Source organism: Nitrosomonas sp., from assembly GCF_024282095.1.
GTDB lineage: Bacteria > Pseudomonadota > Gammaproteobacteria > Burkholderiales > Nitrosomonadaceae > Nitrosomonas.
The window spans coordinates 1-49,076 of record NZ_JAMWZS010000019.1 but is presented as its reverse complement, the minus strand read 5'-3'; the positions used below and the strand labels follow the sequence as shown (position 1 = coordinate 49,076).

Below are 49,076 nucleotides of genomic sequence, written 5' to 3'. Positions count from 1 at the left end.
GTTAATCGGGTGCGTTTATGTATGTTCATTTACAGTATTCTCCCAAATACTGTAAACAACGCTAGTGATTCTTACAATTTAGGTTATAAAATGTACGAGCCCAGATCAGCTACCGGCTTATCAATGCACTGGGATGTTGAATCAACATGGTGTAATAGTCGTTGTTGCGCGCCACCCAGCCGCGGATTTCCAGCGGTTTGCCAAGGTAAGTCGTCGGTGCAGGAAACAGCTTGAGATTGGTGTTGGCGATGCGTATATCAATCTTGTCACTAAAAATCAACCGCGTGTATTTGCGGCTTTTCTTGATGGCGACAGGAGTGCCGGTAAATCGTTGCCAGCCTTTGGTGTGATTGGCAATCTGTGCAATGGGCCGGGATTGATACTCGGGCATTGACCAGATGCCCAGTTTAAGTTTTTCGGCGTGCTGCTGCGCTTGGATCAGTTTATCGGTGTACAGTGAGTTGGGGGGAATGATGCTGACGATTGCCAAGCCATTTTCCAATAAAGCTAGGTTGAGGTGTTTGCCGTCCGGTAAAAATACATGTGCCAATAAACGTTTATATTTATCCCGTTTTTCCTGGTCAAATTCCAGATAAACCTTATTGTCCTGCAATTGAGCTTGCAGCCATTTTTTTGCGGCAACACCCCCTGGTTCTTCCTCGCGCTGCTGGCTTTCGATTTCTGGCGTGTTGATTCCCAATAAACGGACGTGCTTTTTATCGTCTAATATAATCGTGTCACCGTCATAAACCCTGGCGACTTGATGCAATTGGCGGCCCGGTTGACTGAGGATTTCGATTTGCCGGGCACCGGCAGAAGGCTTGTCGGAATAAGTGACGCGTCCTTGATGGTCAACGCTGCGGTAAATTTCGGCCGCAAATCCAGTGGATGTGACGAGACTGAGGATCAGATAGTGGATGAAATAATGCCGCTTGTTAAAAAACATAGCAGATTTTTTCAAAAAATGGATTCCGGGTAGCATATGGCACACATGATGCCATAATAGGTTAACCGTAGAATAGTGAAAACAGAACGGATTGACGTCTACGAACTGAGATGAATTGTACTTTCTCGCCTATTTTTACCTGGTATCGACTGCCTCGAAAACGTTTTTTAACGGTCTGCTCGAAGGCCTGTGAATAACTGTCATTTCGAGCGTAGAGAGAAATTTATCTGGTTGATTCAGAAAGATTCCTCACTATATTCGGAATGACAAAGATGAGTTATTCAGAAACTTCCTAGGCAATCCCCCACACAGTGATTGTGGGGGAGAAGCGCACAAAAATTCGCTAGATTAATGTGCCATGTGGCTAGTGGACGGGTGAATTGATATTTAGATTTTTTCTACGATACCCAAAAAAACCGAGCAGTCCTAATCCGGCTAACCACATGGCATAGGTTTCCGGTTCAGGAATCGGTGGTGGTGGCGGCGGCCCTTCAATACCACCAGTTACTGCACCACCGATACCAAATTCACCACCGATTGCGCTGTTTAAGGCCGAGATGCCATCAGTGTTCAACAGGATGGAACGAAATTCATTGCTATCGGATGGATTGTAAATAAACGATCCATAGGACGCGCCAGTCATCAAATCGTTATACACTGCCGCATTGGTTCCGGTCGCATGCACTTCGGACAATGGAGACGTGATATCGAATAATTGAAACTCTACCGAACTGCCTGCGACCGAGTAGGTGTATAAATTAAGTGAGGCTGAGGTGATCGTGCCGCTGATACCAGAGAGATCAAAAGTAAAATAATCATTGATATTGCCATTGCCATGATCACCGCAGTTAGAGCATGTACCAGCAAAGTAATTTTTGTTGAATTCATCATGAAAAAAATTGCCATCCCACCAACCGCTATCAGAGGTAGGTACAAAAAAATCTCCACTGCTGGTGGTAATATTCAAGCCATTAGAACTATTGAAGTCGCTAAAACCGTAGACATACAAATCTGCCATTGCAGATCCCGACAAAGAAATCCCGATAATAGACGCTGCATAACCCAGCCTGGTTTTTAGATTCATCACTTCTCCTCAGTTCGGTTGTTATTTGAATAATCAACAAGATATATAGCAAAGATGACTTATATCACAATTTTGTTCAGGCAGCATTCCAATTTCTAAGCGTGTCAGTTATCGATTTTTTCGTAAGCGAGAAAATTGCGATGAAAATCAACATAAGCCAAACTTCTGGAAGAAAGTAGATTAAAATTGACGCTTATCGGATTTTAGGAATGTTTATCAGTTCATCGCGACAAGTTTTATGGTTAAAATCAGATCGGTTCAACTGATTGATGATAATATCGACGCCAGTCAAGTCTGCCGCGGATATTTGTACATTGATCGGGAATATTTTAATTCGCTACAAAATCATGAGACTGTCGTTTGTTCGCTGTTTCTCCAAATAAATTTCACCATTTAGTATGCCACCTGAAGTTCTTATTGAGGTTAACGACCTGAGTTTTTCCTACGACACGCGTCCGATTCTGAAAGGTATCGATATGTCCATGCGGCGTGGTCAAGTGGTAGCCATTATGGGCGGTAGCGGGTCGGGTAAAACTACGTTGCTGAGACTGATCAGCGGCGCAATTCAGCCGACCTCCGGGCATGTGAAGTTTGCCGGAGAAGTGGTACATGAACTCAATCGTGATGCGCTATTCAGGCTGCGGCGCAAGATGGGTATGTTGTTTCAGTTTGGTGCATTGTTCACCGATTTGTCGGTGTTTGACAATGTCGCATTTCAAATGCGCGAACATACCAATTTGCCGGAATCAATGATTCGCGACCTGGTGCTGATGAAATTACACGCCGTGGGTTTGCGCGGTGCGCATCAACTCATGCCTAATGCACTATCTGGTGGCATGGCGCGGCGTGTGGCGTTGGCGCGCTCTATCGCGTTGGATCCGATGCTGATTATGTATGATGAGCCATTTACCGGATTGGATCCGATTTCACTGAGCGTGATCGGGAATCTGATTCGTCGCTTGACCGACGCGTTGGGTATGACATCGATCGTGGTGACGCATGACGTGCAAGAATCCCTGAAAATTGTGGATTATGTTTACTTCATTGCAGATGGCGTGATCGCTGCGCAGGGTACGCCGAAAGAAGTGCGCGAGTCGGTAGCGCCGTTTGTACATCAGTTTGTGCATGGTGAAGAAGATGGGCCGGTACCATTTCATTATCCGGCGCAAACTTACCAAGAGGATTTGAAGTTGGAGGATACTTTTGCCTAGACGTATCGTATCCGCTGTTCAGCATATCGGGCATCGCGTGATTGAAAGCATCTGGCGGTTGGGCTACGCCAGTCGTTTTTTTATTTTGGTGCTATTAAAATCCGGCACCAGTCTGCGCCGCTTTGGTCTGGTCATGCGTGAGCTGTATTTTACCGGTGTTTTGTCACTGATCATTATCGTGGTGTCCGGGCTTTTTGTCGGCATGGTGCTGGGTTTGCAAGGCTATGAAACGCTGCAAAAATATGGTTCGGAGTCCGCAGTCGGCACGCTGGTCGCCTTGTCGCTGGTGCGTGAACTGGGTCCTGTGGTGGCCGCCTTATTGTTTGCCAGTCGCGCGGGTTCGGCCATTACCGCAGAAATAGGCTTGATGAAAGCAACGGAACAACTGGCGGCGATGGGCATGATGGCGGTTGATCCGGTTGCCCGCGTAGTGGCGCCGCGTTTCTGGGCGGGCGTTATTTCCATGCCATTTCTGGCAGCAATATTTTCTGTCATGGGTGTTTTTGGCGGTTATCTGGTCACTGTGGTATTCATTGGCGTGGATGAAGGCTCCTTCTGGTCGCAAATGCAAAGCGCGGTTGATTTTAGATTTGATATATTGAACGGTTTTATCAAAAGTTGCTTTTTCGGCGTGGCTGTCACGGCTATCGCAGTGTTTGAAGGCTACGACGCGCCGCCCACGGCGGAAGGCGTTTCAGGCGCAACCACACGTACCGTGGTGACTTCGTCATTAGTGATTTTGGGGCTTGATTTTATTTTGACCGCTTTCATGTTTAGAGGAGTGAGTTGATGCAGCGGACAACAATGGATTTGTGGGTAGGGTTGTTTGTAATCACGGGAATTATCGCGCTCATGATATTGAGTCTTAAAGTCGGTAATCTGAATGTTTACAATCCGTCACAAAGCTATGTGATTACTGGAAATTTTGAGAATATCGGCGGCCTGAAAGTGCGCGCGCCGGTAAAAAGTGCCGGCGTTGTCGTGGGACGTGTCACGGATATTCAATTCAGTACACAAACTTACGATGCGGTGGTGACCATGAATATGGATAGTCGCTTTCCCTTTCCCAAAGATACCTTTGCCAGCATTTTGACGGCGGGTTTATTGGGCGAACAGTACATCGGATTGGCTGCAGGCGGGGATGAGGTGATGCTGAAAAATGGCGACAAAATCATGAAAACCAACTCCGCCATGGTACTTGAAGAATTAATTGGCCGTTTTTTATTTAATAAAGCTGCTGAAGATGATTCTTTCTGATTAAGTGGAATTTGTTAATTTGATGTTGATTGGTTTAGTATTGCGTAATACTTAAAATTTTGGTGAGGAAACGATGAAAAGATTTTTTGGGATAATTTTATTAATATTTTCTAACTTGCTGGTATTCCCCGCATGGTCAGCGGATTTGGCGCCTGATAGGCTGGTCGATGAGACAGTCAAGGAAGTGATCGAGATTATTCAAAAAGATGAACAATTGAAAAATGGTAACAAGGAAAAAATGCTCGACTTGATCGAGACTAAAATTTTACCGCACTTCAATTTTATACGTATGACCCAACTGGCGATGGGCCAGCATTGGTCAACAGCAGTGCCGGACCAGCAAAAAAAATTGGTGGATGAGTTTCGCACGTTGCTGGTGCGCACCTATTCCAATGCATTGACCAGCTATAACCACGAAACGATTAAAGTGAACCCGTTAAAGCACCTGGATAATAATGTGGAAACCACGGTTCGGACGGTAGTCATTCAAGGCAACGGAAAAGAACCGGTGCCGATTGATTACAGCATGGAGAAAAAACCGGATGGTTGGAAGGTTTATGATGTCACGGTTGCCGGCGTGAGTCTGGTTACCAATTATCGCGGATCCTTTAACAGTCAGGTTCGCAAGGGTGGCGTAGAAGGACTGATTAAAACGTTATCTGACAAAAATAAATCATTGGAAGGTAAAAAATAATCCAGTCGAATCAATAATTCGAGTCCCTTAACCTGATGATACTTCGTGAAGATCATAAAATTATCGTGCAAGGCGCGGTCACCATCGAAAATGTGGTGACCATGACGCAACGCGGGGTGGCGTTATTCGACAAACAGCCTGTCGTGATTGATCTGGGCAAAGTAACCCAGGTGGACTCGACCATTATCAGTATGCTGCTGGAATGGTTGCGTGTGGCCCGCAAGAAAGGCTGTCAATTACAGTTCATTCATTTACCCGCTAACCTTGAAAGCTTAATTCAATTGTATGGTATTGCCGAGTTGATTCCGGTGATACCGGGTCATGATACTCAGCAGCGCAGTGCCTGATTCAATTCATATCCGCTGTTGTTGAAATCCCAGAATAACCCTTCCGATTAATGCATCCGATGTTGCCTGCCATTGAAGTCAAGCAAGTGAGTAAGTGCTATGGCAGCTTGTGTGCGCTGACTGATATTGATCTCGACATTCACGCCGGTGAGTTTTTTGCGCTATTGGGACCCAATGGTGCCGGTAAAACAACACTGATCAGTATTATTGCCGGCCTGTCGCATGCCAACAGCGGCTCGGTGCGTGTGATGGGGCACGATGTCACCACGCAGTATCAACAGGCGCGGCGAAATCTGGGCGTGGTGCCGCAAGAGCTGGTTTTTGATCCTTTTTTTACAGTGCGTGAGACCTTATTCATACAATCGGGTTATTACGGCATCAAGGGGAATGCCGATTGGATCGATGAAATCATTGAACGCTTGGATTTGGCGGATAAGGCGAATGTGAACATGCGTGCGTTGTCGGGTGGCATGAAGCGCCGTGTTCTGGTTGCGCAAGCACTCGTGCACAAGCCGCCTGTGATTATTTTGGATGAGCCGACAGCCGGCGTGGATGTTGAATTACGCCAGACACTGTGGAATTTCATTCAGCAACTGAATCAGGATGGGCATACCATCGTGCTGACTACGCATTATCTGGAAGAGGCCGAAACACTTTGTCATCGTGTTGCGATGCTGAAGGCAGGAAAAATTATCGCGTTGGATAGTACGCAGAATCTGATTGGAAAAATGACTTCGGGAAATTCGTTGAAACTTCGATTGCTGCCGGATACCTTGCCGCCGGTGTTACAAGCGTTACAAATTAGCCATCACAATGGAATGTACGAGCTCAAAATCGAGAACTATGCACACGTTGAATTTATTTTAGCGTCATTGCGGTCTGAAAATAACCAGATACTGGAAATGCATTTGCAGCAACCCGATCTCGAGGATGTGTTTGTCAATCTGATGAGGAATCACAGGAAACCAGCAAAATGACCGGATTCTTGACATTGCTGTATAAGGAATTGCTGCGTTTCTGGAAAGTGGGTTTTCAAACCATCATCGCACCGATGGTGTCAACGCTACTGTATTTGCTGATTTTCTTTCATGTGTTGGAGGTGCATACGCAAGTTTATCCGGGGGTCGCATATACTACTTTTCTGATCCCGGGGCTGGTCATGATGGCGGTCATTCAGAATGCATTTGCCAACTCATCCTCCAGCATGATTCAATCAAAAATCAGCGGTAATATCGTATTTGTCTTGTTATCGCCATTATCCTATCGTGCCATTTTCTTTGCGTATATTCTGGCATCGATTGTGCGCGGACTATTGGTCGGCCTGGGTGTTTATCTGGTTACACTGATATTCTTTGATATTCCGCTGCTATTACCTTTATGGGCGTTACTGTTTGTGGTTCTGGGCAGTGCGATATTGGGCGCATTGGGATTGATCGCAGGGATCTGGGCTGATAAGTTTGATCAATTGGCGGCGTTCCAGAATTTTATCATTCTGCCCTTCACATTTTTATCGGGTGTGTTTTATACCATACACTCGCTACCTATCGGCTGGCAGTACTTGTCGCATCTCAATCCATTCTTTTATATGATCGACGGGTTCCGGTATGGCTTCTTTGGGGTATCCGATATTTCGCCTTATATTAGCCTCATGATTGTGGCAATATGCTTAATGGTAATTTCCCTATTGGCCATTCGAATGCTTAAGATCGGCTATAAATTGCGCTACTGAATTCATGATACAAATACTAACTGATTAATTTTGCATACATAAAATGTATGATGGAGACTAAAATGATTACAGCAGAAAATATAAAAACGACGATTGAATCATCACTGCCGTGTGAGCACGTGCAGGTCGAGGGTGATGACGGGCGCCACTTCAATGCACTGATTGTCAGTGCTGAATTTAACGGAAAGAATACAGTTCAGCAGCATCAATTGGTGTATAAATCGCTGGGCGATAAGATGAAGCAGGAGGTTCATGCGCTATCCATGAGAACACTGACGCCGGAACAGTGGGCGCAAGAATCCTAAGAGAGTCTCTGAATAACGCATCGTTGTCATTCCGAATGTGGTGAGGAATCTTTCTGAATCAACAGGATAGACTTCTCTCCAGACGCGAAATGGCGGTTATTCAGAGGTTTCCTAGGAGCTTTGATACATCTCTCCTAGGTGATTAAGCAAGTCTCAAAACAGTTTTGCCGATTGACAATTCGTTATAATTACCGCTTTTATCACTCAATCTGGAATTCCATTGTTTAGAATACTTGGCGCCTTAGTCGGCTTCTTCATGCTTGGTTTTTTGGGCATTTTCCTGGGGTATTTCGTCGGCAGCTTCATTGATCGATTCAAAGCGCTGGGGCCGAGCGGAATGAATCCGTTTAATACGACGCGCCGTCAGTCGGTTTTTCTCGAAACTGCTTTTGTTTTAATGGGTAAATTGGCTAAGGCGGATGGCCGCGTTTCAGAAACGGAAGTGTCGCATGTAGAGCAATTCATGCAAAAACTGGGTATGACGCCCGAGCATCGGCTCAGGGCAATCGCGTTGTTCAAGCAAGGCGCTGCGGCGGATTACGACATTCATCCCAAGATGAATGAATTCCTTGCGATATGCGGTCATTCCAATAACCTGAAGCAGATGCTGTTGGTTTATCTGATTATCATGGGATTATCCGATGGGCATTTGAATTCCGCCGAAGAAGAGTTACTGCACGTGGTCGCCGGTCGCCTGGGCTATAGCCATGCCGCATTCAATCAATTGCTCGACATGGTGCTGAATCAAATGCATTTTGCCGGGGGGCAGAGCACATCGGCCAGTGCGCTGGATGATGCGTATAAAGCATTGGGTGTCAGTAAAGACAGTACCGACCAGGAAATCAAGCGTGCTTACCGCAAGTTGATGAGTCAATATCATCCGGATAAATTGATGGGGCAGGGCGTGCCGGAGGAAATGATCGCAGTGGCAACCGAACAAGCCAAAGAAGTGCAGACCGCCTACGATTTGATCAAAAAAAATCGGGACCAGAATCATGCCGCCGCTTAGCTGTTTTATATCTTGATTTAATTGATTCTCAAAATGAAACCGTTGCTCTACAGCTTTCGCCGTTGCCCTTTTGCAATCCGCGCCAGGCTGGCGATCAAAGTCAGTGGCGTGGAAGTGGACACACAGGAAGTCAGTTTGCGCGCCAAGCCGAAGGAAATGCTGGCATGTTCGCCCAAAGGCACGGTGCCGGTGTTAAGGCTTGCCGATGGCCGCGTGCTCGAACAAAGTCTGGATATCATGCACTGGGCGTTGGCGCAGAATGATCCTGAACGCTGGCTGGATGACGATCCGGCGGTAACCGCTGAAATGATGTCATTGATCCAACACAATGATGAATCGTTTAAGCCGAAACTGGATCTGTATAAATATGCCGTGCGCTATCCGCAGCACCCTGAATCCTACCACCTTGAGCAAGCCGAACCCTTTCTGGTTGAATTGGAGTCACGCTTGAGTAACGATGGCTATCTGCTGGCTGGCCGCTACACGCTGGCGGACATGGCGATTTTTCCATTCATCCGGCAATTTTCCAATGTCAATCCGGATTGGTTTTATGCCTCTCACTATCATCATCTGATTGCATGGTTGGATCGGTTGATCAGTTCAGAATTGTTTCAAGACATAATGCAGAAAGAAGCTGATTAACAAGTTGTTGAGAAGCGTACTCGATGCTGGCGATGCATCGCCGGAACGCCCATAAAATACTATTATCATTTACAGATTCAAAAAATAACTATGCATTTATAACATGCAATGTTATAAATGCATGGATGATAAAACGACACCTTAAAGATAAAATTCGTTCTGCCTTGGCAACTAATTCATCTGTGGCGCTGATGGGGCCACGCCAGGTAGGCAAAACAACGCTTGCTCTTGATATTGCAGATACTATTCCAGCGGTTTATCTTGATCTGGAAAACCGGCTCGATCTGCAGAAAGCTCAACACATTGAAGCTTTCCACAAAGCAAACAGCGATAAGCTGATTATTCTGGACGAAGTACAACGATTGCCGGATATTTTTGCGCCGATCCGTGGACTCATTGATCAACAACGCAGAAAAGGTAACAGGGTAGGGCAATTTTTGTTTTTAGGCTCAGCCTCCATTGATCTGCTTCAACAATCCAGTGAAACTTTGGCCGGACGTATTGCTTATATCGAAATGTTCCCGGTGAATGTCCTGGAATATGCAGAAAGTGCTCAATATGACGAAGCCGTCAATGATCTCTGGCTGAAGGGCGGTTTTCCAGACAGCCTGTTGACAGGTAATGATGAAACCAGCTTGAACTGGCGCTATGATTTCATCAGAACTTACCTTGAACGGGATATTCCGCAATTAGGGCCAAGAGTTCCTGCGGAAACGTTAGGAAGATTCTGGACCATGCTCGCGCATAGCCAGGGAACCAATATTAATGCCGCGAAGCTCGCAGCCAATATCGAAGTTTCAAGTGTCACCGTAGCGCGTTATATTGATCTTCTGGTTGATTTACTGCTAATCCGTAAAATACAACCCTATACGGCCAATATTAAAAAGCGCCTGGTCAAATCGCCCAGGATTTATGTACGTGATAGTGGTATCACGCATGCACTGCTGAATATCAGTTCTTATAATGATCTACTGGGACATCCGGTCGTCGGCAAAAGCTGGGAAGGGCTTGTCATAGAAAATATCGTTTCTGTGTTACCGCCACGCGTAAGGTCCTATTACTATCGAACGGCAGGTGGGGCTGAGATTGATCTTGTGTTGGAATTCGGTGTGAATGAGCGATGGGCAATAGAAATTAAAAAAGGGACATCGTTTAGCTTGGGGCGTGGATTTCATGAAGCGTGCGAAGATATCAAACCGCAAAAAAAGTTTGTCATTTATGCCGGGAAGGACAGATTTCCGCTACCGCATGAGATTACGGCCATCGCCCTAACTGATTTCATGGAAATTCTGAAAGAAAAAGGGGAATAATGGAATTTGGCGGGTGTTTACCTGCTGTACCAAGTGCACCTTGTTTATCAACATAAACCCGATTCTTTAGGGAAACTCTGAATAACTGTCATTTCGAACAGAGTGAGAAATCTATGGTATTGATTGCCAAAGATTCCTCACTCTGTTCGGAATGACAAAGGCAAGTTATTGTGAGTTTTTTGGGTAACTACAACTAGGATCAGGTGCCGAATCACCAAACCGAAACAGGTGATCGTGTACGCACATTTTTTTATTCGCGACCTGACCCCTTATGTGCTATGTTCCAATATTAGCTACTTTGCCGATAGCTTTGTCATCAAAACTGAAATAAATGACTTAATCAGAGTTTTCTTAATGATTCTCAATAAGTTATCATGCATCCACAGACACTATCGATCTATTTTAGGAGTATAAGATTGGAAATTTCTTCACGAATACTAAGCTTAGTAATCTATTTGCTAATTACGTGGATACCTTTTGCCGCAATGGCACAACCAAATTTTATATTTGTACTCGCTGATGACATGACATACGATGAATTTCGTTTTATGCCAAGAACACAGGAGTATTTTGCAATTAACGGGGTACGATTCACCAATGCATTTGTAACGCATGCAATATGTTGCCCATCACGCTCATCTATTATGACAGGGCGATATTCCAAAAATACCGGAGTTAGAACTAATAATAAACCAGATGGTGGTTTCGAAGGCTTCTTTCGGCGTGGACTGGAAACACAGGCTATGGCTGTTAAGCTAAAATCTGCAGGTTATACTACTGCACACTTTGGCAAGTACCTTAATGGATAAGGGTTTAGCACCTTAGTGCCATTCAATTATATTCCGCCGGGCTGGGATCATTGGCATACACTTTTGGGAAATATTCGATATTATGATTATCAGCTTAATGAAAACGGAGCGGTTGTGAGTTATGGCAATACTCCGGCGGACTATGTAACGGATGTTATGGCGGGTCAAGTTGTTAGTCACCTTAACATGGTGCTTCAAGGTAATTCTCCTTTTTATATGATGATTTCTCCAGTTGCCCCACATGCATCAGTAGGAACAAAAGACCCAATACCAGCGCCACGACACGACAATCTATTTGGAGGTTTAAAAGCACCCAGGTCTGCATCATTTAATCAGGAAGACGTTTCCAAGAAGGCATGGGCTGTCCGACAAAGCCCTCAATTACTACCAGCCGATATCGAATGGATTGATAGCAATTTTCGCCTGCGCATTCAGTCCTTACAATCATTAGATGAAATGATAGGTAAGTTGATTGATCAATTACAACAACATCCGAGAGGAAAGGAAACCTATATTATTTTCACATCAGATAATGGTTTCTATTTTGGTGATCATCGCATATTCTCGGGAAAGGGAGCATTGTATGATCAAGCGCATCATGTCCCATTTGCGATTAGCGGGCCCAATGTTGGGCATGGCTTTGTGCGTGATGATCTTGTAACCAATCTTGATTTTTTTCCAACAATTCTGGGGCTAGCTAAAGTTTCAGTGCCAGCGAATAGTTACGATGGTCGATCGCTGCAACCATTGATAGAATCACCAGAAAGGAAGGCTAGTTTTTTTAGAAAATCTTTTCTACTTGAATCCGAGATCAATGAGCGCAGTGGAATAAGATTAAAAAGCTACACTTATCTTGAATATCCTGGGTCTACAGGACTACCTTTTCGGGAGCTTTTCGATACCCAACTTGACCCTGGTCTCCGTTTTAATATTGTAGATCGTTTAACAAGCGCTTCCTCCGCTTTACTTGCAGATGCGCTTGAGCAACTACAAAATTGTAGTGGTGATTCATGTAGGCAACTTGAGAATCAAATTACTGATGCACTTGTAGAATTTGTCGTTCAGTAGGAAGAAACTGATAGGTGCTGGCAAAAATGGAATCAATCGGTTTAAGCAGCGAGTAGATTTGCATAGTATTGCTGCATAAATTGTATTGGTGACAAATAGCCCAGTTTTTTCTGTTTTTTCCATAGCCAAGATCAGGTGCCGGAGCAGGTGATGCGCACATCACAAGATCGCTAAAAAAAATTATACCTAATTCATCGGCTATATTCTCAATTCGTGACCTGTCCCCTTGTTGTGTGGTCCAGAAATTGGATGCTTTCGGTTTGTAAGCTCATCCATGATAGTGTTGAAGGAATCTGGCATATGACTGCTAACGCTCGAGTTAAGCGGGCCGCGTCAGCGGTTCCGCTTGAATGACTTGTTGTGGCCTTTACGAGACCATTTAAAGAACCTATAATTAGGTCTTGTTGATTAATTTCTGAGTCACAAAACCATGACACATCAAATACTCACAGAAATTGCTGCTAGTATCTCTGAACTCAAGACCAACCCCATGAAAGTTGTCGCCAGTGGCAACGGCATGCCCATTGCCGTGTTGAACCGCAATGAACCCGCCTTTTACTGTGTGCCAGCCGCCGCCTATGAAGCAATGATGGAGTTGCTTGACGATATAGAATTGCTGAAACTGGTAAAAGAGCGCATAGACGAACCGGCTGTCAGGGTTTCGCTGGATGACCTATAAGCTGGAATTCAAAAAATCTGCGCTCAAAGAATGGGAAAAACTAGGTCACACCGTTAAAGACCAATTTAAAAAGAAACTAAAAGAACGATTAGACAATCCTCATGTTCTGTCCGCCGCATTATCCGGTGCCAAAAACATTTACAAGATAAAACTGCGACAACTTGGCTATCGTCTCGTTTATTCGATTGAAGACAAAACCATAACAATAACCGTGATTGTAGCTGGCAAGCGTGACCGAAATGAAATCTATGATATAGCCCTTTCACGATTGCACGATAAGTCTGAGCCATAACGCTGGAGCTAATCGGCGCACAGCGGCCAGGGTGCCTTGCCGCTACGAGTCCGGTTGAACGACCAGTTAGGCAGCGACCGGTTTTTGTGGCAACCACAGTGCTCGTGCTTTCTCAATTGAGTAATTAGGTAGAGCGCGGGCAGGCCGAATGCCACGCCGAGCGAAATGAGGCAAGCTGACACCGTTGTAAATCGCAGCCGACACAACCAGAACAGTGCGAGTGCGCCAGCAGTGAACTGAAGCATCGCCATCGCGGCGGCGGACGGGACACTCACGAAAATTACGGAAGACGAGAACTTCGCAGGGGCATGAAAGAAGCCTCCGAGCAGAACGATGATCCATCCACCCACAAGTGATAACATGCCAAAAGCGAAGACCGAGATCTTTGCGGCAATGGAGGGCGGCGCAGAGTTCATGCTGAAGCCCAATGTTGGAGGTAACCGGTGCTGGTGCTCCGTCGGTTTTTCGGCGGAGCGCCCGTGTTGACCGCAGGGTTTAGGGCTCTTCGCCAACTCGATATCCATACTCGCCGTCTTTGAAGCTAGGCTCCGCAAGTGTTTCCCTAATTCGCGTGAGAAATAGTTGGAATGATTGGGAGGTCTTCTGGAAAAATTGTGTAGAGGTCTTGGGGAGGCCGGGTTCGTCAGGCATTTCCTCGTCCATCCAACCGCCATTTGGAGTAAATGTTCGATAAGTCCACCACGGGCCCAATGTCTTCAGTTGGACCAGCTACAAAGGCGGTGACGCAATAGGAGCGGTTCTTAGTAGCCAAAATCTGATTAACCCCCCAGACAATTGACCTACCCTTAACTGAAATTTCAGATAAGGAGTTAGCTTTCAACATCTTCCCGTCAATAGTCAGGAGACAGATGCGATAGCCCCGAATGCAACTTGAAACCGCCGCATTCAAGCGGGCTTGCTCGCCTTCTGCACCCTTCAATCCGACTTCATTGTCATACCCCGGTAAACTGATGAGAATGGTTTCTTCGATGTCGCCAGCCAAGCAAGGAAGCTGACCCGCAACAGCGCACTGTATGTTGATTACCAATACGACAAAGAGAAGAACTTGGCGCATATAAGCCCTAACGTTTAGCTTGAGGGGCGAGGAAACAGGCGAGGCGGCAAAGCCGACTGTTGTAGCATCCTTCTCGAGCCGCCCATTAGCGGTCATAACGCTGCTTTTCCTCGCGCTGTATTTTCTTAATTGCCTCTTCATGAAGCTTGCGTTCTTGGTCTAGTTGCTTCTTATCCATTTCTTTGTATGGGCCTTCTTGCCTTTGATATCCATCTGTATCGCACAGTCAGGGTCAGGTATCGAATCACGAATCCGAAGCAGGTGGTGCGTACATCACAAAACCGCTAAAAAAATGATACCTAATTTATCGACTATATTCTCAATTCGTGACTTGCTCCCTTGTTGCTTCATCAACCGCGCCGTTTTCTGGCGTCGATTGTATGGGCTTGCTATGTTTCATGTTTATCAAGCCAGTAGTCTGGTTTCCGATGTTGGTGCGCCACCGCGATGATAAGAATATGGTTCTCGTCTACAGCGTAGAGCAGCTTGTATGGAAACTTATGTAGCAGGCATTTTCTTACATCACCACGTACTATGGACCAGCCTTCCGGGTACGCGGCAATTCGGAGCACGGCCTTTCTTACTTCTTCCTTGAACTTGCGCCCAAGCTCTGAATATTCGAGTTCGTAGAACCGGACAGCGTCCTCCAATTCTTGCTTCGCGAGCCTGGTGAAAATGACGCGCATCATTCTTCCTTAAATATTTCCTCCATCGGGATTCCTTCCAGTTTCCCCTCCCGATAAGCTTTCAGCCGTCTCTCTGATTCCTCTGTCCAGATTTCATCCAGCCTCTTGTCTGGCTCGTCTAGACTTTGGATCAGCCCTTCCACTAGGCTGAGCCGTTCCTCGGGTTTGAGTTTCATCGCCGCATCCAATAGCGCTTTGGTACTCATTGTGTTGCACCTCTCAGTTTGATGAAACATAACGTAAAGCTAACGGTAGGCACAATAACACCCGTCCCCTTCGAGCACAATATAACCTTAGCATACCTTGTATGCTTTGGGCAGAACAAAGAAAGAGCCAAGGTTTTGCTTCAAATTTTGCTCGCTCCCAATTTGTTGTGAGTTATCATTATGTATTTTAATGGAAATTAAGAAACGAGCAAGACAAATGATGTCAACAAATGCGACAATACCGCCCGCTAAAAAACTGCTTGATCGTCAGACCGTTAATTGATACCGGCATGCAATCGATATTCCTATGAAAAAATTTTCTCCCGATGTGATTACAAGGCGGCTTGCCCATCTTCCCTGCCCAACGTATACGGAAGACTTGCCCGTGCATGCCCGGCGGGATGAAATCAAGCGTGCGATAGAGAATCATCAGGTGGTGATCATCTGTGGCGAGACGGGATCCGGCAAAACCACGCAAATCCCTAAAATCTGCCTGGAACTCAAGCGCGGTGTCACCGGCATGATCGGGCACACGCAACCACGGCGTATCGCGGCCCGCACGGTTGCTGCGCGCATTGCGGATGAGCTGAAAAGTCCGCTGGGGCAGGCAGTTGGCTACAAAATCCGCTTTTCCGACAAAATCAGTTCTGACAGCTATATCAAACTGATGACCGATGGCATTTTGCTGGCGGAAACACAGGGTGATCCGCTGTTGCAGGCTTATGACACACTGATTATCGATGAAGCGCACGAACGCAATCTGAATATCGATTTTCTGCTTGGTTACATCAGCCAGTTATTGCCGAAACGGCCTGACCTCAAGCTCATTGTCACTTCCGCCACTATCGATGCGCAGCGTTTTTCCCGGCATTTTAATGATGCGCCGGTGATTGAAGTGACCGGGAGATTGTATCCGGTAGAAATCTCTTACCGTCCGTTGGTTGTCGATGACGAAGAAGATGGCGATATGCAGCAGGCTATTGTCAACGCGGTCGATGAGCTGATTGCATGCGGTCCGGGAGATATTCTGATTTTTTTACCCGGCGAGCGCGAAATTCGGGAAACTGCCGAAACCTTGCGCAAGCACCATTTCGACCGCTTGCGTCCGGGATTGTCCGGGGTGGAGATATTGCCGCTCTTTGCACGCTTATCGTTTACCGAGCAGGAACGCATATTCCAACCCGGCAGTACGCGTCGCATCGTATTGTCCACCAATGTTGCTGAAACGTCACTGACTGTTCCGGGTATTCACTACGTCATTGATACCGGCTGGGCGCGCATCAATCGCTACAGTTATCGCAACAAGGTTGAACAATTGCTGGTGGAGAAGATTTCCCGTGCGTCGGCCAATCAACGGGCAGGACGCTGTGGTCGCATTGCCAATGGCGTTTGTATTTGTTTATATGCAGAACAGGATTATCAGGGGCGGCCCGAATTTACCGATCCGGAAATCCTGAGATCTTCATTGGCGGCGGTGATTTTACGCATGAAATCGCTGAAGATCGGTGATGTGGAAAGTTTTCCGTTTCTGGAACCGCCGTCGCCACGAATGATTGCCGACGGCTATCAATTGCTGGCGGAACTCGGGGCGGTCGATGACAATCGTCAATTGACCGCGATTGGCTGGCGCTTGGCGAAATTTCCAATCGATCCCAAAATTTCCCGCATGATTCTGGCGGCAAAACATGAAAACTGCCTGCATGAAATACTGATTATTGCGGCCGCACTGAGTTTGCAAGACCCGCGTGACCGGCCGTTTGAACATCAGGCCGCGGCTGATCGCGCACACCTTCGTTTTATCGATGAGCGCTCGGATTTTCTGTCTTATCTGAAATTATGGGATTTTTTTGATGAATTGCTCAAGCATAAAAAGTCCACCCGCAAACTGATCGCGCATTGCCGTGAGCACTTCCTGTCGTACCGGCGATTGCGCGAATGGCGTGAAATTCATGGCCAACTGCACGTGCTGATGAGTGAATTGGGGCTCAAACCCAATGAAATTCCGGCGGGTTATGATGAGATTCATCGTGCATTGCTGGCAGGATTGCTCGGCAACATCGGGTTTAAAACCGAGAAGGAGGGGGAATATCTGGGCGCCCGCGGTATCAAGTTCGCCATTTTTCCCGGCTCAACCCTGAGAAAGGCTAAAACCAAATGGGTGGTTGCGGCGGAATTGGTTGAAACCAGCAAATTGTATGCGCGTTGCGTGGCCCGGATCGATCCGGTGTGGTTGGAGAGAATTGCCGGGAATTTGTGCAAGAAGCATCACTTTGATCCGCATTGGGAAAAGAAACAGGCGCAAGTGATGGTTTTTGAGCGCGTCACATTGTATGGCTTGATCATCGTTCCCAAGCGCACGGTTCATTACGGCACCATCAATCCCGAAGAATCACGCGAGATTTTCATTCGCTCGGCGCTGATTGCCGGCGAGTATGTGACGGATGCGCCGTTCTTTGTGCACAATCAGGCATTGATTCATGACATCGAGGAACTGGAACATAAAGCGCGGCGCCAGGATGTGCTGGTCGATGAGCAGGAAATTTTTGCTTTCTATGATGCCATTATTCCGCAAAAAATCATCAACGGTGCGGGGTTTGAGAAGTGGCGCAAACAAGCCGAACAGCAGAATCCGCATGTGCTTTATCTGCAGCGCGAGTTGCTGATGCGCCATGCGGCCGGCCATATTACCGAGGTGCAGTTTCCGGAAATCATGACATTGCCGGACGGCAGCGTACTGCCGTTGACTTACCGTTTTGATCCCGGTCACGCGCTGGATGGTGTGACCGTGTGCGTGCCACTGCCGTTGCTCAATCGATTGGATACCCGGCAATTGGATTATCTGGTGCCCGGCCTGATTCGCGACAAAGTCACCTGGTATTTTAAGGCGCTTCCCAAGCAGATCCGCCGCATGCTGGTGCCATTGCCGGAATCGGTCACAGCGTTTCTGGAACGGCAAACGAACGCTCTGCAGCCGGTGTCATTACAAGATGCTTTGGCGCAATTCATTTTACGCAAAACCACGCTATCGGTTGCGCCGGAAACTTGGAACATCCAAGACATGCCGGTTCATCTGCGCATGAACATCCAAGTCGTCGATGATGCCGGGCAGGAACTGGCGATGAGCCGTGACCTGACCGAACTGCAACTGCAATTGGGCAAAGCCGCGCAAATGACCTTTGTCAAACGAGGCGCGGAGAGCGACAAAATCAGCATCGAGCGCGATCACATCACGCAATGGGATTTTGGCGACTTACCCGTAACCGTGACATTCCAGCGCAATAATCAACAATTGACGGGTTATCCCGCATTGGTCGACCAGACCGACAGCGTCGTTATTCGCTTATTTGATACATCCGCAGCGGCGGATAGCGCAATGCGCGCGGGCGTTAGGCGATTGCTGTGTCTGGCGCTGAAAGACCAGCTCAAGCAACTGGAAAAGAATCTGCCGGGACTCAAACAGGCCGCAATGCAACTGACCACGCGAATGAATCCGGGGGATTTGAAACAGGATATGTTGAATGCCATCGTCGATTGCGCTTTGCTCAGCGATGATGCGCTGCCGCGTAACGAATCCGAATTTGCTGCGCACTGCCAAAGGGCCAAGAGCCGCCTGCCGGAAGTGTCCGCAGCGCTTGCTCGTTTGCTGCAGCAGATTGGCAATGACTATCAAATCCTGATGGAACGACTGGCAACGACCCGCATTCATCGCGTCAGGAATGAGCTGAATGACCAGCTTGAGAACTTGATTTACCCCGGGTTTCTTAGCCAGACATCCTGGCAAAGATTGCAACAGTTTCCACGCTATGTGAAAGGCATGTCGCTGCGCTTGGAGAAATTCTCCAACAATCCTGAACGCGATGCGCAAAACAGCCTGGAAATCGCCGCGCTCTGGCAGCAATATTTGCAACGTTTGGAAAAACACCGGAAGATCGGATTGATGGATGAGAATCTGGATGAATTTCGTTGGCAGATCGAGGAATTGCGTGTTTCACTGTTCGCACAGGAATTAAAAACCCCGCAGCCGGTTTCGCTCAAACGATTACAGAAACTGTGGGAGAGTGTGCGGGCTTGATTTGACAGGTCGTTGAGAAACGATCTGCGGTGTTAAAAAACAAGTTCAAAATGCGACCGTGTTTCTTATCTGCTAAAGAAACAGGAACCAAAGTTCCTGTTTCGCATTCAATGTAAATCAGAAAAATTCTACAGTGCCGAATAAACCACCGCGGCAATCAATCCGCCGATAATACCACCCACTACCGGTACCATTGCATAGCCCCAATCGCTGTCGCGCTTGTTGGTCATCGGGAGAATCGCATGCATGATGCGTGGCCCCAGATCACGGGCAGGGTTGACGGCAAAGCCGGTGGGCCCGCCTAATGACAGGCCGATACCAAACAGCAGCAAAGCAGCCGGTAACGCATCCAATGAGCCCAGGCTCGCCTGTGGTGAGGTCATCATCATCACACCGAACACCAGCATGAATGTGCCGACTGCTTCGGTAATCATATTATTGAATGGGCTGCGGATGGCTGGTGCCGAACAAAATGCAGCTAACTGCATATTGGGATCAGTCGTTGCATCAAAATGCTGACGATAGGTAATCCACACCATCAATGCACCCAGCATAGCGCCCAGCATTTGCCCGAGCGCATAAATCGGTACATCGTTCCACGCAAACTTGCCTGCAGCAGCGAGACCGATGCTTACCGCAGGGTTTAAATGCGCACCGCTGGAAGCGGCCACGGCATAAACCGCCACGAAAAGCGCAACGCCCCAACCGGCTGCAATCGTTAACCATCCGGCATTATTGCCTTTGGATTTATTCAGCACCACGTTGGCAACGACACCGTTACCCAATAAAACTAAAATAAAAGTACCTATCAATTCACCAAGAAAAGGACTCATAGTTATCACCTTACAGTTAAGTTGAACTTCGAAAAATCTACTTCAAGATCAGCAGGAAAAATTAATATATTGATTATGTTATTGAAATTTTTCCAGTCATTCCAGAAAGCAAAATGATTATTACATAAAATATGTATGAGATATATTTGAATATTATGATCACTGGAAATGATCGCTGCGCTTGTGGCAACTGTTTGAATCATTGTTTTTCGTTAAGCATCCAGTTAAATTCCAGAAATTTAATGTCTAAATTTTCGGTGGTGAGTAATTCTTTTGCGCGCGGGGTATCGGCAAGGCTATCGCGATAGTGTGCAAAGAATTGCGCCAGGCTGGACCAGCCTCGCCAGCCACGTTCAAAATCCTCGGCATACCAATTAAAAATTTCCGAGACTTCGAGTTTCTCGGCTTCTTCGTTATAGCGGTTGCGTGATCGATCCGCCAGAAAAGCGCGTGTCGCCGCTTCCAATTGTTCTTCTAATTCTATACCGGTGTATGCGCGATTGCGTAGTGCCGGGCAGTCGATAGACGCACGATTGAGCGCAAAATGAATACGCGGTTCGTCATAATTCCCCGGCCTGCGGATGATGTCTTCCTCAAGATGATCTAATGAAAGGAATTCTCCGAACAGGGAGATAAAATTCAGTTTCCGCTGGTTCTTCAGCATGGAAATTAAACGATATTTCCATGAAAACGTAACCGGCGCATAGGCTCTCAAGGTAGCGATCGAAGCATAACTGCGTAGAATCATTTCTACAGTAGCTGCGTTGTAGGCGTTGATTAAAAAAGCCAGTTGTTCGGATTTATCCCAATCTGAGAAATCACTTTTCCTGACTTTTGAGAGTTGGTCTAAATACTTTCTCAACTGACCATGATACAACGCAAATCCGGCGTAATGGACACGGCTGGCTTGTCCTTGATTCATCATATGAACATGCTCCCGCAGCAATTCATCCCATATCGTGTGGTCGAATCGGGTTGCCGAAGCGGTATGCGGAGTGACGCATAATAGTAATATCAGCAATAATCGCTTAAGTGTCATCAACGCGTGCAACGCTTTAATCATTTGCAGATGAATTTATTTCGCCTTCCAATTATAGTAACGATGGCTGTTCATCGTATCAGGATGGCATTGAAAAAGGAAAAACTATGAAATTGTTAAGCTGGAATATTCAATGGGGAAGGGGCATGGATGGGCGAGTCGATCTTTCGCGTATTCTGCAGACTATCCATCAATTGGGTGATTTCGATGTTATTTGCCTGCAGGAAGTCGCGGTTAATTTTCCCGGTTTGCCGGGCGGCAAAGGCGAAGATCAGATGGCTGAATTATCGGCTGGATTACCTGGCTACACGCCGATTTATGGTGTAGCTACGGATGTGCCGGCAAGGGGTGGCGGTCGAAGCCTGTTTGGCAATGCTATTTTTACCCGCTGCCCGGTCGGTCAGGTGTGGCGGCATTTGCTGCCCTGGCAAGCGGAATTAGCGCTACCCAGCATGCAGCGGATGCTGGTGGAGGCTGTCATAACGACCGATATCGGTGCGTTGCGCGTGATGACCACGCATCTTGAGTATTACTCGCAGCGTCAGCGTGAAATTCAGATTGATGCGATTCGTCGCCTGCATCGTGAAGCCTGGGCCATGTCGCAGCGTAAATTTCTGCCAGAAGAACAAGGGGGAACCTTTGAAGTTTTTTCCAGACCGGCGGAAGCGTTATTGTGCGGTGACTTGAATTTCCCAGCGACAGCGCCTGAGCGCGCGCAAATTCTCGCGCCTTTCGGCGACGGCACGCCGAGTTTTCATGATGCTTGGTCGCTAGCGCATCCCGCTACACCGCATACGCCAACTGTGGGCATTCACCCGGTGAATTTTGTTGATCGGCCTGAGTGCTTCGATTTTATTTTTATCACTGATGGATTGGTGGATCATCTCAAAGTGTACGGCATTGATGTTGCGACGGAAGCTTCCGATCACCAACCGGTATGGATTGAGCTTGGGTGAATGATGTCGGGTAGCGGTTAAAAAACCGTTTTTAATGCCATCTAAGAGAATTGATTGTTCTGCGGATATTCAATTGATGCATTTTCATAATCATAATTGATATACTGTGCGCTTCAACCACTAGAACTCAAGGGAGCGAGAGTCACATGAAATTACATTATTTTATGATGGGTGCATTACTATTGGCGATATTGACTGCCTGCGAACAAAAACCAACCACTGCCTCTGAGAAAGTGGTGGATAAAGTCAATGACGCACTGGATCGTCGTCCGAACGAGAAAGTTCGCGATGCGGCTGAAGATGTGAGTGATGCTGTCAAAGACGCCTCCAAGGAAATTCAGAAAGGCGTGGAAGCAGTCGCTGAGGAAATAAAAAAATAGGATTTGACTGGTGTTAGCAGGTTGTTGAAAAACGTATTTGAAGCACAGTTGCTGCAAGGCAGAAACGGGTAAAAAAAGCGCATTCATGTTCGATCGATGGGTATTTTGGCCTGTTTTTAGTACCACGGCGGCAACGCGGAGAGAGTTTTTCAACGGTCTGTCAGTGAGCGATTGGTTCAACATTTAAGCAACAGTCTTTCGGTATGAGAAATTGTCCTTTTGTAGGCGCAGCATTCCTCTAAAAAATACGAGCACCAAAATTCTCAAAATAGTATTGATCAATTTCATCACGAGTAAATTGATGATTCTGTCCGCCGCGTTGGGCGATTTTCAGGGCGCCCATCAGCGCGCCGAGTTGTCCTGTCGTTTGCCAATCCAAGTTATTGACGATACCGTACAATAAGCCGGCGCGATAAGCATCGCCGCAGCCGGTAGGATCGATGATTTCGCGGGGTTTGACGCAGGGGATGTCGAATTGTTTGCCATTGGCGTAGATGATGGAACCTTGCGCGCCTAATGTGATGATCAGCGCTTTGGCTTTATTTGCCAGAGATTCAAGATTGCGTCCTGTGCGGTCTTGCAGCATCTGACCTTCATAGTCGTTGACAGCGATGTAATCCGCTTTATCGATGAAATCCAATAGCTCTTCACCGTTATACATCGGCAAACCCTGGCCCGGATCAAAAACAAACGGAATACCGGCTGCGTGAAATTCGCGGGCGTGCTGCATCATGCCGTCACGTCCGTCCGGCGCGATAATACCTAGCCGAATATCACCGGCATCCGGCACGGAATTCAGGTGCGAAAAATTCATCGCGCCGGGATGAAAAGCGGTGATCTGGTTGTCATCCAAATCGGTAGTGATGAATGCTTGCGCAGTGAATGTATCAGGAACATGCCGCACATGACTTTGGGTCAAGTGTAATTGTTCAAACCGCGCGGCGTAGGGTGCATAGTCGTCACCGACAGTAGCCATCATCACAGGTTCACCACCGAGCATCTTCAAATTGTAGGCGATATTACCCGCGCATCCACCGAATTCGCGGCGCATTTCAGGAACCAGGAACGCGACATTCAGTACGTGAATTTTATCCGGTAGGATGTGATTCTTAAAATAATCCGGGAAGACCATAATATTATCGTAAGCGATCGAACCACAAATCAGTGTGCGCATAGTTTTTGATAGATAGTGATGATTAGAGGGGATGAACAGTCACGGCAGACTGCACAGAAATGCTAATGATTCGGTAAATCTGTGTTTTCCTGCCGTGATACTGAGAATGAAATGCGCTGATTCTACCTTTAGGCGCTGGGTTTCCAGGCCAAATCCAGCTCGCGTGCTGCTTTAACATCATCCAGTTTGCGTACCGGCATGGTGTGCGGTGCGCCTTTTACCATATCCGGTTGCAGCTCGATTTCCTGCAGAATTTCTTTCATCGATTTGACAAACGCATCCAGCGTTTCCTTGGATTCCGTTTCAGCCGGTTCGATCAATAAGCATTCAGGCACCAGCATCGGGAAGTACGTGGTAGGTGCGTGATAGCCTTTATCCAGCAGCCGTTTGGCCAGATTCATCGCAGTGACACCGGTTTTATCCTTGATATCTTTCATGGTGACAATAAATTCATGACTGGCGCGGCGTGTCGGGTAGGCGATTTCAAAACCTGCTTTACTGAGTTCGGCCATCAGATAATTGGCATTCAGTGTGGCAAATTCGGAAATGCGGTGCATGCCGTGCATGCCTAGCAAGCGAATATAGATATACGCACGCAACAAAACACCGGCATTACCCATATGAGCGGATAACCGACCAATCGACTGGGGTTTTTCTTTCTCAGTGACCCAACGATAGGTATCGCCTTCCTTCGCGACAATCGGAACGGGCATAAACGGTAACAAACGCTCGGCTACGCCTACGGGTGCAGAACCTGGTCCACCGCCGCCATGCGGCGTGGAAAAGGTTTTATGCAGATTGATGTGAATTACGTCAAATCCCATATCACCCGGTTTCACTTTACCCAGTACGGCGTTCAGATTAGCACCATCGTAATACAGCAATCCGCCGACTTGATGCACGACACGACTCATTTCAGCGACATTCTTCTCAAATACGCCCAATGTGGAAGGATTGGTCAGCATCAATCCGGCTGTTTGCGGTCCAACCGCAGCTTTCAGCGCGTCCAGATCCACATTGCCTTCTTTGTCGGTAGCGATTTCCACCACTTTGAAACCGCACATCACAGCAGTAGCCGGGTTAGTGCCATGCGCCGCATCCGGCACAATGATTTCGGTGCGGGCAAAATCGCCGCGCGATTCGTGATACGCGCGAATCATCATGACACCGATCAATTCACCTTGCGCGCCGGCCATTGGCGTCAAGCTGACGCCGGCCATACCGGTGACAGCTTTTAACGTTTCCTGTAATTCATACATGCAGGCCAGGAAACCTTGTCCCGTGTCTTCCGGTGCGAGGGGATGTCGGGACAAATATTGTGGCAGCATGGCCAATGAATTACACGCGCGGGGATTGTATTTCATCGTGCACGAACCCAGTGGATAGAATTCGGTGTCAATGGAGAAGTTCTTTTGTGATAAACGGGTGTAATGACGCACCGTATCCATCTCAGAGACTTCCGGCAGCAGTACTGGCGATTTGCGCAGCAAGTTTTGTGGAATCTTGGACTTACCTGCCGGTGTTGCCGGTGACTGAGAGTAATTGCGGCGCCCTGGGCGTGAGTGTTCAAATATCAGCATGATGTATGGGTAAAGCGTTAATTTATTTTAAGGCAGCTAAGGCTGCTTCATAATTTGGTTCATCGGCGATTTCCGGAACCAGTTCGGCATGAATAATAGTATCGGATTCATCCAGAACAATCACTGCACGCGCCGTGATACCGGCAAATGGGCTGTCTGCGATCAACACCCCGTAATCTTTCATGAAATTAGCACCACGCATGGTCGACAGCGTAATCACCTTATCCAGACTTTCGGCATCGCAGAAGCGACTCATGGCAAAAGGCAAATCCGCTGCAATGATCAGCACGACGGTATTATTCATATTGCTCGCCTGCTGGTTGAATTTGCGCGTCGAAATCGCGCATACCGGCGTATCCAGGCTCGGAACGATATTGAGTACTTTCTTTTTGCCGGCATAATTAGCCAGCGTGACATCTTGCAGATCTCTATTCACAAGAGAGAAGGGAGGCGCTTTTTGTCCGACTTTGGGAAAAGTACCTTCAATTTTGATGGGGTTTCCTTTAAGAGTAACCATAATTTTTTCCTTAACGACAAATATTAGAATTGAAAAATAATACGTTCCGAATAAGTATCAATTGTTGTTGATCAACTGAGTGCTTGTTTTAAGGTTTCAGCATAATTCTGTAAATCAGCAGCGGTCTTGGTTTCTGTGACACAAGCCAATAGTGTGTTACCCAATTCAGGATAATACGCTTGTAAATCGAGTCCGCCGAGTATGCCTTTTTGTTTTAATTGGGATAATACTTTTGCGACCGGTGCAGGCAGGGTCAGTGCAGCCTCGTGGAATATCGGTCCACTGAATGCTCTTTTCACACCATTTATTTTTTCCAACTGTTCAACCAGTTCCAGTGTGTTGGCATGCGATTGTGCCGCAATTCGGCGCAGACCTTCCGGTCCTACCAAGGACATATAAATAGTGGCGGCGGTTACCATCAATCCTTGATTGGTACAAATATTGGAGGTGGCTTTGGAACGGCGGATATGTTGTTCACGCGCCTGTAATGTCAGCACAAAGCCTTCTTTGTTATCCAGATCGGTAGTGCGGCCGATGATACGTCCGGGCATTTGGCGTACTAGCTCATTTTTACAAGCCATAAAGCCAAAGTAGGGACCGCCGCTGGAAAGTGGGATACCCAATGGTTGACCTTCACCGACAGCAATATCGGCACCTTTGCTACCCCATTCGCCCGGTGGAGTCAGTAAGGCGAGTGCGGTTGGATTGACGACACCGATGGCAAAAGCATTTTTACTGTGCGCCCAGTCAGTCAATGCGTCTACTTGTTCCAACACACCAAAGAAATTGGGTTGTGGAATGACCAGCGCGGCGAATTCCTCGTGCACTGAATTTGCGAGAGATTCCGGTAGAATTTGCCCGCAGTCGGTGCAAAATGGCAGTTCGACCACTTCAATTTTTTGATTGCTGACAATCGCACGGACGACCTGCCTGTAAATCGGATGTACTGTTTGCGGGATCAGAATGCGCCGCGATGTCTTGTGCGAACGAACAGCCATCAGCGCAGCTTCAGCCAACGCGGTTGCGCCGTCATACATACTGGCGTTTGACACATCCATGCCAGTCAGCGAAGCCATCATGGTTTGGTATTCATACAATAGCTGCAAGGTTCCTTGGCTGGCTTCGGCTTGATACGGTGTATAAGAAGAATAAAACTCACCGCGCGTGGTAATTTGCCAGACTGCCGCAGGGATGTGATGTTCATACGCGCCTGCGCCGATGAAATTTTGATAAAGCCCATCTTGTCCGGCGCGTTCCATCATCAGTCGGGTGATTTCCATTTCACTGAGTCCGGGCGGGACGCCTGTTAACTCGCCGCTGATTAAATCTTTGGGAATCTCATCAAAAAGCTCTTCAATAGTCTTTGCGCCAATGCTGGCGAGCATTTCGGCGATATCTTCTTGGGTATGTGGAATAAACGGCATGATTTATTTAAAAAACTTAAAGTATTAAAGTAGGCGAGTGAATTGAAGTCTTAACGCAAATATGATTTTAGTGATCTTCGTTTTCAACTAATTCGGTATAGGTTGCAGCATCGAGTAACCCATCCAGTTCAGCAGTATTGCTCGGTTTCAATTTAAATAGCCAGGAAGAATAAGCATCTTCATTAATTTTTCCTGGTTCATCGACCAATGGGGAGTTGACAGCGATGACTTCGCCGGAAATCGGAGAATACACATCAGCGGCTGCTTTGACGGATTCAGCAACTGCGCATTCTTCTTTTTGTTTAAGTGTACGCCCAACTTCCGGTAATTCGATAAATACCATATCGCCGAGCAATTCCTGCGCATGATGGGTAATCCCAACAGTGACCGTGCCATCGGCCTCAGGTTTCACCCATTCATGGGATTTGCTATATTTTAAATTTGTTGGAATACTCATTTTTCACTCCAGATTAAAGTAATATTTTTGTTGCAGCTTTGAATTAAACCAATGCTTTTCCGTTGCGCACGAACGGGTATTTTACCACTTTGGCGCGTAACTTCTTATCTCGCACCAGCACGTCGACTTCATCGCCGACGGCTATCTGTACCGGTAAGCGTGCCAAGGCGATAGACTGATTCATGGTTGGCGAGAATCCACCGCTGGTTATTTCACCTTGATATTCTACGCCATTCTGTTGACCGACGACTTGCTGATGGCTGCGCAGCACACCGCGATCAATCAACACCAAACCTATGAGTTGTTGCGTCACAAGGGCGTCTAATAATGCCTGTTTGCCAATGAAATCTCGTTCGCTTTTTAGATCAACGGTCCATGCCAGACCGGATTCTAATGGATTCTTGGTTTCATCCATATCCTGACCGTACAAATTCATCCCTGCTTCCAGGCGTAACGTGTCACGGGCGCCTAATCCGGCAGGCGCAACACCGACTGCATGTAACGCTTTCCAGAATGCCGGTGCATCGGCGGCAGGCAGAATAATTTCAAAACCATCTTCGCCGGTATAGCCTGTGCGTGCAATAAAATACTGATCCACTACGGTGGATTGAAACAACTTTAATTCTTCTGTTGCAGATTGTGAACCTGGAATCACCTGCCAGACCTTGGTACGGGCATTGGGACCTTGTACGGCGACCATGGCGAGATCGCGCCGCGGGGTAATTTCCAGATGGGGTGCGAGTGCATCACGTTGTTTCAACATCCAGGCAACATCTTTGTCGGCCGTGCCGGCATTTACGACGATGCGAAACCAGGTTTCAGACAGAAAGTAGATAATCAGGTCATCAATGATGCCGCCCTGTGGGGTCAGCATACAGGAATACAGTGCTTTGCCGGGAAGTGTCAATTTATCAACGTTGTTGGCGACCAAGCGACGCAAAAAGCTGCGCACATTGTCACCTTTGATATCGACTGGAAGCATGTGAGATACATCAAACATGCCGGCATCTTGGCGTACTTTATGGTGTTCGTCTAACTGTGAGCCGTAATGCAGTGGCATATCCCAGCCACCAAAATCCACCATTTTGGCATTCATGTCACGGTGGGTTTGATTAAGGGGTGTCATTTTCAGCACGGATTATTCTCCCGAAAATAAAAAAAAGTCATTTTATTTCAAATGACTTCACGCCCCTCTGTCCTTTTTACCTGAGAGATTTACAGATTAGCATCTGTGTGCCCCTTCGGTGGCCAAAAGTAATTTCTCGGCGCTCTCCAGATTGCCTGTCACAAGCGGTTCTCAGGGAACAAGTTTTGCTTGACCGTGCCTGAGCGATTCCGGGGGGGTTACGCCTTCGGCGGCGCTTAAACATTCAGCGCACTCTCCTGCTTGGACTTATATGGCAGAGTGCGAACTATACCTTAGTAACAGCGATTTATACAAGTTATTCAGCTAAATTTTCTGGCTGGCTGCAAGTTGCTTGAAGTTCTAATGTTTCGACTATCTGGTCGCATTAGCTTACAGGTATCGGGTTGATACTTTTATTGTCCATCATAAGGTTAAAACCACTGGCTTTAGCCGGTCAGCTTTAGCTGAGAAAATATGCTGTACAGGAGGTGTGGCATGGATTATAGATATGGAAGTCATACGGTTTATCAGATTGAATATCATTTTGTCTGGGTAACGAAGTATCGATACAAGGTTCTGACAGGAGAAGTAGCAGAGCGAGTTCGAGAATTGGTTCGTCAGACGTGTGAAGCATTTGAAATCAAGATAGTGAGTGGTGTAGTGCGTAAGGATCACGTACATATACTGGTGAGTTACCCCCCGGAGATGGCACCAAGTGAAATTATGAGGCGGATTAAAGGACGTACATCGAGCTATCTGTACGCAGAGTTTCCTCACCTGAAGAAAAGAGGTACTGGGGCAGGCATTTTTGGACGCACGGGTATTTTTACGCGACAGCAGAGCAGATGACAGATGAAATGATCAAACAGTACTTGGAACATCATTTTGAACCAAATCCAAATGATAATTTTAAAATGGAACCAGAATAAGACGCGTCGTTTAGCCGACGCGTATGGGGGTTTCCGGCGAAATTCGTACTCATTTTTTCGCCTTGAAATTCCTAATGAAAAATCCGGGGTTATTGCGGGGAGATCCGCCTAACCTTAATCACCCGCCGGATATTCAGATGTCTCTACTGTAAAAGTTAACCGGACAGTGGTGAAAAGTGATGCCTTCTGAACAGCGTGAACGTTCATTCTTTAGACCTGTTGAGAGGCGACCAGGGATAATCTTTCAAATGTTCCTGCAATTCTTCCTCACGGTAGCGATTCACTCGTGCAACAGCCAGGATCGTTACCATGAGAATTGGTAGCGTAAATATAAAAATGCCGGTCAGTGCGATCAGATTTTCACCAATCCACAGCGCTACCACCCAGTTGAAGATAAGTACCGACAGATAGAGCATCGGCCCCAGCAGCGAGCGGAACGGTATCGCAAATATTCCGTACGGCGTCTTTTCTTCGCGTTTGCGGTCTATCAATTGGAACACGGCTACCAGCGCAAAACTGGTTAACAACCAACCAGCGTAGTTTGAGATCGGTACGCCAAAATGCAGTCCTGGCTCGTGATAGCCGTATATCTGCCCGAGAAACCAGCGATTGCCCTGCAGTGCCAGCGGATCGATGATGATGTCTAGAAAGGTCTGCAAGAAAGCACCCAGCACCAGAGCAGCCCATGAATGACGGATGGCACGGGTTTCCAATGTAATTAGATCAAGACCGCGTGTCGCTAAGGGCGATAGGATGAATAACGCCGTGGTGTAGCTACAGTAAGTCAGAAAGACATAAGAGAGTGAGTCGAAGAAAGGTACCCCCCAGATCCACAGTTCCCGATGGCTTGTGCTGTCCAGGTAATAATACCAGCCGTAGGGAAACCCGGTGGTGATGGAGAGTTTCTCCGATATGAAAGCGATCAAGTATGCGGCGACGGTGAAAATAAGCGTTTTGCGCCAGCCGACATGCGGCACACAGATCAGTAGAAATGCCGCAAAAAAAGTGAACACATAGGGGCGCATCACAATGGTGTCGAAAGCGATATCAAGCATGGGTAAGTCTTCTGCGTCGAGTGATTTCAGGTGAATTCATATCAGGCTCATGAGCATCCTGATGCCCAGGCTATACAACAGCACCACAAAAATCGTTCTTAAAATGGCGGTTTTGGTGGAGTGCGTAAGTTTCGCACCCAGCGGCGCTGTCAGCATACTGGCCAGTACCAGCCAGGCTAATGCCGGCAAATACACATAACCCAGACTATATTCCGGTAGTGTTTCCGGTTGAAGGTAGCCGTTCGTGATATAGCCCGCCGTGCCAGCCAGTGCAATGGGGAAACCGATGGCTGCCGCGGTGCCGATGGCATGCTGAAGTTTCACGTTGCACAGTGTTAAAAACGGTACCGACAATAATCCGCCACCAATGGCAACCAGACTGGAGAGTGTACCGATGATGCTGCCGATAAAAAACATGCCGATTTTTCCCGGCAGCTGAAAAATAGGGCTGGGGCGGAATTGTAACAACATTTGCGTGGCGGCATAAAAAATAAAAATGACAAAAATGATGCTTAATAACTGACCCGTCATCGAGCTTGCCAAGGCGGCGCCGCCGAAAGTACCCACAAAAATGCCGGGTGTGATATTTTTAACAATCTGCCAATCCACCGCATGATGTCGATGATGCGTGCGCAAGCTGGCGGCTGACGTGAATATGATGGTGGCCATCGTGGTCCCCAATGCCAGATGGATGATGCGGTCGGCCGGGAAGTCTTGCGCTGTGAATATGGCAATCAGCACGGGCACGATGATGAGTCCGCCGCCAATGCCTAGCAATCCGGCAAAAAAACCTACAAATGCACCCGTAAGCAGATAAATAAGCCACCATTCCATTTAATCGGACCTTATAAGATTGAAGGGAAAACAGAAATACCTGGTTTTGTATTACAGGATAGCCATAATGAATTGCCATTCTGCCGGATCAACCGGGGTGATCGATAAACGATTACCTGTCTGTAGTACCCGCATTTTTTGCAGTTGCTGGTATTGCCTGAGTTCCTTGATTGCAATGAGGCGGGTTTTTTGTACCAGAGTAATTTCAACATTGAACCAGCGTGGATTGTTGAGCGTCGCTTTAGGGTCAAAATATTTATTGCCGGGATTAAATTGCGTAGCATCCGGATAAGCGGGTTTGCTGACCGTTGCGATGCCCATGATGCCGGGATCCTTACAGCACGAGTGATAGAAAAAAACCTGATCGCCAATGGTCATTTGATTGCGCATAAAATTGCGCGATTGATAATTGCGCACACCTTCCCACGCAACTGTTTGATTGGGTAGTGCTGCAAAATCATCGATGCTGAATTCATAGGGTTCCGATTTCATGAGCCAGTAACGCATTTTCTTGATGGGGCGAAATATTGTTAGGTAATTCTAATTTTGAATTGCAAAATCGAATTTAAATTCTTTGTTATTTTAAACAAAATCCTGCACGATGATGCCGAGCTTCTGTAATATTCCAGGTTTTTTACTCATTCTAACTATTTTTAATCATGAATAATCACTTACTTTCTGATATTGCGGTTGATACTTGGGTGCAAGGCGGGCCGGTTGCGTTAAATGATCTGATTGGTTCGGTGGTATTGATCGAGGTTTTTCAGGTGAATTGCCCGGGTTGTTTTATTTATTCATTACCCAGAGCCATTGATTTGCATGAGAGATATCAGCAACAGGGATTGGTTGTGATTGGCTTGGCGACTGCGTTTGAAGATTATGATAAAAATACGCTCGAGAATTTGCGGAAATTAGTGACAACGGGTGAGGTGATTGGTGAGACATTCAAGGCACTGAATCAACATGGTTTATTATCGCAAGGCAAGCTGACATGGAAAATACCGTTTGCGGTCGGTATGGATCGTGTCGTGGCGGAAACCGAACCGGTTACCGATGAACGAGTGCTGCGCTATGCGCGCGAATTTCTTGCTGAATTCGATAACCTTGGCGATGAGCAAAAAAAATCTGTACTGCAGCAAGTCAGGCATTATTTGGAGCGAAAATCCATGAAAGCTGAAACGTTCGAACGTTTTGCGTTGCAGGGAACGCCATCTTGCATTTTGTTTGATCGCAAGGGACAATTAAAAGATGTTTCATTTGGCCGAATCGATTATAAACAGGCGATGGTTGAACATTTCCTGGCAGAGAAATAATTTAATCTGCACATTAGAATCAAATTGATATCATCAAACGGCAGTCAACGTTTTTTTAAGCCAATTCTCAAAAGCCTGGTGATTGTTCAAATCATAGTGCCAACACTGAAATCCTGATTTTTTCCCGGATTCGATATTTTGTAGCTGATCATCAATATAAATCGTTGATGCCGGATCAAGCTGATACCTATCGATAGCGTATTGGTAGATGGCTAATTCCGGTTTCAGGATACCAACTTCGAATGACAATATTTTATGCTTAAAATACGAAAATTCCGGGTAGGCTGTGAATATCCAAGGACAGTGGATCGCGTTGATATTTGAAATCAAAATCAACGTATGGTGATTACTGGCAAGCTGACGAACACAGCGCCACATCGGTTCATTCATAGTAAAAATTTGTTGCCAGGCTTGATAAAACTGTTCCGCTGTCGCATCACTTTGAAGAATCTGCAGTGCCCAGTTCGCATAGTTTGCCGCATCGACTGATCCGGCTTCTAGTGCATCCTTTTGTTCCAGTACTTGTTGGATAAGCGGTTGGGGGTTGCTTATGCTGGCAGGTATCAATGTTGCCAGTGATGATTCAAAATCGAAATCGAGTAAAACTCGGCCGATGTCAAACAAAAATGTTCTGGGATAGGCGGATAATATTGTTTGATCGCTTGATGACATGGTGAGACTGTGGAAAATGGCGGGCCCAAAATTAAAAGGACAAGAGACGTTCAATTAACATCTCTTGTCCCGTAGAAGCTCCCCGCCTATGCCGTCAGACCATCATCTTGAACCATGGGTCCAAGGCGGCTGTTTCACGGACACATTGGGCACATCCAAAAAGGTGCGCACACCAGTATCACTAAAGTCCACAGCCATTTTCTAACAATTGGTTCAAAGAATATAAGTCTTAACAAACACCGCAGGGATTAACCTTATTACCAAAAATTCTAGCTTTCTTTCTTGATCATTACGTCATCAATTTTCTTCTTCAACGACACAATTCTACGCTTAAATTCATCCATGTCAAAGCCAGTTCCATTGCGCAGCATGAGCAATTCATGCGTAATACTTAACGCTGCTACAATTGCAATACGATCAGAATCAACAACCTTGCCTTCTGCTTTGATCTCCTGGATTTTTCTGTCCAAATAAGCTGCTGCAAGTTGAATGTCTTCTCGTTCCTCATCAGGGCAGGCGACGTAAAACTCACGCCCCATGATATTGATATTCAGTGTCTTGCTATTCATTGTCTGGCATATTTAATAAAAGTGTTTCAAGTCGACCGGTCGCCACGTGTATTTTTTCATTGAGTTTTTCGTTCTGAGCGTGTGTATCTGCAAGCTCTTTACGCAACTTATTATTTTCTATGCAAGTATCCTGATACAAACGTAACAGCAGAAAAATTTTATCTTCAAGAGATTTTAGTTCTGTTTCCATGGACACACTAAACCATTACAGGTTAATTAGTAACCAGATTCTATTTTTTCTGGCCGCGCCACAATACTCGACGTACCGATTGTTTGTTATCTTATTGCGAGAATTATATAGTTACATGAGATTACAGTTTGCGATGCGTGCCATCGCAATAAGGCGCATTATCGGTTTTTTTGCAGGTACACAACCAAGCTGTTTTGTTTTCAGTGACACTAAATTTTTTGGGTGTGAAAGCTGTATTTTTATGAGAACCATCGCAAAAAGGCTGGGATTTACTGAGACCACAAGCGCACCAATAATAATCTTTTCCTGCTTCCAACTTAACTTCAATGGGTGAAAAAGTTTGCCCTGTATTCGAAGATTCACTCATTCTTATCTCCACGCCAAATTTAAAATTTTTGTCTATGCGGTTTAATGATTTGTTCAAACCGCATTGTTACCTGATTAAGTATACCTAATTAATTGTATTTAAGAAATTTCTTATACAAATAGTCGTAAAGCGGCAGGTCCGCCTGCATGAATGTGATTTTTCTTCATGGCGGCTTGTATTTCAATCAGTTGCTGTTTGCTTTTTTGAATACCGCTGTCGCTCAGCGGCACACGATTATCATCAACCATAATACCGCCCAGCGTATTAGAAAAAATTTTTGCGAGATGCGTCATCTGATCGAATACTCTTTCGCCATGGGCAACTCTTGGAACATCCAGCAGGAAAGTGACACCATGCGTTGTCAGCGATTTCATATTCTCAGGCAAGAACGGGGACGATTCATAATTGCTCAGGGTAAACAATATATTATTACTGTCATCACGATATTTGAATATGCCTTCTGATTCGAGTCTGAACCCGGAAGCTTCCGCTAATGCACGAACCTTGGTGCCAACAAATGCACCGTCATCGCGACTAATGATATTAATACCGATCATTACATCCACTTCAGCACAGAATTTATCCAGCATGACAGCTTTTTCATGCGTACTGACAATATCAGGGCATTCCGCTATGGCGTGTACTTGTGATGCAAAATCCTGTACTAAATCCCGGAATTTGGATAAATTGACTTCACTGATGGGACCGGACCGATCAGCAAGCTGTAGACAGCCTTTTAATTGCATGTAACCGTCACTATCGACATTGGTTTCGTTGGTGACTTCTTCCCATGGCTCATTTTTATGCCGCTGGCCCAGCCAGCAAACAGGTTTTCCAAAATCAAATTTTCTTTGCAGCAATTTGGCGATATACGTGTTGGCAATGACTGATTCTGATCTGACATTGACGATATAGTTGGTGTTGCTGTCATAATCCAACAGCGGTGAAGTGGTGGATGTGCTGGTCGAAATATTGATCGATGGATTTTGTGTGGTTGATGTCTTTTTAAATTCAGTGTGTGCAGCGGTTAAATCAGGCTGTGCGAATGTGTCGAATGGCGTGTCAGGAACCGGAGTTTTATTGAACTTCGGCTCAATCCTTTGTGCCATATCATCAGAATCTTGCGCATCCAGAAGTATGTCACTATGCTCATGGTCAAACGCTGCTTGTACTTTACGGCGATAACGTTGTTGTTGCAGCCAGTTGAAGATAACAACACCGACGATCACGATAATGCCGATGATGATCAGGCTTAACTGCAAGTCACTCATATTACTTAATATTTCCATGTTATCTCCTAAAAATACCTTGATATAAAGCGTATCAATTAGATCATGCCAGCTTTATATGATCAATTACAAATCTAGCACAGGCCGCTGAAAAACGATCTGTGCCGTCGCTATGGTGTTAAAAATAAATAGGTTCAAAATGCGCACTGATCACGCATACATTGCGCTTTCTCACTTGTTTTTGCCTGGTATCGATGCCTTGTTTTTTTAATGGCCTGCTAGACTGCAGGTTGTTTAATCCGTTTCCCCAGTTTGATTGCATCTGCGATATCCACAGCAACTATCCTGGATACACCTTGTTCTTGCATTGTAACGCCAATTAATTGCTGTGCCATCTCCATGGTGATTTTATTATGGCTGATGAATAAGAACTGAGTTTGTTTTGACATATTTTTTACTAACTCACAAAAACGATTGGTGTTACTGTCGTCAAGCGGTGCATCCACTTCATCCAATAGACAGAATGGCGCGGGGTTAAGCCGAAATAATGAAAAGATGAGCGCCAGTGCAGTGAGGGCTTTTTCACCGCCTGATAATAAATGAATGGAACTATTCTTTTTCCCGGGTGGCTGAGCCATCAGTAACAATCCGGCATCCAGAATCTTACCGTCGCTCAACTCAAGCTTGGCTTGCCCGCCTGCAAATATCACCGGAAAGATTTCGCTTAGATACTGATTGACCAGATCAAAAGTTTCTTGCAGGCGTAATTGTGTTTCACGATCAATTTGCTGGATGACATTTTCCAGCGTGGCGACAGCTTCATTTAAATCCTGCAATTGATTCATCAAGTTGGATTGACGTGTACGGGCAATGTCGAGTTCTGCCAGTGCCGCGAGATTGACAGATCCCAACGCCGTAATTTCAGTATTCAGTCGATTGATCTCCGATTGTAATGCCGCAATACTCTTTTTTCCTAACAGCGGTAAAAATAATTGGGTATCGACTTTGGCGTCATTGATCAATTCATCAAATTGGCTGATGGTAATATTTGCCGCTTGTTCTTTGAGTCGGATTTGATTGATGGCGTCTCTTAATGAATACGTTTCTTGTTCGGAGGCCAGGCGAGTGTTTTCTATTTCCCGTAAATGGCGGGCAGTATCTTCGACTTCCTGGCGTACCTGTATTATCGTTTGTTCGATTGCTTTGCGCTGTATCCGCGCAGTTTCTAGCTGATTATTCAGTGGGGTTGGATTCAAGCTATCTTGTTCTTTAAGCAGCTTGATATGGTTTTCTGCCAGTATGTGCAGATCGTCATGTATAACTTGTATATTGCGTTCTATTTCATTGATTTTACTGTCACATGTCTTTACATGAAATACCGCCTCCTGCATCTGCTTCGTGGATTGTTGCAGGCTTTGTCGTTGATCGGCAAGTGCGTGATTGGCAGCTTCCCACGCGAGCTGAGCTTGCTGTGTCAGTTGTTTGAATACATCGATTTGTTCTGAATTTTTTATTAATTCTGCTTGCGCGGATCGTTGCAGTGAGGTTTCGTTATTCAACGCTTGCTTGATTTCGGTTAATTCGGCATTAATCTGATTACTGCGGTGAATCGTGCGTTCGTTAATTTGTGAAAGCTTGACGATTTCAAGCTGTAGTTCATGCCGGTGCTGCTGTAATTGTTTACTGCGTTCACGCGATTGCTGAATGTCGTCGCTTAGCTTGGCATTTTGTTGTTTTGCCGCCTCCAGCAAGCTATGTTGATTGTGGAGCTGAGATTCATACTGATTAATTTCCAGCTGCAGATTTTTTAATTCCTGCTGTCTCGATAGAACGCCATGTAACTGCGAGTCAGGTGCATAAAAAGTGAGGCTGGTGCGCGTGATGATATGTCCCTGGCGCGTCACCAATAATTCACCGGCGTTTAGCATGGATTTTCTCGTGAAGCCTTCCTGAATATTTTCTATCACATATACTTGGCATAACCAATCTTCCAATACACGGCGCACCTCGGGCTGGTTGATTGTTACATAAGTAAGTAGTTTTTCACAGCCGAAGTGGCGTGATACAGATTGTTGATCATCGGAGGATATCGCAGGTTGGGTTTTTTCAAAGATGGCCCATTTCCCCGATGGTAAGTCGTTTATCCAGTTCTGAATGAATGCGAGCTGATCAACTTCGATACTATTGAGTCGTTCGCGTAAAACTGCTTCCAAGGCATTCTCCCATTCGGGTTGCACTTGCAGGTGTTGCCATAAGCGGGGTAAACCATCCAATTGATGCTTGCTGAGCCAAGTGGTTAGCTGCTGATTGCTTTCCAATTTCTGCTGCAGATTTTGCAATGCATGGAAGCGAGCCGTCGTCTGTGATAATGCATGCTGCAGTTCTTGAATTTTGCTTGTAATTTGTTGTTTATACTGAATTGCAGCAGATAATTGATTTTCTATATCCTGATGTTTCAGGCTCTGTTCTTGCAAAGCACATTCGGTTTGATCCATTGCTGACTGTAATTCAGTTAACCTGGATGTCTCAACGGAGATCAGTTCGTTTTGCTCTTTTAATAAACGGGAATAACGTGCCTCAAGCTGCTGAATATTTTTTGTGGCATGGGTGAAGTGGCTATCTTCAAGCTGATTGGCTTGTTCGGTCATGAGAAGGTCATGCCGGCATTTGTCTAGCGCCTCCCGGCATCGGCGAAAATCGGCTTCCACGATCGGTAATTGTTGATTGAGCGCATCATTCTTAAGCATACTTTCTGTATGCGTTGCTGTGGCTTGTGTTTTTTCCTGATGCCAGTGTAGTAGACTTGCTTGCGCGGCTTCTTCTAGCTGATTATTTTTTTGCAGTCGATTTTCAACTTCCTGAATTTGCTGTGTTAAGCGTTCGGCATTGTTCTTCAAATGATTTATTTCTTGTTCTACACGGCCTATCTCGGCATTGACCGTATACAGCTGTCCTTGCACTTGCAGTAATTTGTCACTGATTTCACGCTCTTTTTCACGCGCTGTCTCATATTCTTTTTCAGCTTGATGTTGACTCGAAAGTGCAGCTTCTAATGCAAATTCAAGCGCCTGAATTTCTTTTTCTGCGTGGCTGCGTTGATTGATTGCGTCGCTTCTACGTTGTAGCCACAGCAGCGACTGTGCGGTATGTAGTTTTTCTTGCAACGATTGATATTGCTGCGCAGTGTTTGCTTGAATTTGCAGGTGCTGTAGCTGCGTTTCCAGTTCCTGCGAGATATCCACTAAGCGGGTTAGATTTTTCCGGGTCTCAATGAGGTGTGAGAAAGTTTCCTGTCTTCTTTCGCGGTATTGAGAGATGCCTGCGGCTTCTTCCAGGAAGCTCCTTAATTCTTGCGGCTTCGCTTCAATAATCCGTGAGATCATGCCTTGCTCAATAATGGCATAGCCTCGACCACCAACACCCGTGCCCAGAAAAAAATCGGAAATATCACGCCGCCGTACTTGCAGATTATTGATGTAATAACTTGAGATACCGTCGCGCTGAAGAACACGTTTAATCGCGATTTCGGAATAACTGGACCATTGCCCGGTGACCTTGCTCAAATGATTGTCAAAAACGATTTCGACACTCGCGCGACCGATTGCTTTGCGATGATCTGATCCGGCAAAAATAACATCCTGCATGGAATCACCGCGCAAGGCGGAAGCCTTGGATTCACCTAGAACCCATCGTACCGCGTCAATAATGTTTGATTTTCCGCAACCATTGGGACCGACGATACCTACGAGATCTTGGGAAACGGGAATTAGCGTTGGATCGACAAATGATTTGAAACCGGCAAGTTTAATATGAGCTAAGCGCAATTTTTTGTTTATGAGATAAGGCAGTTATAATAGATAGTGTGCATGAGAGAACGATTAAACAATTATTGATTATTGTAACGGAATTAACTTAAACATGAGTGTGAAGAATGACCAGTAAGCCTGAGAAAACGCTTGAAACATTTCCAAATCCCTACGTCGACAGAGATTATCATATTCATATGGAAATCCCTGAATTTACCTGTTTGTGTCCGAAGACGGGGCAGCCTGATTTTGCAACCTTAGTGCTTGATTATATTCCAGAGAAAAAATGTATTGAGCTCAAAAGCCTGAAACTTTATATCTGGTCATACCGGAATGAGGGTGTATTTCATGAAGCGGTTACCAACAAAATTCTCGATGATCTCGTTGCCATTTTAAAACCAAGATATCTTCGTTTAATTGCGCGTTTTTATGTGCGTGGTGGAATTTTTACCAACGTTACAGTGGATTATCGGAAGAAAAATTGGCAACCGAAACAAGCGGTTGTACTGCAGGAGTTCAGTAGTCAATCGAATATTCGAAAATAATTCTTAATAATTAGCTTTAAGTATAAATTATAATATCCTGATTTTGAATTATATTATTAAGATTTGCGTTTCTTGCTACATAAAAAAATAGTTTGCAAAAGTCAAAAAGTTATATATGCTGTCAACCAGTGTAAAGACAGAACTAAGCTATGTAAATGATTTTTAAAAGAAATGATCAATTTGCTTTACTAATGTCGTTACTTTTCTGGACTTGCTCACTGATACCAGTTGATGCAATTGCCGACAGATTAGTGCAGAACGAATATCAATATCATACCGATTTGTGGGATCGCATACGCAGCGGGTTTGCATTAAAACTCCCATCTGATAGTAAAGCAATACGTAAAATCGAGACCCCGTATACTCAACAGCCGGAAACACTCAACCGCATTATTGAGAAAAGCGAGCGCTATCTGTTTTATATCGTGGAGGAACTTGAACGCCGCGGTATGCCGATGGAAATTGCATTAATTCCGGTAATCGAGAGTTCTTATGATCCCCTGATCAAATCAAACAGTCACTCTGCAGGGTTATGGCAATTTATCCCGGAAACAGGCAAGAGCCTAGGCCTGGAACAAAATGTATGGCATGACGATCGGCGCGATATTATTGCGTCGACAGGGGCGGCGCTTGATTATTTACAATATCTTCATAAAAAATTCGATAACTGGAAGCTGGCGATAGCGGCGTACAATATCGGTGAAGGCGCCGTAAGCAAAGCATTATCCAGAAACATTCATAAAGGCAGATCAAGCAGTTTTTACGATTTGAATCTTCCAATTGAAGCTAAGCATTATGTGTATAAATTATTAGCAGTTAAGGATATTGTTGCTAATTCAAAAAAATATGGCGTGCGACTCCGACAGGTACCGAATCGACCGTATTTTGATACAGTCAAAATACATGAGCATATTGATATCTCCCTCGTTACCCGCCTTGCTAATATCTCCGAAACTGAATTCACCGCACTAAATCCTGCTTATAATCGTTATGTCATTAAAGTACTCAATGCACCTCGTACTTTATTGTTACCTAAGGATAAAAAAGAAGTTTTCCTAACAAATCTGGAAACATTTCAAGATCCGAGAGTTTCATGGCAGATTTATCGTGTCAAGAAAGGTGAAAATATCAATGAAATTGCGGGGCGTTACCGTACGACTGTCAAACAATTACAAGCAATCAATGGCATAGCTCGGAACAAGAATCTCACGCTCGGGCAGAAGATTTTGGTACCTCAAGTGGTGGCGGAAAATCTTGCTGATGCTGCTGCACAAAAGAAACAGCTGTTGCAGAACTATCAAGCAAGCGTTCACGTAGTCAAAAAGGGCGATACTTTGTATGAGATCGCAAAGCGATATGGCACGACAGTGAATCAGATTAAATTATGGAATAATAGCGATGAGAATTTATCGATAGGTCAGAAGCTCGTTCTCTCAAGAAGTTAAAGGCGTATTCCAATAAATAAATCAATTATTGGATGAAATGTTTTTCAAAAACTCAATACCCCAATTGACGCCAAACCCGGTAATTTCACTATCAACAGCGCCTAATCCGTCTTTATGACTGCTGGCTGATAAATCCATATGCAACCACGGTATATCGTTGACAAACCGGCGTAGAAAACATGCGGCGAGAATATGATCAAACTCTCCGCCAAGTTCGCATTGTTTAATATCTGCAATAGTGCTTTCAAGGCTTTCTTCATAATCGATATCCATCGGAAAAGCGCAGACACGTTCTCCGCTCTTCTTGCCTGCTGCGATGGCTTTCTGAGCTAAATCATCACGATTGCTGAAGAATCCACTATAACGTGATCCCAAAGCGGTTTTCATGCTGCCTGTCAGTGTGGCGAAATCAATGATCAGATCGGGTTCCAGTTTAATCGCCAATGTTAAGGTGTCTGCTAAAACCATGCGTCCTTCGGCATCGGTGTGAACAACTTCTATCGATAATCCATTAAGCGCTGAAATAATGTCGTTCTGCTTGTAAGCACGTGGGCTGATATGGTTTTGTGCTATCGCAAGCCAGCAATCGATCTTGACTGGAATTTCAGCCCGTGTTGCCGCCAGCAGAATACCTAAAGCAACGGCGGAGCCGTTCATGTCTTCGTGCATTCCCTGCATATACCGGGCCGGTTTTAAATTATGGCCACCGGTATCAAAACAGATGCCTTTACCGACGATAGCGATGCTTTTGTGTGGTGAATTCTGCTTGCAATTGTGCTGCAGGTGGACAATGGCAGCATCTTCCGAGTCGCTGCCTTGTGCGACAGCAATAAAGGCGCCGGCACCGATTTCTTTGAGTTTGTTGAAATCGAATTCCTGGTATTTCCAGCCTTCATTTTCTGCCAGCTTCTTAATTTGCTGACGATAAGTTTTAGGGGTTAATTCATTAGCGGGTAATACCGTTAAGCCGCGAGCTAATAAATTACCTTCCGCCAGTGCGCGCTGCAGTGTGAAGTTTTCAGCATCTTTATAACCATAGAGAAAAATCTTTGTTAAGGGTTTTTTGCTAGGTTTGTTTTTCCGTACAGGCAGTGCGGCGCCATTGACCCACGCAGCATAAACAGCCAGCTCTGAAAAAACTTTCTTTTGATGGGGGGTGCCATACACCGTGATATGGATTTCTGATGGATTCTCTGCAAGTAGTAATTTGATTGCTTTACGCACGCAAGTTTGTTGCTCGAACACGGATTCGCCCGCATCAACCATCACCCAGGCGCATAACTCACCATTTGCAAGATTTGCACTGACCGGGGTACGATGAAGATCGGTCAATTGCATTTCGCGTCGTAACAGCAATTTTTCCAGTGATTCTTCGCCGGTGACGCCGTATTTCTTGGGCAGCTTTTCTAATTTAGGGAGTATTACGAGAATATGCGGTGCTTTAATAGATTGATCGATAGGTGATGTATTCTGGAAGAGTGATGCCAGCATTGAAAGCTTTCCTGTCAAATATTATTTTCTGAGTGACAATATCGGGAGTCATTGCGTAAAGAATGGCCGCTATTAACTGTTAAATTGCTATTATTATATACGTTCTGTGGGTGGGATAGCTTGTAACAGATAGATTTATTCTGGTTCTAATAAGGAGTGTCAAATAACAATGCGCCAATATCTAGAGCTAATGCAGCATGTTATCGATCATGGATGTCAGAAATCGGATCGCACGGGTACTGGCACACGATCAATCTTTGGTTATCAAATGCGCTTTAATCTGGCTGATGGTTTTCCATTGGTAACAACGAAAAAGTGCCACTTAAAATCAATTATTTATGAATTATTGTGGTTTCTGCAAGGCGATACGAATGTTGCGTATCTTCACAAAAACGGTGTGTCGATATGGGATGAGTGGGCTGATGCAGAAGGGAATCTGGGACCCATATATGGTTATCAGTGGCGATCCTGGGCAACGGCGGATGGTCATCATATTGATCAGCTCATGCAAGTGATTGAGCAGATAAAAAATACACCGGATTCGCGGCGCATGCTGGTTTCTTCATGGAATGTGGGTGATTTGCATAAAATGCGCTTGGCACCATGCCATGTGTTCTTTCAATTTTATGTGGTGGATAATCGGCTCTCGTGCCAACTTTATCAGCGTAGCGCTGATATTTTTCTGGGGGTGCCTTTTAATATTGCATCGTATGCATTGCTAACCCTGATGATTGCACAAGTATGCAAACTGGAGCCGGGGGATTTTGTACATACCTTGGGCGACGCACACCTTTATTTGAACCACCTTGAACAAGCTCGTGAGCAGTTATCGCGTGAACCGAAGCCGTTACCGATCATGACATTGAACCCAGATATACGGGAGATACTGGATTTTAACTACGAAGATTTTATTTTGGAAAATTATCATCCTCATCCAGCGATCAAAGCGCCGGTGGCCGTATGACATTACCACGGCTATCTATTCTGGTGGCGATGGCCAGGAATCGAGTGATTGGTCAGCACAATAAATTGCCTTGGCACTTGCCTGCTGATTTGAAGCATTTTAAGTTACTGACAATGGGCCATATTATTATCATGGGTCGTAAAACCTATGAATCCATTGGCAGACCTTTGCCCGGAAGAACCAACATCATCATTACGCAACAGAAAAATTTTGCAGTACCCGGCGCGACGGTCGTCCATTCGATTGAAGATGTTTTACGGGCTTGTGAACAAGCCAATGTAACGCATAGGGAATGTTTCATCATTGGAGGAGAGAAGCTGTACCGGCAAACAATTGCAATGTGCCAGCGCATGTATATCACGGAAATTCAGAGAGACTTTGAGGGAGATACTATCTTCCCGGAATACGAGCCGCGTGAATGGGAAGAAACGCAACGGGAGAAATATTTTTCTGATAGTGATAGCGCTATGGAATATCATTTTGTCATACTGGATCGTAAATGAAAAAGAAAAATGGTGAAGCGCATATTTCATGCGACTTCACCATTTTATTTCAAGATGAAAAATAAAGTGTATAAGTATAACGAGTGCTTATATCACTTTAACATCAGGTAACGGGAATCCGTTGAAATTGCTGGCATAAGCCGTGGTGTATGCTCCCGCATTAGGAATATAAATAAAATCACCTTCTTGCAGATCATTGGGAAGCATTAAGTCATGAGTCAGAATATCCACTGAATCGCATGTAGGACCTGCGATTGACCAGGGAGTGTTATTGCCTTTACGATCAGTGAGGATTTCGTAGCGCAAGCCTTCGGTAATTTCTATAACCCCGCCAAACATGCCCGCATCCCAATACATCCACCGTTTACCATTGCGAGTTGCAGTACCGACGACGCGACAGACAAAATAGGCTGAATCGGATACCAAATAACGACCGGGTTCTGCCATAACATGGATGTTATCAGGCAAATCAGCGATAGCATCATTGATGATTTCAGCAATGATTTCAATGGAAGGAATAGGTTTGACGTGACGCACCGGATAGCCGCCGCCAATATTCAGTAATCGAGGATTCAATCCTGCGGCTTGCATATCGGCAAAAACTTTTTTTGCGCGCTCAATGCCAACTCGCCAATTTTGAGGGTTACGGCACTGTGAACCGACATGAAATGTGACGCCGGCTAAATCAGCTTTGAGTTGTACGGCTTCACGGATAATCTCATTAACATCCGCGAGATGTGTTCCAAACTTTCCGGCTAATGGCCAATCGCTGCCAATATTCGGCGTATCGATACGCAAATACATTTTCGCATCGGGCTTAACACTTACGATTTTGCGTAATTCTTCTATACTGTCAAGTACATACCATTCGACGCCTTTAGCCGCAGCATATTCGAGGTAAGCACGCGATTTCATCGGGTTACTATAGAACACTTCATCCGCAGGTACGCCCAACGTCAGTAACAAATCAAGTTCAGCAATGGAGGCGATTTCAAAACCGACGCCTTCTTCAATCAGCGTTTTTAATACACGGTGATCAGGGTTAGCCTTAACAGCATAATGCGGATGAACGCGTGGCATTGCCGTTTTAAATCGTCGAGCTTTGTGTCGGACAATATTGCTATCAACCAGTAAAAATGGGCGTTGATAGCCTTTCTTTAGCGCGTTCTGAACGTGTTTAAAATTCAGACTGCTTTCTGGGTGGGTATCAAATAAAACTTCAGATGGATCGGGTTTTTGAAGTGTGGACGAGAATACAGACATGAGCGCGCTCCTTAAAAATCGCTACGTTTCAGGGATATGAACATTAACTAAATCAACTGGAGCAAAAAAGTCCTTGGTGCTTCTCATGATGACCTCCTTATCGGCTAAATATATTGAGTGTTAATTTGCACGCATTATAGTCTGCATTCAGAGCAAAGCAAGTGTTTTTTTGCATAAAAATTATTTTTTTATATAATTTGTTTATATGCGCAAAAACAATGTGTTGTGCAACTATCGTTAGGGTGTATTTGACGGTTTTTTTGCAGAAAAGTTTATATGATTTTGTGACTTTCAACGTAATGAGCACATATGAAGCCTGTTAGTGCCACTGAAATCTTAAGTAGTTATCTTTTTTTTCATTAAGCCTGAAATGAAATCGATTTTCTCCGCGACCAATTGCCTGCTGTTTTGGAAGAAGCTTGAATGGCCCAGCGGCGGAGTATGATTCTTCAATTGTTAATTTTCCAGAATGCGGTGAAAAAAATCTTAATTCAAACCGGTCGGAACTGATTTCCCGTAATAGGGGAGCAAACGGCTTGGCCAGCGGCTCACCGATGAATACGCCTTGTCCTGGCCAGGCTACGCTTTTCCAATAGGCTTCAATGACGCTGGTTCCCGCTGCATAATGAAACATGGCGACTGCGGGTGATGGAAATTTTTGTGGATAGCTGCAAGGTTCAACGACGGTACCATAGCTCGCTGTGGCGCCGGCTTCCAGCCAACGCAAGCTGCTCATTTGCAGTGAATCGGTCAGCATGCCGCCAGCCGATGTTAAGTGGTCTGCCAGCGCACCTGGCAGAAAACCCAACGTCTGCAGCATGGGCACTTCAGTCAATCCGGTAAAATAAAAAAGTACATCCTGGTGATCGGAAATAGCATCGGTTTGCAGTATTCGTATCGAAAAAACACCGGTCAGATCTTGTGCCGTGCGTGCAAAGCCGGTTGCGCGGCTGTTACGTGCTTTATCCGAAGTGCTCAATAAATAAGCCTGGCCTTTCGGAAAACTATGGTCTGAAGCGACGCCTCGGTCAATGAGTGCTTTGACTTGTTCGAAGGAAGTTCCAGCTAACATCATGGCGGGGCGCAGCTTGTAATCATCGAACGGAAACAGGCTTGGCGAATTGAAGTAAGGGCTGGGTGCTGTCGGTGCACATTTTTTCGAGCAAAATTTCCTATCGAAGCCAAACGCCAAGGCAGAAGTCAACGACATGCAGCCCACCCGATAGGGAGTAGTCCAGGCAACAGCGAATGCTTGTACATGATCCGGCGTCAGTTGATCAATGGTAGCTTTCAATTGCTTGAATTCTTTGGGGGTCATAACACTGCGTTCAGATGAGAAACGCAGATGAATCATATTGGCTTCCGGTATCTGCCGTGCCTGCTGATAATAGTGACCAATTTGCCGGGACAAGGGATCATCATCATTAATAATGACAGCAATATCATGGGGTTCTAATCCAGTGCGCGGCAAGGAGATATGCTTTTGCGCTTCTACCGGAAAAGCTGCGAAAAACAGAATGAGCGCCAAAACAACAGGAAACCGTTTGATCAGATTTAAGCTTTCCCGTGTCGACATCAAAGCGTCTCCATACCAATGAACGACTGTTACAGTTTCAAATTTTCGGCAATGTTACACCCTGCTGCCCTTGGTATTTACCACCTCGATCTTTATAAGAAGTCTCGCAGACTTCGTCCGATTCAAAAAAAATGACTTGCGCAACACCTTCGTTGGCATAGATTTTGGCGGGCAGGGGAGTGGTGTTGGAAAATTCCAGCGTGACATAGCCTTCCCATTCCGGTTCAAAAGGGGTGACATTGACGATAATGCCGCAGCGCGCATAGGTGGATTTACCCAAACAAATGGTCAATATATTGCGCGGAATACGGAAGTATTCCACAGTGCGTGCCAGCGCAAAGGAATTGGGTGGAATGATGCAAATATCACTTTTGACATCAACGAATGAATTCGAGTCAAAATTCTTCGGGTCGACGATGGTGGAATTGATGTTGGTGAACAACTTGAATTCATCCGAGCAGCGAATATCGTAGCCGTAGCTTGACGTGCCGTAGGAAACAATGCGTTGATCATTTTTCTGGCGAATCTGGTCAGGCTCAAATGGCTCGATCATGCCATGCGCTTGCGCCATCCGACGAATCCATTTATCTGATTTAATCGTCATGCTTTAGCCTTTTCTAGTCATTTTCCATGATGATTTTGGCGAACAATTCCGAGTGATCTTCCGCGGATTCAGCCACCTTAACAGCGACTCGTCGCGCAATCAGCCGGTATATTTCGGCTATTTTTCCATCCGGCTCGGCAACGACACTGGGTTTTCCCATATCGGTATGTTCGCGGATTCTGATATCGAGCGGTAATGCGCCGAGAAATTCCACATTGTAATCCTGGCACATTTTCTTACCGCCACCGGTGCCAAAGATAGGCTCAGTGTGTCCGCATTGTGAACAGGTATGCGTGCTCATGTTTTCCACAATGCCGAAAATCGGAATGCCTACTTTCTCAAACATTTTTAACCCCTTGCGCGCATCGAGCAGGGCGATATCTTGTGGCGTGGTGACAATGACAGCGCCCGTTACGGGGATTTTTTGTGCCAGTGTCAGTTGAATATCTCCGGTACCAGGTGGTAAATCGACGACGAGATAATCCACATCCTTCCAATTGGTATCGTTCAACAATTGCTGCAACGCCTGGGTAACCATCGGGCCGCGCCAAACCATCGGGGTTTCGACATCGATCAGCAGACCGATGGACATGGCCTGGATACCGTGCGCAAAGACGGGCTCCATGGTTTTGCCATCGAGTGATTCGGGGTGATGGGTGATGCCCAGCATCTGCGGTTGTGACGGACCGTAAATATCCGCATCCAGAATACCTACGGATGCACCCTCCGCTGCCAATGCCAGAGCCAGATTGACTGCCGTCGCCGATTTTCCGACACCGCCCTTGCCGGATGCCACCGCAATGATATTTTTAAC

The 49,076-nt window shown here is 45.9% G+C and carries 49 protein-coding genes, 1 other RNA gene, 2 pseudogenes and 1 riboswitch; of the genes and pseudogenes, 23 read left to right on the top strand and 29 right to left on the bottom strand.

What is annotated here, in order from left to right; all coding sequences use genetic code 11:
• Positions 1–109: 109 nt before the first annotated feature.
• Positions 110–961 carry a thermonuclease family protein gene (locus Q0K92_RS07310; RefSeq protein WP_297325152.1) on the bottom strand — a complete coding sequence of 284 codons (852 nt, stop codon included), beginning with the start codon at positions 959–961 and terminating at the stop codon, positions 110–112.
• Positions 962–1,310: 349 nt separating this feature from the next.
• On the bottom strand, positions 1,311–2,030 hold the full coding sequence (locus tag Q0K92_RS07305) for a PEP-CTERM sorting domain-containing protein (protein ID WP_297325151.1): 720 nt from the start codon (positions 2,028–2,030) through the stop codon (positions 1,311–1,313).
• A gap of 398 nt (positions 2,031–2,428) precedes the next feature.
• On the opposite strand from Q0K92_RS07305, the gene Q0K92_RS07300 reads away from it, so the two are divergent.
• From Q0K92_RS07300 to Q0K92_RS07235, 14 genes and pseudogenes are all read left to right on the top strand, one after another.
• Entirely contained in the window at positions 2,429–3,241 is an 813-nt protein-coding gene (locus Q0K92_RS07300) for an ABC transporter ATP-binding protein (protein ID WP_297325150.1), read from the top strand.
• Positions 3,234–4,031: a lipid asymmetry maintenance ABC transporter permease subunit MlaE gene (gene mlaE, locus Q0K92_RS07295; RefSeq protein WP_297325149.1), complete on the top strand. Its 798-nt coding sequence runs from the start codon at positions 3,234–3,236 to the stop codon at positions 4,029–4,031. Before Q0K92_RS07300 ends, mlaE begins: the two co-directional genes overlap by 8 nt.
• Complete coding sequence (gene mlaD, locus Q0K92_RS07290) at positions 4,031–4,498, top strand: outer membrane lipid asymmetry maintenance protein MlaD (protein ID WP_297325148.1); 468 nt, start codon at positions 4,031–4,033, stop codon at positions 4,496–4,498. The genes mlaE and mlaD overlap by 1 nt, the downstream gene beginning before the upstream one ends.
• 73 nt (positions 4,499–4,571) lie before the next feature.
• Complete coding sequence (locus tag Q0K92_RS07285) at positions 4,572–5,192, top strand: ABC transporter substrate-binding protein (RefSeq protein ID WP_297325147.1); 621 nt, start codon at positions 4,572–4,574, stop codon at positions 5,190–5,192.
• Positions 5,193–5,227: 35 nt separating this feature from the next.
• Complete coding sequence (locus Q0K92_RS07280; RefSeq protein WP_297325146.1) at positions 5,228–5,539, top strand: STAS domain-containing protein; 312 nt, start codon at positions 5,228–5,230, stop codon at positions 5,537–5,539.
• A gap of 59 nt (positions 5,540–5,598) precedes the next feature.
• The gene (locus Q0K92_RS07275; protein WP_297325145.1) at positions 5,599–6,516 is read left to right on the top strand and encodes an ABC transporter ATP-binding protein; all 918 of its coding nucleotides are present in this window, start codon (positions 5,599–5,601) and stop codon (positions 6,514–6,516) included.
• Positions 6,513–7,268 (top strand): ABC transporter permease, encoded by a 756-nt coding sequence (locus Q0K92_RS07270; protein WP_297325144.1) that lies wholly within the window; start codon positions 6,513–6,515, stop codon positions 7,266–7,268. The genes Q0K92_RS07275 and Q0K92_RS07270 overlap by 4 nt, the downstream gene beginning before the upstream one ends.
• A 62-nt stretch (positions 7,269–7,330) precedes the next feature.
• Entirely contained in the window at positions 7,331–7,573 is a 243-nt protein-coding gene (locus tag Q0K92_RS07265; RefSeq protein WP_297325143.1) for a BolA/IbaG family iron-sulfur metabolism protein, read from the top strand.
• A gap of 220 nt (positions 7,574–7,793) precedes the next feature.
• Entirely contained in the window at positions 7,794–8,582 is a 789-nt protein-coding gene (djlA, locus tag Q0K92_RS07260) for a co-chaperone DjlA (protein ID WP_297325142.1), read from the top strand.
• A gap of 33 nt (positions 8,583–8,615) precedes the next feature.
• Positions 8,616–9,224, top strand: coding sequence for a glutathione S-transferase (locus Q0K92_RS07255; RefSeq protein ID WP_297325141.1), 609 nt, complete (start codon positions 8,616–8,618; stop codon positions 9,222–9,224).
• Positions 9,225–9,388: 164 nt separating this feature from the next.
• Entirely contained in the window at positions 9,389–10,534 is a 1,146-nt protein-coding gene (locus Q0K92_RS07250; protein ID WP_297325140.1) for an ATP-binding protein, read from the top strand.
• Positions 10,535–10,908: 374 nt separating this feature from the next.
• A pseudogene (locus Q0K92_RS07245) lies at positions 10,909–12,411 on the top strand (sulfatase).
• 430 nt (positions 12,412–12,841) lie between these two features.
• Positions 12,842–13,090, top strand: coding sequence for a type II toxin-antitoxin system Phd/YefM family antitoxin (locus tag Q0K92_RS07240; protein ID WP_297325139.1), 249 nt, complete (start codon positions 12,842–12,844; stop codon positions 13,088–13,090).
• A complete protein-coding gene (locus Q0K92_RS07235) occupies positions 13,080–13,382 on the top strand; it encodes a type II toxin-antitoxin system RelE/ParE family toxin (protein WP_297325138.1) in 303 nt (100 codons plus the stop codon). The genes Q0K92_RS07240 and Q0K92_RS07235 overlap by 11 nt, the downstream gene beginning before the upstream one ends.
• An 8-nt stretch (positions 13,383–13,390) precedes the next feature.
• Here the strand turns inward: Q0K92_RS07235 and Q0K92_RS07230 are convergent, their stop codons facing one another.
• From Q0K92_RS07230 to Q0K92_RS07215, 4 genes are all read right to left on the bottom strand, one after another.
• Positions 13,391–13,906 carry a hypothetical protein gene (locus Q0K92_RS07230; protein WP_297325137.1) on the bottom strand — a complete coding sequence of 172 codons (516 nt, stop codon included), beginning with the start codon at positions 13,904–13,906 and terminating at the stop codon, positions 13,391–13,393.
• A 119-nt stretch (positions 13,907–14,025) separates the two neighbouring features.
• Positions 14,026–14,553: a hypothetical protein gene (locus tag Q0K92_RS07225; RefSeq protein WP_297325136.1), complete on the bottom strand. Its 528-nt coding sequence runs from the start codon at positions 14,551–14,553 to the stop codon at positions 14,026–14,028.
• Between the two features lie 293 nt (positions 14,554–14,846).
• A complete protein-coding gene (locus Q0K92_RS07220; RefSeq protein ID WP_297325135.1) occupies positions 14,847–15,143 on the bottom strand; it encodes a type II toxin-antitoxin system RelE/ParE family toxin in 297 nt (98 codons plus the stop codon).
• Entirely contained in the window at positions 15,143–15,349 is a 207-nt protein-coding gene (locus Q0K92_RS07215; protein ID WP_297325134.1) for an addiction module protein, read from the bottom strand. Before Q0K92_RS07215 ends, Q0K92_RS07220 begins: the two co-directional genes overlap by 1 nt.
• A gap of 307 nt (positions 15,350–15,656) precedes the next feature.
• Between Q0K92_RS07215 and hrpA the strand changes: the two genes are divergently transcribed.
• Positions 15,657–19,421 carry an ATP-dependent RNA helicase HrpA gene (gene hrpA, locus Q0K92_RS07210; RefSeq protein ID WP_297325133.1) on the top strand — a complete coding sequence of 1,255 codons (3,765 nt, stop codon included), beginning with the start codon at positions 15,657–15,659 and terminating at the stop codon, positions 19,419–19,421.
• A 128-nt stretch (positions 19,422–19,549) separates the two neighbouring features.
• Here hrpA and Q0K92_RS07205 read toward each other — a convergent pair whose 3' ends face one another.
• Positions 19,550–20,254: an MIP/aquaporin family protein gene (locus Q0K92_RS07205; RefSeq protein WP_297325132.1), complete on the bottom strand. Its 705-nt coding sequence runs from the start codon at positions 20,252–20,254 to the stop codon at positions 19,550–19,552.
• Between the two features lie 199 nt (positions 20,255–20,453).
• On the bottom strand, positions 20,454–21,317 hold the full coding sequence (locus Q0K92_RS07200; RefSeq protein WP_297325131.1) for a DUF547 domain-containing protein: 864 nt from the start codon (positions 21,315–21,317) through the stop codon (positions 20,454–20,456).
• 83 nt (positions 21,318–21,400) lie between these two features.
• Between Q0K92_RS07200 and Q0K92_RS07195 the strand changes: the two genes are divergently transcribed.
• Both Q0K92_RS07195 and Q0K92_RS07190 read left to right on the top strand, forming a co-directional pair.
• Positions 21,401–22,249, top strand: a complete 849-nt coding sequence (locus Q0K92_RS07195) for an endonuclease/exonuclease/phosphatase family protein (protein WP_297325130.1) — start codon at positions 21,401–21,403, stop codon at positions 22,247–22,249.
• A gap of 146 nt (positions 22,250–22,395) precedes the next feature.
• Entirely contained in the window at positions 22,396–22,629 is a 234-nt protein-coding gene (locus Q0K92_RS07190; protein ID WP_297325129.1) for a hypothetical protein, read from the top strand.
• 238 nt (positions 22,630–22,867) lie between these two features.
• Here Q0K92_RS07190 and Q0K92_RS07185 read toward each other — a convergent pair whose 3' ends face one another.
• From Q0K92_RS07185 to gcvT, 6 genes are all read right to left on the bottom strand, one after another.
• On the bottom strand, positions 22,868–23,803 hold the full coding sequence (locus Q0K92_RS07185; RefSeq protein WP_297325128.1) for a carbohydrate kinase family protein: 936 nt from the start codon (positions 23,801–23,803) through the stop codon (positions 22,868–22,870).
• A 128-nt stretch (positions 23,804–23,931) separates the two neighbouring features.
• The gene (gene gcvPB / locus Q0K92_RS07180) at positions 23,932–25,383 is read right to left on the bottom strand and encodes an aminomethyl-transferring glycine dehydrogenase subunit GcvPB (protein WP_297325127.1); all 1,452 of its coding nucleotides are present in this window, start codon (positions 25,381–25,383) and stop codon (positions 23,932–23,934) included.
• 22 nt (positions 25,384–25,405) lie between these two features.
• The gene (gene tpx / locus Q0K92_RS07175) at positions 25,406–25,900 is read right to left on the bottom strand and encodes a thiol peroxidase (protein WP_297325126.1); all 495 of its coding nucleotides are present in this window, start codon (positions 25,898–25,900) and stop codon (positions 25,406–25,408) included.
• 71 nt (positions 25,901–25,971) lie between these two features.
• Positions 25,972–27,324, bottom strand: a complete 1,353-nt coding sequence (gene gcvPA, locus Q0K92_RS07170) for an aminomethyl-transferring glycine dehydrogenase subunit GcvPA (RefSeq protein WP_297325125.1) — start codon at positions 27,322–27,324, stop codon at positions 25,972–25,974.
• Between the two features lie 67 nt (positions 27,325–27,391).
• On the bottom strand, positions 27,392–27,781 hold the full coding sequence (gene gcvH / locus Q0K92_RS07165; RefSeq protein WP_297325124.1) for a glycine cleavage system protein GcvH: 390 nt from the start codon (positions 27,779–27,781) through the stop codon (positions 27,392–27,394).
• A gap of 43 nt (positions 27,782–27,824) precedes the next feature.
• Positions 27,825–28,916, bottom strand: coding sequence for a glycine cleavage system aminomethyltransferase GcvT (gcvT, locus tag Q0K92_RS07160; protein ID WP_297325123.1), 1,092 nt, complete (start codon positions 28,914–28,916; stop codon positions 27,825–27,827).
• A 48-nt stretch (positions 28,917–28,964) separates the two neighbouring features.
• A riboswitch (glycine riboswitch) is annotated at positions 28,965–29,067 on the bottom strand.
• A gap of 335 nt (positions 29,068–29,402) precedes the next feature.
• Between gcvT and tnpA the strand changes: the two are divergent.
• Positions 29,403–29,836, top strand: a pseudogene (tnpA, locus tag Q0K92_RS07155) (IS200/IS605 family transposase).
• Between the two features lie 203 nt (positions 29,837–30,039).
• Here the strand turns inward: tnpA and Q0K92_RS07150 are convergent.
• Genes Q0K92_RS07150 through Q0K92_RS07140 form a run of 3 tightly spaced genes read right to left on the bottom strand, consistent with a single transcriptional unit; the run spans position 30,040 to position 32,232 of the window.
• Positions 30,040–30,891: a carotenoid biosynthesis protein gene (locus tag Q0K92_RS07150; protein ID WP_297325122.1), complete on the bottom strand. Its 852-nt coding sequence runs from the start codon at positions 30,889–30,891 to the stop codon at positions 30,040–30,042.
• A gap of 36 nt (positions 30,892–30,927) precedes the next feature.
• Positions 30,928–31,725 carry a sulfite exporter TauE/SafE family protein gene (locus tag Q0K92_RS07145; protein ID WP_297325121.1) on the bottom strand — a complete coding sequence of 266 codons (798 nt, stop codon included), beginning with the start codon at positions 31,723–31,725 and terminating at the stop codon, positions 30,928–30,930.
• 51 nt (positions 31,726–31,776) lie between these two features.
• Entirely contained in the window at positions 31,777–32,232 is a 456-nt protein-coding gene (locus Q0K92_RS07140; RefSeq protein WP_297325120.1) for an EVE domain-containing protein, read from the bottom strand.
• A 152-nt stretch (positions 32,233–32,384) separates the two neighbouring features.
• On the opposite strand from Q0K92_RS07140, the gene Q0K92_RS07135 reads away from it, so the two are divergent.
• Positions 32,385–33,038, top strand: a complete 654-nt coding sequence (locus tag Q0K92_RS07135) for a TlpA family protein disulfide reductase (protein WP_297325119.1) — start codon at positions 32,385–32,387, stop codon at positions 33,036–33,038.
• A 33-nt stretch (positions 33,039–33,071) separates the two neighbouring features.
• Here the strand turns inward: Q0K92_RS07135 and Q0K92_RS07130 are convergent, their stop codons facing one another.
• From Q0K92_RS07130 to smc, 7 genes are all read right to left on the bottom strand, one after another.
• On the bottom strand, positions 33,072–33,710 hold the full coding sequence (locus tag Q0K92_RS07130) for an HAD-IA family hydrolase (protein ID WP_297325118.1): 639 nt from the start codon (positions 33,708–33,710) through the stop codon (positions 33,072–33,074).
• A gap of 75 nt (positions 33,711–33,785) precedes the next feature.
• A non-coding RNA gene (gene ssrS / locus Q0K92_RS07125) (6S RNA) lies at positions 33,786–33,961 on the bottom strand.
• An 18-nt stretch (positions 33,962–33,979) separates the two neighbouring features.
• Positions 33,980–34,279 carry a cell division protein ZapA gene (locus Q0K92_RS07120; protein ID WP_297325117.1) on the bottom strand — a complete coding sequence of 100 codons (300 nt, stop codon included), beginning with the start codon at positions 34,277–34,279 and terminating at the stop codon, positions 33,980–33,982.
• On the bottom strand, positions 34,272–34,469 hold the full coding sequence (locus Q0K92_RS07115) for a hypothetical protein (RefSeq protein WP_297325116.1): 198 nt from the start codon (positions 34,467–34,469) through the stop codon (positions 34,272–34,274). Before Q0K92_RS07115 ends, Q0K92_RS07120 begins: the two co-directional genes overlap by 8 nt.
• A 121-nt stretch (positions 34,470–34,590) precedes the next feature.
• Positions 34,591–34,836 (bottom strand): CDGSH iron-sulfur domain-containing protein, encoded by a 246-nt coding sequence (locus Q0K92_RS07110; RefSeq protein ID WP_297325115.1) that lies wholly within the window; start codon positions 34,834–34,836, stop codon positions 34,591–34,593.
• Positions 34,837–34,946: 110 nt separating this feature from the next.
• Positions 34,947–36,125 (bottom strand): cell division protein ZipA C-terminal FtsZ-binding domain-containing protein, encoded by a 1,179-nt coding sequence (locus tag Q0K92_RS07105; protein WP_297325114.1) that lies wholly within the window; start codon positions 36,123–36,125, stop codon positions 34,947–34,949.
• Between the two features lie 218 nt (positions 36,126–36,343).
• Positions 36,344–39,889, bottom strand: coding sequence for a chromosome segregation protein SMC (gene smc / locus Q0K92_RS07100; RefSeq protein WP_297325113.1), 3,546 nt, complete (start codon positions 39,887–39,889; stop codon positions 36,344–36,346).
• 107 nt (positions 39,890–39,996) lie between these two features.
• Between smc and queF the strand changes: the two genes are divergently transcribed.
• Both queF and Q0K92_RS07090 read left to right on the top strand, forming a co-directional pair.
• Positions 39,997–40,416 (top strand): preQ(1) synthase, encoded by a 420-nt coding sequence (gene queF / locus Q0K92_RS07095; RefSeq protein ID WP_297325112.1) that lies wholly within the window; start codon positions 39,997–39,999, stop codon positions 40,414–40,416.
• A 191-nt stretch (positions 40,417–40,607) separates the two neighbouring features.
• Positions 40,608–41,861 (top strand): LysM peptidoglycan-binding domain-containing protein, encoded by a 1,254-nt coding sequence (locus tag Q0K92_RS07090; RefSeq protein WP_297325111.1) that lies wholly within the window; start codon positions 40,608–40,610, stop codon positions 41,859–41,861.
• A gap of 21 nt (positions 41,862–41,882) precedes the next feature.
• Here Q0K92_RS07090 and Q0K92_RS07085 read toward each other — a convergent pair whose 3' ends face one another.
• On the bottom strand, positions 41,883–43,352 hold the full coding sequence (locus tag Q0K92_RS07085; RefSeq protein WP_297325110.1) for a leucyl aminopeptidase family protein: 1,470 nt from the start codon (positions 43,350–43,352) through the stop codon (positions 41,883–41,885).
• A 169-nt stretch (positions 43,353–43,521) separates the two neighbouring features.
• On the opposite strand from Q0K92_RS07085, the gene Q0K92_RS07080 reads away from it, so the two are divergent.
• Positions 43,522–44,316 carry a thymidylate synthase gene (locus tag Q0K92_RS07080; RefSeq protein ID WP_297325109.1) on the top strand — a complete coding sequence of 265 codons (795 nt, stop codon included), beginning with the start codon at positions 43,522–43,524 and terminating at the stop codon, positions 44,314–44,316.
• Positions 44,313–44,819, top strand: a complete 507-nt coding sequence (locus tag Q0K92_RS07075) for a dihydrofolate reductase (RefSeq protein ID WP_297325108.1) — start codon at positions 44,313–44,315, stop codon at positions 44,817–44,819. The genes Q0K92_RS07080 and Q0K92_RS07075 overlap by 4 nt, the downstream gene beginning before the upstream one ends.
• Before the next feature lie 87 nt (positions 44,820–44,906).
• Here Q0K92_RS07075 and Q0K92_RS07070 read toward each other — a convergent pair whose 3' ends face one another.
• From Q0K92_RS07070 to apbC, 4 genes are all read right to left on the bottom strand, one after another.
• Complete coding sequence (locus tag Q0K92_RS07070; protein WP_297325107.1) at positions 44,907–46,082, bottom strand: type III PLP-dependent enzyme; 1,176 nt, start codon at positions 46,080–46,082, stop codon at positions 44,907–44,909.
• A 319-nt stretch (positions 46,083–46,401) separates the two neighbouring features.
• Positions 46,402–47,658, bottom strand: coding sequence for a TIGR03790 family protein (locus Q0K92_RS07065; protein ID WP_297325106.1), 1,257 nt, complete (start codon positions 47,656–47,658; stop codon positions 46,402–46,404).
• Positions 47,659–47,695: 37 nt separating this feature from the next.
• Positions 47,696–48,262, bottom strand: a complete 567-nt coding sequence (dcd, locus tag Q0K92_RS07060; protein ID WP_297325105.1) for a dCTP deaminase — start codon at positions 48,260–48,262, stop codon at positions 47,696–47,698.
• Positions 48,263–48,275: 13 nt separating this feature from the next.
• A partial coding sequence (gene apbC / locus Q0K92_RS07055; RefSeq protein WP_297325104.1) for an iron-sulfur cluster carrier protein ApbC occupies positions 48,276–49,076 on the bottom strand: 801 nt, incomplete at its 5' end.

Bases quoted from the DNA above. Each gene is read 5' to 3' on its own strand.
- Q0K92_RS07200 (WP_297325131.1), bottom strand. From the start codon at position 21,317: ATGATTAAAGCGTTGCACGCGTTGATGACACTTAAGCGATTATTGCTG.
- Q0K92_RS07195 (WP_297325130.1), top strand. From the start codon at position 21,401: ATGAAATTGTTAAGCTGGAATATTCAATGGGGAAGGGGCATGGATGGG.
- Q0K92_RS07220 (WP_297325135.1), bottom strand. From the start codon at position 15,143: ATGCGCGTCATTTTCACCAGGCTCGCGAAGCAAGAATTGGAGGACGCT.
- dcd (WP_297325105.1), bottom strand. From the start codon at position 48,262: ATGACGATTAAATCAGATAAATGGATTCGTCGGATGGCGCAAGCGCAT.
- Q0K92_RS07205 (WP_297325132.1), bottom strand. From the start codon at position 20,254: ATGAGTCCTTTTCTTGGTGAATTGATAGGTACTTTTATTTTAGTTTTA.
- Q0K92_RS07255 (WP_297325141.1), top strand. From the start codon at position 8,616: ATGAAACCGTTGCTCTACAGCTTTCGCCGTTGCCCTTTTGCAATCCGC.
- Q0K92_RS07270 (WP_297325144.1), top strand. From the start codon at position 6,513: ATGACCGGATTCTTGACATTGCTGTATAAGGAATTGCTGCGTTTCTGG.
- gcvPB (WP_297325127.1), bottom strand. From the start codon at position 25,383: ATGCTGATATTTGAACACTCACGCCCAGGGCGCCGCAATTACTCTCAG.
- Q0K92_RS07110 (WP_297325115.1), bottom strand. From the start codon at position 34,836: ATGAGTGAATCTTCGAATACAGGGCAAACTTTTTCACCCATTGAAGTT.
- Q0K92_RS07140 (WP_297325120.1), bottom strand. From the start codon at position 32,232: ATGCGTTACTGGCTCATGAAATCGGAACCCTATGAATTCAGCATCGAT.
- queF (WP_297325112.1), top strand. From the start codon at position 39,997: ATGACCAGTAAGCCTGAGAAAACGCTTGAAACATTTCCAAATCCCTAC.
- Q0K92_RS07225 (WP_297325136.1), bottom strand. From the start codon at position 14,553: ATGACCGCTAATGGGCGGCTCGAGAAGGATGCTACAACAGTCGGCTTT.
- Q0K92_RS07130 (WP_297325118.1), bottom strand. From the start codon at position 33,710: ATGTCATCAAGCGATCAAACAATATTATCCGCCTATCCCAGAACATTT.
- Q0K92_RS07230 (WP_297325137.1), bottom strand. From the start codon at position 13,906: ATGGATATCGAGTTGGCGAAGAGCCCTAAACCCTGCGGTCAACACGGG.
- Q0K92_RS07115 (WP_297325116.1), bottom strand. From the start codon at position 34,469: ATGGAAACAGAACTAAAATCTCTTGAAGATAAAATTTTTCTGCTGTTA.
- Q0K92_RS07235 (WP_297325138.1), top strand. From the start codon at position 13,080: ATGACCTATAAGCTGGAATTCAAAAAATCTGCGCTCAAAGAATGGGAA.
- Q0K92_RS07075 (WP_297325108.1), top strand. From the start codon at position 44,313: ATGACATTACCACGGCTATCTATTCTGGTGGCGATGGCCAGGAATCGA.
- Q0K92_RS07185 (WP_297325128.1), bottom strand. From the start codon at position 23,803: ATGCGCACACTGATTTGTGGTTCGATCGCTTACGATAATATTATGGTC.
- Q0K92_RS07145 (WP_297325121.1), bottom strand. From the start codon at position 31,725: ATGGAATGGTGGCTTATTTATCTGCTTACGGGTGCATTTGTAGGTTTT.
- tpx (WP_297325126.1), bottom strand. From the start codon at position 25,900: ATGGTTACTCTTAAAGGAAACCCCATCAAAATTGAAGGTACTTTTCCC.
- Q0K92_RS07240 (WP_297325139.1), top strand. From the start codon at position 12,842: ATGACACATCAAATACTCACAGAAATTGCTGCTAGTATCTCTGAACTC.
- Q0K92_RS07080 (WP_297325109.1), top strand. From the start codon at position 43,522: ATGCGCCAATATCTAGAGCTAATGCAGCATGTTATCGATCATGGATGT.
- Q0K92_RS07190 (WP_297325129.1), top strand. From the start codon at position 22,396: ATGAAATTACATTATTTTATGATGGGTGCATTACTATTGGCGATATTG.
- gcvPA (WP_297325125.1), bottom strand. From the start codon at position 27,324: ATGCCGTTTATTCCACATACCCAAGAAGATATCGCCGAAATGCTCGCC.
- Q0K92_RS07265 (WP_297325143.1), top strand. From the start codon at position 7,331: ATGATTACAGCAGAAAATATAAAAACGACGATTGAATCATCACTGCCG.
- gcvH (WP_297325124.1), bottom strand. From the start codon at position 27,781: ATGAGTATTCCAACAAATTTAAAATATAGCAAATCCCATGAATGGGTG.
- Q0K92_RS07300 (WP_297325150.1), top strand. From the start codon at position 2,429: ATGCCACCTGAAGTTCTTATTGAGGTTAACGACCTGAGTTTTTCCTAC.
- Q0K92_RS07090 (WP_297325111.1), top strand. From the start codon at position 40,608: ATGTCGTTACTTTTCTGGACTTGCTCACTGATACCAGTTGATGCAATT.
- Q0K92_RS07070 (WP_297325107.1), bottom strand. From the start codon at position 46,082: ATGTCTGTATTCTCGTCCACACTTCAAAAACCCGATCCATCTGAAGTT.
- Q0K92_RS07285 (WP_297325147.1), top strand. From the start codon at position 4,572: ATGAAAAGATTTTTTGGGATAATTTTATTAATATTTTCTAACTTGCTG.
- Q0K92_RS07305 (WP_297325151.1), bottom strand. From the start codon at position 2,030: ATGAATCTAAAAACCAGGCTGGGTTATGCAGCGTCTATTATCGGGATT.
- Q0K92_RS07065 (WP_297325106.1), bottom strand. From the start codon at position 47,658: ATGTCGACACGGGAAAGCTTAAATCTGATCAAACGGTTTCCTGTTGTT.
- Q0K92_RS07085 (WP_297325110.1), bottom strand. From the start codon at position 43,352: ATGCTGGCATCACTCTTCCAGAATACATCACCTATCGATCAATCTATT.
- Q0K92_RS07135 (WP_297325119.1), top strand. From the start codon at position 32,385: ATGAATAATCACTTACTTTCTGATATTGCGGTTGATACTTGGGTGCAA.
- Q0K92_RS07150 (WP_297325122.1), bottom strand. From the start codon at position 30,891: ATGCTTGATATCGCTTTCGACACCATTGTGATGCGCCCCTATGTGTTC.
- mlaD (WP_297325148.1), top strand. From the start codon at position 4,031: ATGCAGCGGACAACAATGGATTTGTGGGTAGGGTTGTTTGTAATCACG.
- Q0K92_RS07105 (WP_297325114.1), bottom strand. From the start codon at position 36,125: ATGGAAATATTAAGTAATATGAGTGACTTGCAGTTAAGCCTGATCATC.
- Q0K92_RS07280 (WP_297325146.1), top strand. From the start codon at position 5,228: ATGATACTTCGTGAAGATCATAAAATTATCGTGCAAGGCGCGGTCACC.
- Q0K92_RS07120 (WP_297325117.1), bottom strand. From the start codon at position 34,279: ATGAATAGCAAGACACTGAATATCAATATCATGGGGCGTGAGTTTTAC.
- Q0K92_RS07275 (WP_297325145.1), top strand. From the start codon at position 5,599: ATGTTGCCTGCCATTGAAGTCAAGCAAGTGAGTAAGTGCTATGGCAGC.
- hrpA (WP_297325133.1), top strand. From the start codon at position 15,657: ATGAAAAAATTTTCTCCCGATGTGATTACAAGGCGGCTTGCCCATCTT.
- Q0K92_RS07215 (WP_297325134.1), bottom strand. From the start codon at position 15,349: ATGAGTACCAAAGCGCTATTGGATGCGGCGATGAAACTCAAACCCGAG.